This is a genomic window from Rhizobium leguminosarum (genome assembly GCF_002953715.1).
GTDB lineage: Bacteria > Pseudomonadota > Alphaproteobacteria > Rhizobiales > Rhizobiaceae > Rhizobium > Rhizobium leguminosarum_V.
Genome location: NZ_CP025013.1, coordinates 1 through 57017 on the forward strand (window position 1 = coordinate 1; position 57017 = coordinate 57017).

Below are 57017 nucleotides of genomic sequence, written 5' to 3' on the forward strand. Positions count from 1 at the left end.
ATGCAGCCGAGTCTTGCTCTTCAGGACGATCAAGAGCACCTCCCATCGCTTCTGGCAACAGATGCGAAGGAGTTGTCCTATCAACTTCAGCAGCATCAGGCAAAAATCTTTCCCCCGCTGTCGCAAAAAACCATCAGAACATTTTCGCCGGCGGAAGCTGCGGCTTTCATCGGTATCGGCGAAGGTTATCTCCGGCAGGTGGCCGCCGACGGCCATGGGCCCGATCCGCTCGCAAACGGACGGCGGCTTTACAGTGCAACGGATATGGACCGGATTCGCCGGGTTCTCGACGAGCGAAACGGAACGCCGAAATATGTGCCGGCCCGCAGGCCGGGCGAAAAGCTCCAGATTATCTCCGTCATGAATTTCAAGGGCGGCTCAGGCAAGACCACCACTGCGGCCCATCTGGCGCAGTTCATGGCGCTCAGGGGCTACCGCGTGCTCGCCGTCGACCTCGATCCGCAGGCCTCCTTGTCTGCCTTGTTCGGCCATCAGCCGGAGTTCGATGTCGGAGAGGGCGAAACGATCTACGGCGCGATCCGATATGACGATCCGCGCCCCATCGCCGACATCGTGCGTGCCACCTACACGCCCAATCTCCATCTCATTCCGGGCAATCTCGAGCTGATGGAATTCGAGCATGAGACGCCGAAGGCGATGGCGTCGGGGACGGCGGAGACGATGTTCTTTGCCCGCATCGGCGAGGTCCTGACGGAGATCGAAAGCCTTTACGACGTCGTGGTTATCGACTGCCCGCCGCAGCTGGGGTTCCTGACGATGTCGGCGCTCTGCGCGGCAACCTCGGTCTTGATCACGGTCCACCCGCAGATGCTGGATGTCATGTCGATGTCGCAGTTTCTGACGATGACGAGTGAGCTGATGTCGGTCGTGGAAAAGGCTGGCGGACGTACCAGCTATGACTGGATGCGCTATCTCGTGACCCGGTTCGAACCGAACGACGGACCGCAAAGCCAGATGACCGGCTTCATGCGGGCGATTTTCGGCAATCGAATGCTGCACAATGCCATGGTGAAATCGACGGCGGTCGCCGATGCCGGCGTCACCAAGCAGACTCTCTACGAGGTCGAGCGGTCGCAGTTCACACGCGGAACCTATGATCGGGCGCTGGAATCCCTCAACCTCGTGAATGGCGAGATCGAGGCGCATATTCGCTCCACCTGGGGGAGGAAATAGATAGATGGCGCGCAAGAACCTCATCGAAATCTCCGCTCCGAACCCGGAAAGGATGGACGCAGTCGCACCGCGCGACAATCGTCCGATCGCCGGATTCGTGCCGCAGGAGCGCAGTGCCGCGCCGGTCGGCGGCATTACCAAGACGCTCGGCAACATTACCGAGAAAATGGAGCGGGCGAGTGAACTGGAACGGCAGCTCGCCGCCGGCCAGACTATCGTTGAGCTCGATCCCGGCCTGATCGACGCTTCCTTCGTCAGCGATCGATTGGCGATCGATGCGGCCGAACTCGCGCAGCTTGTCGAACAGATCCGCGAGCACGGGCAGCAGGTTCCGATCCTTGTCCGCCCGCATCCTGAAAGCAGGGGCCGCTACCAGGTCGCTTATGGCCATCGACGCCTGGCAGCCACCCGAGAAATCGGCATCCGGGTGCGTGCGGTCGTCCGCGATCTCACCGACGGTCAGCTGGTCGTCAGCCAGGGGCAGGAAAACAGCGCTCGAACCAATCTCTCCTACATCGAGCGGGCGCTCTTCGCATCGCGGCTCGAGGAACGCAGCTTTGGCCGCGATGTCATCATGGCGGCTCTCGGCGTGGACAAGGCGGCGCTGTCGAGAATGCTGATCGTCATACGACAGGTCCCCCTGGGGCTCGTCAACGCCATCGGTGCAGCACCTGATATCGGCCGCCGGCGATGGTTGGAACTCGGCGAGCGGCTTGAGAAAGCCGACGTCGAGAAGATCATCGCGGAGTTGTCCGCGGACGACGCGCGCAAAATTTCGAGCGACGAGCGGTTTCAGCGGGCACTCGTTCTGGCAACGAAGAAGACGGCCGCGCCGAAGCCGGCTGTGGCCAAATCTCAGATCAGCGGTGTGCCTGTCATGATCAAGAAGACAGCATCTGGTGCGACCTTCGTCTTCGACGGCAAGACCGCGCCCGGTTTCGATCAATTCGTCCAGGAAAGGCTGAAGGGCCTGTTCCAGGAGTTCAACAAGGACAGAGGAGCGTAGCGCGCAAAAGAAAAAGGCCCCCAACGACGCCGTCGTGGAAGCCCTTCTCAGATCTTAAGCACATCGAGAATCGCATTTCCCCGAATCACAGTCAAGCGTCTTAGGCACCAAATTGGTGGATGGTTTTCTTTTGCCTGAACGAAGGTGAAGGCAAATGGAGAGTGGATATGTGACGACGCCCTTTGGGCGGCGGCCGATGTCGCTTGGCATGCTGGCAAGCCAGCAACTGGCCGAGACCATCGAACCGGGAATGAAACGCAGCAAATGGAAGCTGTTCAGGGCGATCTGTGAGGCGCGGCCTGCGCTCGGCGTGACCGATCGGGCGCTGACGGTGCTCGACGCGCTTTTGACCTTTTACCCAGACGACGAGATTTCCGAGGAGAAGGGGCTGATTGTCTTCCCGTCGAATGCGCAGCTTTCGTTGCGCGCTCGAGGCATGACGCCAGCCACCCTCAGGCGGCATCTTGCCGTCCTGGTCGAGGCCGGCCTGATCCTGCGCAAGGACAGTCCGAACGGAAAGCGCTATGCGCGCCGCGACAGGGCAGGGGCCATCGGCGAGGCCTTCGGCTTCAGCGTCGCGCCGCTTCTGGCGCGTGCTGTCGAGATCGAAAGCCTGGCCGCCCAGGCGGTTGCTGATAGGGAGCTGTTGCGGGTGATGAGGGAACGTCTGACGGTGTACCGGCGCGATATCTCCAAGTTGATCGCGGCGGCGCTCGAAGAAGGGGTTTCCGGCGATTGGGAAGGCATTTCGGCGATGTTTCGAACGCTCCTTGCTCGGATTCCTCGCGTGGCGACCGCAGAAGAACTGGCACCATTGCTTGATGAGATGGGGCTGCTGCGCACCGAAATCGTCAACGTGCTGGAAAGACGGATAAAAACACAAAAAATAGACGCCAATGAGTCTCAAATTGAGCATCACAAACAGAATTCAAATCCCGACTCCATTTATGAACCTGAACCAAGCTTCGAAACGAAGCAGGGCGAAAAGGCAGCGGCCGATCATGAACCGAACGCCGGGCCGCCAGACGAACGAAGATTGAAACAGCAGAAGCCGTCCGGCGGGATGAGCAACAGGGCGGGAGGCGCGGTCGATCCAGGGGCCGGGCCAAGCCTGAAATCCTTCCCGCTCGGCCTTGTCCTCCAAGCCTGCCCCAGTATTCTCGACTACGGGCCAGGCGGAACTATCGGCAATTGGCGAGACCTGATGTCGGCCGCCGTCGTCGTGCGCTCGATGCTCGGCGTCAGTCCCTCGGCCTATGAGGAAGCCTGCTCCGGCATGGGGCCGGAAAACGCCGCAACCGTGATCGCCTGTATCCTGGAAAGGGGAGGGCACATTAACTCGCCCGGCGGTTACCTCAGGGATCTGACCCGAAGGACCGAAAGGGGCGAGTTTGCGATCGGCCCGATGCTGATGGCGCTCGTTCGGGCGAACGGGCCGGCAGCAAGGCATGCCAGTTGATCGTAAGGAAGCTACGGCCGTGACAATCGTGTAACGAGGCAGTGCGCAATCACCTCTTTACAGCTAACATGTTAGTCTGCTACATCTGACGCGGTAATTGGGAGGAAGCATATTTGACACAGAAATTCGGGCTCTCGGTCGCGCTTGCGACACCGTTCGACAGTAATGGCAATATCGCGATCGAGGCGATGATCGAGCAGGCGCGGCGCAGCCTCGCGGTCGGATGCTCGAGCGTTACGCTGTTCGGGACGACGGGTGAAGGCTCTTCCATCGGCACGCAGGAACGTGAACGTGTCCTCGCTTCCATGCTCGATAGCGGGATAGCAGCAAAGCAAATCATCGTCGGCGTGCTGGTCGACGCGGCCGAGGATGCGGCGATGCTGGCGGATCACGCGCTTTCCAAGGGAGCGCGCAATATCCTTCTTGCTCCCCCTTCCTATTTCAAGAACGTCAGTGATGACGGCGTTTTCCAGTGGTTTTCGGCTGTCTTCGCAATCCTCGGCGACAAGGCGCGAGACATTATCGTCTACAACATTCCCTCGCTCACCATGGTTCCGCTGACCGTATCGTTGATCGGCCGGCTGCGGACCGCCTTTCCCAACATCGTTATAGGCGTCAAGGATTCCTCCGGCGACTGGCCTTTCACGGAAACGCTATTGAAGGTGCATGGCGATCTCGTCATCCTTGTGGGGGACGAACGTCACCTCGCCAAGGGCGTGCGGCTTGGCGGCCAGGGTGCGATCTCCGGCATGGCGAATTTTGTGCCACGCGAGGTCAAGCTGATGGCGGAGGAAGGCAAGGACGATTCTCGCGTCGAGGGTTTCGTGGAGGAACTGCTGAAATTTCCGGTGACTGCCGCCGTGAAAACCATGGTCACCCACGTGACGTCGGATGAAATCTGGCTTGCGGTTCGTCCGCCACTCGTCTCAATATCCGCAGAAGGGCAGGCGCAACTCTTTCTTGCCTTCGATACTCTTTTCCGCTCGAAAGCGGCATAGGGCGGACATGTTTCTGGGAGAGGCGATGGACGGAACCGACGAGCAGCCGACACTGCGGGAAAAGGCGTATGAAAGCTTCACACGCCACCTTCTTGCGCGTGATGTGCGCCCCGGCCAGTTCGTTTCGCAGCGCCGCCTCGTCGAGCTGACGGGGCTGACGCTTGGCGCCATCCGCGAACTTATCCCGAGGCTCGAAGCCGAAGGTCTGATCAAGACAGTGCCCCAGCGGGGTTTGCAGATCGCTCATATCGACCTTAACCTCATTCGCGAGGCGTTCCAGCTGCGCGTCTTCCTGGAGAAGGAAGCCGTCGCGCTTTTCACCCGCTCTGCGTCTGACGAGACGATCGCCAAGCTTTTGAAACAGCATCGTGATATTGCCGACGCCATTCGAAACGGCGATGGATCGCACGAATTGGAAGTGCACGCGCAAGCTGTCGATTGGGGCATGCATGATGCCTTTATCGATGCTTTGGGAAATACCATCATCTCGAACGCTTACCGGGTGAACTCGATCAAGATGCGCCTGATCAGTCAGGATCGTTTTCGCATCGATGGTCACGTCGGACCCGTCATGGGCGAGCACCTCAAGGTGCTCGAGGCGATCGAACGACGATCGGCGGAGGACGCCGTCAACAGCCTTGTCGCACACATCAATCATGCAAGAGATCGTGCGCTCAGGATATAATCGGAAATAGGCAGCCGGGGGTGAGGAGACCGCCGGCAAAAGGAGGAGGAATCACATGTCATCGTTTTTAAATCCGACGAGACGCGGCTTTCTGGCGGGTACGGCCGCTTTTGGCGCCAGCAGCATGCTCGGCGTGCGGCTGGCATCGGCTGCCGTCGATTGGAAGCGCTTTGCCGGCACGACGCTCGAAGTCAACCTGGTCAAGAGCCCACGCAGCGAAATACTGCTGAAGTACCTGTCCGAATTCGAGGAGCTCACCGGCATCAAGGTCAATGCCGAAGCGACGCCCGAACAACAGCAGCGTCAGAAGACGACCATCGAGCTGAGCTCGGGCAAGCCGAGCTTCGATGTCGTGCACATGAGCTATCATGTCCAGAAGCGACAGTTCGAAAAGGGCGGTTGGCTTGCCGATATCAGTGGTTTTCTCAAGGATCCCTCTCTGACCGACCCGTCTCTGGTTGAAAGCGACTTCGCCGAAGCCGGCCTGACTTTTGCCAAGGATCCGGACGGCGTTCTGCGTTCGCTCCCGTTCTCGGTTGACTACTGGATCATCTATTGGAACAAGGCGCTGTTCGAGAAGAAGGGGCTTGCCTACCCGACGACGTTCGAAGAACTCGCCAGTGCTGCGGAGGCGCTCACCGATCCTTCCACCAACACCTACGGCTTCGTCGCCCGCGGCCTGAAGAACGCCAATACGCCGGTCTGGACGTCGTTGCTGCTCGGATATGGTTCGAGCCCGCTCGGCCCTGATGGCAAGCTGCGCACGACATCGCAGGAAGCGATCGATGCGGCCAAGCTTTACCAAAGGCTGATGACCAAGACCGCCCCTCCCGGCGTCTCCGGCTTCAACTGGGCCGAGGCGCAGTCGGCCTTCCTGCAGGGCAAGATCGGCATGTGGCTGGACGGCGTCGGTTTTGCGCCGCCGATCGAGAATCCGGAAAAGTCGCGCGTCGTCGGCCAGGTCGGTTACGGCATCATGCCGAAAGGCCCGAAGGCACAAGCCGCAGGCACCTTCGGCGACGGGCTTGGCGTCGTCGCGGCAAGCCAGAAAAAAGAAGCTGGATATCTCTTCTGCCAATGGGCGATTTCGCATGAAATGGGCGCACGCCTGCTGCAGGCCGGCGCCGGCGTTCCTTTCCGCCAGTCCGTCCTCGAGGATGCGAAGGTCCGCGAAGGCGTCAAGATGCCGGGCGCATGGCTTGATGCCGTCGTTGGTTCCGGCAAGATCTCGCGGCTCGCGCTGCCGGTCATCATTCCGGTCACCGAGTTCCGTGACGTCTATGGCGTCGGTCTCACCAACATGATCGGCGGCGCCGATCCCGAAACCGAACTGAAGGCCGCGACGGCGCAGTTCGAACCCGTCCTGGCGAAAAGCGAGGGATAATGGCCTCGACAAGCATCGAAACGGCCGCAGTGGCAAAGACGTCGAAAGGAAGGAGCAAACCGGATCGGTTTGCTCCCAACTACTGGCCCTTCGTCATCCCGGCGCTCATCGTCATAGCTGCCGTCATCGTCTTCCCGTGGGTGTTTACGATATGGATGAGCGTCAACAGCTGGACGCTCGGCCAGTCCCAGATCTTTGCGGGACTGGACAATTACGTGCGGCTCGCCTCCGACATGCGCTTTTGGGAGTCGCTGTGGCATACGGTGCTTTATACGACGCTCTCCGTGGTGGTTCCCCTTTTTCTGGGGACGCTTGCGGCGCTGATCTTCGATGCTCAATTTCCGTTGCGCGGTCTTATACGCGGCATATTCGTGATGCCGATGATGGCCACACCCGTCGCCATCGCCCTCGTCTGGACGATGATGTTTCATCCGCAGCTCGGCGTCCTCAACTATCTCCTCTCCTTCATCGGCATCGGCCCGCAGGAGTGGATCTATAATCAGAGCAGCGTCATCCCGTCGCTGGTGTTGGTCGAGACCTGGCAGTGGACGCCGCTTATCATGTTGATCGTGCTCGGCGGTCTGGCGGCGGTTCCGCGCGAGCCCTATGAGAGTGCTGAAATCGACGGAGCCAATGTCTGGCAGAAATTCCGCTATCTGACGCTGCCGATGATCGCGCCGTTCCTGATGATTGCCGTGATCATCCGCAGCATCGATGCGGTGAAAAGTTTCGACATCATCTATGCCATGACCCAAGGCGGTCCCGGCACGGCGTCGGAGACGATCAACATCTATCTCTACAACACCGCTTTCGCCTACTACGATATCGGCTATGGCTCGGCCATGGCGGTTGTCTTCTTCATCCTCATCGTCCTGCTCTCCTTCGTCCTTATGATGCTCCGGCAGCGCGTGAATTGGTCCGACGGGGAGGCACGCTGATGAAGCGCAAGACGCTCGATCGCATTGGACTGCTGTTTGTTGCTTTGGTGATGATCTCGCCGGTCGTCCTGTTCTTTCTCTGGATGATCTCGCTGTCGCTGAAATATGAGATCGACAACGGCGCCTATCCGCCGATCTTCATCCCGGAGCGCTTGGCCTGGTCGAACTATCTGAAGGTCTTCGAAGAGAACAACTTCTTCCTCTATCTCTGGAATTCGGTGCTGGTGACGGGTGCGGCCACGCTTCTGGCGCTGCTGATCGGCGTGCCCGCCGGATATGGCATCGCTCGGCTGAAGGCGGAGAAGTCCGCGATGGTCATCATGATCGCGCGCATGACGCCCGGCCTTTCTTTCCTGATCCCGCTCTTCCTGCTGTTCCAGTGGCTGAACCTGCTCGGCACGCTGATGCCGCAGATCATCATCCATCTCGTGGTCACCGTGCCGATCGTCGTGTGGATCATGATCGGTTATTTCGAGACGACGCCGATGGAGCTGGAAGAGGCTGCAAGCATCGATGGCGCAACACCCTGGCAGGTTTTCCGGCTGGTCGCCTTGCCGATCGCAAGGCCGGGCATCGTGGTCGCCTTCATCCTGTCGGTCATCTTCTCGTGGAACAACTTCGTCTTCGGCATCGTGCTTGCCAGCCGCGAGACGCGCACGCTTCCTGTCGCGGTCTACAACATGCTCTCCTTCGAGCAGGTCAGTTGGGGTCCGTTGGCGGCGGCGGCGTTGATTGTCACCTTGCCCGTCCTGATATTGACGGTGTTTGCGCAACGGCAGATCGTGGCGGGCCTGACGGCCGGAGCCGTCAAGTGAACGGGTGAGACAACGGTTTTGACGACTTCTGCCTTCGACCCGCCTCCCGGTCAGGCGCGCCGCGTTTTGTGTGTTGGCGCGGCGGTTATGGACACGTTGTTTCGCGTGCGCTCGTTACCGACCGGCCAGGGCAAAATTCTGCCTTACGATATGCTGCAGATTGCCGAAGGCATGGCATCGAGCGCTGGCTTTGCGGTCACCCGGCTGGGCGGCAAAGCCAGCCTCTGGGGTGCGGTCGGCAATGACGCCATCGGCGAACGCATCATCGCCGACCTCAGCAAGAGCGGCATAGACACGGGCGGTATGGTGCGCGTCGAAGGTGCCCGCTCGGCCGTCTCGACGATCCTTATCGATGATCAGGGCGAGCGCTTGATCGTGCCTTTCTACGATGCAGGCCTGCACGAGACGGTCAAGCCGGTCACAAAGCAGGATGTTTCCGTTTTCGATGCGGTGCTGGTCGACGTCCGGTGGCCGAAGCTTGCACTGCGAACGCTGTTGGCAGCCAGAGACGCGGGCAAGCCGGCCATTCTCGATGGCGACGTTGCAGGTGATGGCGTGATCGAGATGCTGGCACCGGCCGCCAGCCACATCGTGTTCTCGCAGCCGGCCGCCGAGCGGCTTGCCGGAACAGCCGAGCTAGTGAAGGTCGTCAGTCTTCTGAAGCGAAAGTTCGAGCATGCCTTCATCAGCGTCACCGCAGGCGAAAATGGCTGCTTCTGGTTCGATGATCGAACCGGCGAAATTGTCCATCTTGCCGCTCCGAAGGTGAGAGCCGTCGACACGCTCGCAGCCGGCGATATTTTCCATGGCGCTTTTGCGCTGGCTACTGCGGAAGGCTTGCCGATCGAAGAGACGATGCGTTTGTCATCCATGGCGGCAGCACTCAAATGCCAGGTGTTCGGTGGACGTATCGGTGCGCCCACCAGAGCCGAGGTCTGCGATGCCCTGCTGGATTGGAGCGCTGGGCGGTAGTCTTGGCGGGCAGGCAGAGCGGAGAAGTGATCTGCCTGCAGTATGCGTTTTCAAAGCCAGTTTAGGATCAGCGCTCCATCAGCTTTTGACGGAGCCGGCGGTCATGCCTGCCAGGAAGTAGCGTTGAGCAACCAGGTAAAGGACCAGAAGAGGAAGCGAACCGAGCACGCTCATCGCCATCATTTCGTTCCATTCGAAGGCGTGCTGGCCCATCAGAAGCTGGATACCGATCGGAACGGTTCTGAGGTCCATTGATTTCGTCAGCGTCAGCGCGAAGAGGAATTCGTTCCAGGCCAGTAGAAACGTGTAGACCGCCGTGGCGACGATCCCAGGGATGGAGACCGGAACGATGACGCGCCAGAGTGCTGTCCAGCTCGAGCCGCCGTCGACAAGGACGGCCTCGTCCAGCTCTTTCGGCAAGGTGTTGAGATAGCCTGTCATCAGCAGGATGGCATAAGGCAGTGTGAAGACCATGTAGGTGAGGATCAGCGCCAGATAGGTATCGAAGATCCTGAAGGCGACCACCATTCCGAAATAGGGGATGAGAAGGGTGATCGGCGGAACAGTCTGGGTGCTGATGATGAATATGTTCAAGGTGTTCTTGAATCGGAACTGATAGCGGCTGAAGCCGTAGGCGGTTACGATCGCGACGACGAGGGTCAGGCAGGTGACGACGCCGGCGACGAAGTAGCTGTTGATGAAGAACCGCACTTTCACCGGATCGTTGAAGATCGTCAGATAGGCGGCCACCGTAAAATCCTGCGGAAAAAGCCGCGGCGGAAGGGCGAAGATTTCCGTATTCGATTTCAGCGAACTGAAAAACATCCACACGATCGGAAAGGCTGAAAAGACCAGGCCGATCGCCAGGCCGAGATAGGTCAGGATGGTCGGCAATACCGAGCTCTTGAAGGAACGCTTTGCCATGGCGATCACCTGCGCTGCTGGTGTTTGATGTAGAAGTAGGTGACGCTCATCGAGATGATGAGGATGATCATCGCGCTCGCCGAAGCCAACGAGAATTCGTACTGCGAGAAGGCGAGCTTGTAGGTGAAGGTGGAAAGCACTTCCGTCGAATAGATCGGCCCGCCCCCCGTCGTCATCCACACCAGCGGAAAAACCTGCATCGTCCAGATGAAGTCGAGAAGCGCGATGCTGATGATGATCGGCATCAACTGTGGAATGGTGATGTACCAGAACTTTTGGAGTTCGTTGGCGCCATCGATACCGGCTGCCTCGTAGAGCTCCTTCGAAATGCCCTGGAGACCGGCAAGCAGGCTGACCATGTATAGCGGATAGCCTGCCCAGATATTTGCGAAGGTCAAAGCGTGAATGGCGGTGCGCGTGGAGGAGAACCACTCCACCTTGAAGTTGATGATGTGGAGCGCCATCAGCACGCTGTTGACGACGCCGTTCGGGTCGAGCAGCAGGCGCCAGATGATGGCGATGATGACGGCGGTGAACAGCCAGGGCAGTATGAAGAGCACACGCAGGATGCTGCGAATGAGCGGATCGACGCGGTTGGTGTTCAACAGCAGCGCGAATGCCAAGCCGATGATGAAGTGGAAGACGACGCTCATGATCGTGAAATAAAGCGTCTGTACGACCGACTGCCAGAAGACGGGATTCTCGAAGATGGTCACATAGTTCTGGACCCCCGCGAACGCAGCGCCCTTTTTCATGATGGCGCCGTCCATCAGAGAATATTTGAAGACCATCATCATCGGGAACAGCATCAGCAGAACAAGCAGCAGGGTCGCCGGCGACACGTAGAAATACGGCACCAGCTTCCTCAAAGTGCTGTAACGAAGCCATCCTTTTCTTCGCGTTTTGGCATGCGCGGCGACCAGAGCCGTAGCCGAATGATTCATGAGCTGTGACTTTCCATTCTGCCGAGATTTGACGACTTGCACCGGCAGCGCCAGATGGCGCTGCCGGTGATCGTGAAAGCGACGTGCTTAGAACTTCGCGAGCCACGCCTTCTGGGTATTGGCAGCCGCATCCTTGGCTGACTGCCCACCATCGAACATCTTCTGAACTTCGACGTTCATGTCGCGCATCAGCTCTTCGGCAACCGGAAGGCCGACGAATTCGTTTGCAGGATAGCCGCTCTGGAAGATTTTAAAAGCTTCCGCGAAGATCGGGTCCGATGCCACGAAATCCGGCTTGGCATGGACGTTGCCGGGGAAGGCGTTGGCAATCGAGACGAGACGGCCGTTGACGTCAGGGCTCATCAGGTATTCGACCAGCTTCCAGGCCTCTTCCTTGTGCTGGCTGCCCTCGCTGATGCCGATGCCCCAGGAGGCGTAGGGCATGCCGCGCTTGCCGGTGTAGCCGTCAGTGGCCGGCAAGGCTGATATGCCGAAGTTGAGCTTCGGATTGCGCTCGCGGATCAGGTTCACATGGGCGAGGGAATCCACCATCATGCCGACGCGGCCGTTGACGAATTCCTCGACCTTGTCCTGTTCCTTCTTGGCGAAAATGCCGGGAGAAATCACGCCTTCCTTGTTGAGGGAGGCGATATAGTCGAGCGTGCCGACGACGGCGTCGTTTTCGAGGTCCGGCTTGCCGTCCTTCAGCATCGAGGCGCCGGAGGCCCAGACCCAGGACATCACGTCGTTCTGGATGCCGCTCGGAGACTGCAGCGAGAGCGGCAGAACCCAGCCGTACTGGTTCTTCGAGGCGTCGGTCATCTTCTTCGCGGCGTTTGCAAATTCCGTGCGGGTCGTCGGCAGCTTGTCGACGCCGGATGCCTTGGCGATATCGAGGTTTACGAAGACGGGATAGACGAAGGATGCCAGCGGGAACATCACGCTCTTGCCATCGACCTTGACGATATCGGTGATCTGGCTCTTGTCGTACTTCGCCTTCTCCATCATTTCGTCCATCGAGGCGATCGCGCCCTGCTTGGCGAGCCCGTTTACCCAGGCACCATCCAGCCCCACCACGTCGCTCAGCGTACCGGAGGCGGCGCCGACGACGATTTGGTCACGCGTCGTGGCGTAGGGACCGCTGACCAGCGTCACCTTGATGCCGGGGTTTTTGGCTTCGAAATCGTTCATGATGCCGCGCAAGGCGCCGGACGGCATTTCGGGTTCCCACCATTGAATGAACTCGATGGTGGTGTCGGCAAACGCCGATGTGGCGCAGAGCGCCCATACCGCTACGGCCGCCCGCATGGTCACGCCGAATTTTCTGATATTCATCTGTGCCTCCCAAAGATTGTCAGTTAATCGATCCTCCTCAAGATCGTAGGCAAAGTAGGTTCCCTGAAGCCCCTATCTGTCAATGAAGAACTGCGATCGGGAAAGGATGGGAGGCCGGCATTCACGGCGTATGTTGAGTTAAATCATTGATAAAAAATAATAAAATTGATTGACATCATCAGTATTTTTCTGCAGCATTTGTGTTGCTTGTGACGCATTTTTTCTTTACTTTCGTAAACAAATGAAAGGTTACCCAACAAAGCGAAAAGCGTGGCACCCGGCGTCTTCACTGCAAATTTTTCGGATTTTGGTGCTGAAACAAGCGCCTTTTGCAACCACGCGGCGCAGACTGCGCAAGTCGCAGATGAAGGGAATATTTCGATTTTCGAAAGGGAGGGGATGGTCCGCACCAAAAATGACGGATCACACCGGCTACGCGTTGATTTTCGACGATTCCGGAAAACGAATATCACCCTGTACAAATTTTCGAATGCGTGATTTGGCGCGTCAGTGGATCTTCCGTTGAGTGCGAAATCAGTTGTCGTCGTCCCGCGAGTAAGGAATTGAATGGCCAAGAAAAGTTATAAATCGATGGACGACTTCGCGACCGCCGCCGGCGTATCGCGTCCGACATTGTCGAAATATTTCGACGATCCCTCGCAGATCAAGGAAGTGACCCGCAAGCGTATCGAGGCTGCTCTCAAGAAGTCGAATTTCGAGCCGAACCTGTTCGCGCGGCATCTCAATCGCAAACGGACCAGGAATATCGGGATTCTGGTCCCGACCATGTCGGATCCCTTTTATGTGCAGGTCGTGTCGCTGATCGAGCTGGAGTTGCGCGAAAAGGGATTCTGGCCCGTGCAGATCTCATCGCATACGCGGCCGGAGCTGGAGGCGGAGGCCGTGCGGACCTTGCTCTCGCTGAAGGTCGCAGGTGCGATCGTGGCGCCGCTCGGGGCCGGTTCGCGCCGTTCCGCACTGGAAAGACTAAGCGACGCAATCCCTGTCGTCTGCTTCGACAACCCTGCCAGCGCGGATCTTCCTTATGTCGGCAACGACAACGCGCAAAGCATGGCAGCCATTGTGCAATATCTCTGCCGGTCCGGTGAGCCACCGATATTCCTGGAAATTCCGCATTTGACCGAAAATGCCGGCGAGCGGCAGGCGAGCTACCGCGCGACCATGGCGAGGGAAGGGCATTCCCCGCTGGTCATCGATTGCGACGCACCACCTTCCTGGGAATTCGAGCGTCTCGGATACGAGCAGATGCAGAGAATTCTTGCGAATGGCGGTCTTCCCGGCAAAACGCTCCTATGCGCCAACGACCGCTTCGCTTTCGGCGCGATGGCAGCCGCATTCGCGTCGGGACTGAAAATCGGCCGGAACGACGCCTGTGATGTACGCATCGCCGGGCACGACGATCACCCGCTGAGCCGATATACCTGTCCGTCGCTGACGACGATGGCCCAGAACGCGCCCGAGATCGCCGCGAAATCCGTGGAGCTTTTGCTGGCACACATCGAAAGCGAAGATGATGGAACGACCCCTGTGACGAACAGGGTGATCCTCGAGGCGACGCTGGTCATGCGCGACTCGGCGTGAGTCAGTCGCGGTTGCGCCTCAACGGGCAAGCGCAGGGTCCATGGTGCGCCAGGCCATTGCAATGGCTTCAAGGGCCTCTTGCGCCTCCGGAATGGCTCGTCGCTTCGATACGAAGCCATGGATCTGTCCGGGCCAGGTCCGGCTTGTGGCCTGCGCTTCCAAGCTGAGCCGCTCGGCATAAGCGGCCCCTTCGTCGAACAGCACGTCGTATCCGGCAAGGATCACGAGGGCCGGCGCCACGCCTGCCAGCGACGCCACGCGCAGCGGCGAGGCGCGCCAATCCGGCCTGCTCGCGGCTTCTGGCAGATAGTGGTCTCGGAACCATTTCATGGCTGCGGCCGTCAGGCCGAAACCCTCCGCATAACGCAAGTAGCTGTCGCTTGCCTGCAACTGGTCGGTCACCGGGTAGATCAACACCTGTCCGATGACAGCCGGCACCTGTCCGTCCCGCGCCAGAAGGGCGACGACGGCGGCCAGATTGCCGCCGGCGCTATCGCCGGCGACGACAATTCTCGCTGGATCGATGCCGAGCGCATCAGCTTGATCGGTCATCCAGACGAGTGTGGCGGCGCAATCATCGATCGCTGCCGGAAAGGGATGTTCCGGGGCCAGGCGATAGTCGGGCGAAACCACGACGGCGCCTGCCATATTGGCAAGCGTCCGGCAGATATCCTCATGGGTTTCCGGTGCGCCGATCACAAAGCCGCCGCCATGGAGATAAAGCAGGGCCGGTGCGCCCTGGCGCGGCGCGGCGCGGCCGCGCCATATCTTCATCCTGATGGCGCCCAGATGCCTTTCCAACATCTCGGCCACGTCTTCGAGCGGCCGCTGGATGCCTGCGAAACCATCCAGATATTGCTGCCGCGCCAGCGCCGGCGTGCAGCTTTCGACCGGCGTTTCCGGATCGCCAGGCCAGGCAAGGGCGCGTTTGGCGGATTCATCCAGTTCTGTCATGCCGGCAAGCTCCTCGCTTCGTCTTCCCGCAATTCCCTTGGCTGTGCGACGATACCCGCAATGGTCTGTGCGACACCAGTTTCACCGGCACGCAGGATCGCTTCCATGACTTCGAGCACATGCAGCGCGAGATTGCCCGAAGCGCGTGGAGCACGGCCTTCGATGATTGCGCGCGCGAGATCGGCAAGCCCAAGCATGCGGTAGTTGGCGCGATCCGGCGCTGCGATCGGCCAGTTGATGGCACCGAAGAGTTCGCCTGATGTGTCCGTTTCCTGCCAGGGAGCGCCACGGCTGGAGAGCGCGACGGAGCCGCCGAAATTGTCGGGGTCGGGCAGGCGCAGCGAGCCTTCGGTACCGTGGAGCTCGATGGGGTGGTTGGAGTGGCGGAATACGTCCCAGGAGCTGCCGAAGGTGACCGTGGCGCCGCAATCGAATTCCAGCAGCGAAAGCACGCTGGTCGGCGTACCGACCCTGAATGTGGTGCCCTGTTTCGGCCCCTCGGCGGTGATGAGCCGCTCTTCCTGCCCGGTTGTGGCGACGGCCTGCACACGGCGGATCGGCCCCATCAGATTGACCATCATCGTCAGATAGTAAGGCCCCATATCCATGACCGGGCCTGCGCCGGCCTGGTAGTAGAAGCTGGGATCGGGATGCCAGTGCTCCATGCCGCGCCCCATCATGAAGGCTGTTCCAGTCACCAGCTTGCCGATAGCGCCGGCTTCCATCTGTCGCCGGGCATGGCGTCCGGCCGCTCCCAGGAACGTGTCTGGCGCCGAGCCAAGCATGAGGCCCTTCGCGGCGGCGGCATCCACCAGCCGGCGTCCTTCTGCGGCCGTGACGCCGAGCGGCTTCTCCGTGAAGACATGCTTGCCTGCCGACAGCGCCCGCATCGAAACGTCAAAATGCGCAGCCGGGATCGTCAGATTGAGGATCAGGTCGATGTTCCTGTCGTCAATGAGGCTATCGACGTCAGCCGCACGCAGATCGAACTCCGCTGCGCGGCGCTTGGCGGCGTCTGCGTTGAGATCTGCACAGGCGATGATTTCGACACCGCGGAACAGCGGCGCGTTGCGCATATAGGCGAGCGAAATATTGCCGCATCCCACAACGCCGATCCGGAGTTTCATGTCATTGGTCTGTGCCATCGAAGAACCTGATTTTGCCGTTGCGGGTGCGAAGGTTGAGGGGCGTGTTACATTTTAATCGCAAGGAATAAAATATATTGACGCACGGTAACATTTGACCATAGGTAATGGCAAGACGCTGGCGTCGCAATCCCCGCTGAAGAGCCTGCCGTTCCGGTCTTCGGCCGCCTCTCCAGGCGGAAGGGGCTTTCGGCAAGGCTAGCGAAGCTCCGAGGATTGCCCGCGCGGGGAAGCCGCCGACTTCGGTATCGGCTGCCATCAACGAATAGGTCAGGACCGAGATATGAAAAATGCTGAGCTGCAGATCGGCTGCCAAACATTCACCTGGGAGATGCTGGGTACCGATTGGAGCGGCGGTCCGGACGATCTGGTGCGCGCCATTGCCGATGGCGGATATGCCGGTATCGAAATCACCGACACGATGATCGGTCACTACGCGCTCAAGCCTGCCGACTTTGCCCGCACCCTGACGGATGCCGGCTTGGCGCTGGTTTCCTTTGCCTTCGGTTCCGCCAGCGGTTTCACGGTGGCGGAAAAGATTGCCTCCGATCTCGACATGGCGCGCCGATGGGTCGATTTCGCGGCGAACTTTCCCGGTGCGCTGGTATCGATGGGATCGGCGACGGTCGTCTCGGATGGTCCGCGTGATGAGAAATTCGCCATTGCGGCCGAGTGCTACAATCGTGCGACCGAGATCGGACAGTCGGCTGGCGTCGCCGTTGCCGTCCATCCTTCCTCGCACCACAATACGCTCCTCTTCACCCGCAACGACTATGATCGCCTGTTTGCTCTCATGGATCCAGGCGTGGGTTGGGTGCCGGATACCGGCCATATCCTGCGTGGCGGCCAGCAGATCGGCGACACGCTGGCGGCCCACCGGGACCGAATCCGCTACGTGCATCTGAAGGATGTCGACGCCGGCGGGACCTGGGCGATGCTCGGCGAAGGCGTCTGCGACGTGCCTGCCGTGATTTCGGCCGTTCGGGCTGCGCCGAAGTTTATCGGCTGGATCGTCGTGGAAGAAGAATCGGACCATGCCGGAACCGATCCTGCCGCAGCCGCTCGCGCCAACCGCGAGACGCTTCGCGGTCTGGGATTTTAGCCCTTCTCGTATTCCATGGCGTCGGCCAAAGCCATCTGTCGACGCCAAAGCCTCTCCTGTCTCTCTTATAAATTGGAGAGGTGGACTGCAGGTCACGCGTAGCGAACCTCGACGCCCAGCTTGTCCAGCCGGTGACGGATGCTGTGCGGCATGTTGCTGTCCGTGATGATCAGGTCGACGCGCGATAGCGAGAAGGCTTTGGAGGAGGCGCCAATGTCAAATTTGCTCGAATCCGCCACGAGAACGACACGCCGGGCCATGCGAACCAGGTTGCGCTTTGTCCGCGCAATATCCTCCGAGACATCGACGACGTCGAAGGCCTGATCGATCGCGTGGGCGCTGACAAAGGCCTGGTGGGCGACGAGGCCGCCGACCGCCTTGTCGGAGTCCGAGACGATCGTGCTCACGGTGCTGGGAAATACGCGGCCGCCGATCATGTGCACGTCGAGCCCTGGCCGGTACATCAGATGCTGCGCGATGTTCATCGCCGTCGTCGCAACCACGACGTTGTTGACCGGGGGCATCTGCATGGCCACTTGCAACAGCGTCGAACCGCTGTCGAAGACGATCGACTGATTGTCGATGATCTGCCGCGCAGCCATCTGGGCAATGCGTCGCTTCGCATCGAAATTGCGCTGCATACGTTCCTCGAATGCCGCTGCCGGCGAGTCGGACGGCAGGGCGATTGCCCCGCCATGTGTTTTGATCAGTTGCTTCTTCGCATCCATGATTTCGAGGTCGGAGCGGATCGTCACCTCCGAGACCTCGAAGAATTCCGCGAGCTGGCGGGTGCGTGCCTGACCGACACGTTGAAGTTCCAGCATGATCTGCTGCCGCCTCTGCTCTGCAAGCATTTGTGATCCCGACCTGTCGCCCTTTGCGACCATATGACTTTTGAAAAACGAAAGTTCGCCGCCTTATCCTACGGCTCTTGCTACAAAAATAGCCGCATGATGACGAAAATGCACGTCAAAAATTCATCATCCATGTAAAAACGAAAGAAATCGAAATATTGAATATTTGTTTGTTTTCGAGTTAGGGTTTCCCCAGCATCGGCGCCAGCAATCGCAAAGCCGGCAATCACAAAGGAAGTATCGCCATGGGTCTCGGAACCAAAGTCCGCCTCGCACGCCTGTTCTCGAACCCATCGGGTCATCTGTTCGGAGGCGCCGTCGATCATTTTGTCGGTTATGGCAATGTGCGTGAGGGCGGGCTTGCCGACCTGCCGGGTGCGCTCAGACGCGTCATGGCGGGGGGGCCTGACTACATCAGTATCCAGCCCGGCGCGGCGCGCCACCTCTGGTCGGAATATGCAGGAAAGGCAGCGCTCGTCATTCAGGGCGGTTGCTTCACCGCCGACGACCGCATTCGCCAGCTCATTGCGACCCCGGAAGATGCGGTGCGTTATGGTGCGGACGCTCTGGCTGTCGCCATTCCCGTGCGTGGCGCCACCGAAGGAGAGTACATTCGCTGGCTCACCGATACGGTCAACGCTGCCGCCCGCTTCGAGATGCCGGTCGTCGCCCATGTCTATCCCCGTGATTTCTCCGACGGTGGCAAGATCGTGTTCACCCCGGATGAGATTGCCTATGCAGTGCGCATCGGCTTCGAGGCCGGCGTCGACGTGATCAAGGTCGGCTACACCGGCGATTTCGAGTCCTTCCGCGAGACCGTTGCGACCTGCCCGATTCCGGTCGTGATCGCCGGCGGCCCAAAGACCGATACGCTGCTCGGAGCGCTCGTCCAGACCTCGGAAGCATTGCGCGCTGGAGCCAAAGGCGCCGTCGTCGGTCGCAACCTTTGGGGTCACGGCGATACCACCATGGCCGCGCGCGCCTTCAAGTTCGTCATTCACAACGGGATGGCGCCGGAGGATGCGCTGGCGGCGGCCGGTGCTTGAGACGTGTCGCGCCCTTTCCAGGTTCTGGGCTTCGGCGCCCTGGCAATCGATGACATCATCTATGTCGATCGGGGGCTGACGGCCGGCAAGGGGAAAGTGACGAAGCGTGCCACGGACCATGGCGGCAACGTGGCGACGGCCCTGGTTGCCGTCGCCCGGCTCGGCGGGCGCGCCGGCTTCATCGGCTGGCTCGGCGATGAGCCAGCAGCCGATGTGGCGGGCAGCGAGCTCGAGCGGGACGGCGTCGACATATCGCTGGCTCCGCGCCACGCGGATGCCGCGCCGATCCGCTCCGTGATCACGGTTGGTCCCGACGGCGACCGGTTCATCGCTTATGACGACGATGTGCTGCACGGCACGTCGGATGCACTGCCCGACGATGTTCTGATGCAGACCCCGGTATTGCTGATCGATGGCTATGCCACGCACTCGGAAAGTGTCGTGGCGCGCGCACGCGTCTTGGGCCTGGCCGTGATTGCCGATATCGAATGGACAGTCGGTGCCGCGACCGACCGGATCCTGGCTTTCGCCGACCACCTGGTGCTGCCGCTTACCTTCGGGCGGGAGTACACCGGCGAGGGTGATCCCACTGTGATCCTGGACAGGCTCTGGTCCACGGATCGATCCGCGGTTGTTCTGACTGATGGCGAACGAGGGACCTACCTCCGCCAGAAAGGCGATGCCACCCGGTGGCATGTGCCGGCCTATCAGGTTCAGGCGGTCGATACGACCGGCGCCGGGGATTGTTTTCACGGTGCCTACGCCCTTGCCCTCGCGGAGGGGAAGAGCCCGCTTGATTGCACTGCCTATGCCACGGCGGCGGCGGCCATTTCCGTGACCGCACGGGGAGGGCGCAGAGGCCTGCCAGATCACCGGACGTGCCTGGCATGGATGGCGGCGGAGAATGCGCCCGCGCCGCTCCCGCTACCGGCGTGCCAAAAATGAGCGCGGGCGGCGATGGGTGCCGGGGCCGGTCGACCGCCCCAACAGAGCCGCACGGGTGACGTGTCATTGAATCGCATTGAGCGATCTCTCAACAGCTGTGCTTCGATCAAAAAATTACGCGCGATAAAAAATATAGTTCCGCAATTGATTTTTAATTTATTGAAAAAGATATTTATTTTTCAAATAGATATGAAAAATTGCTGGTGATCTATGGCGACTTCAATTCGATTCGTCTGTTGACTTTGAAGCTCAGTCCTGAGCCTTCTTGTCGAAAGGATCGGAGACGGCGGGGAGCGCCGTCTGAAGATGTGATCCGGACTGGTACGGGAGGACGAGACGTGGCTGTGGTTGTACTCGACAAAATCTGCAAGACCTATGGAAACAGCTACCATGCGATCAAGGATCTGAGCCTGACGATTCATGATGGCGAGTTTCTGATTCTGGTCGGCCCATCCGGATGCGGAAAATCGACCGCTCTGCGCATGATTGCCGGGCTCGAGGAAATCAGCAGCGGAACGTTGAGCATCGGCGGTCAGGACGTCGTGGATCTCGCGCCCAAGGACCGGGACATTGCCATGGTCTTTCAGAGCTATGCGCTCTATCCGCACATGACCGTGTTCGACAACATTGCCTTTTCGATGAAACTGGCCGGAAAGAACAAGGCCGAACGCACCAAGCGTGTCCATGAGATCGCCAAGATCCTGCAGCTGGAATCCTTGCTGGGCAACAAGCCCGCACAGCTTTCCGGCGGCCAGCGCCAGCGTGTTGCGATGGGCCGCGCCATGGTCCGCGAGCCCGCGGCATTCCTCATGGACGAACCGCTCTCGAACCTTGATGCGAAGCTGCGTGTTCAGATGCGGGCAGAGATCGCCAGCCTGCAGAGACAGCTGGGCGTGACGACGATCTACGTGACGCACGACCAGACCGAAGCGCTGACCATGGGCGATCGGGTCGCGGTGCTGAAGGGCGGTGTGCTTCAGCAGGTGGATACGCCCAAGGCTCTGTATCACCGCCCGGTCAATGCGTTCGTCGCGGGCTTTATCGGTTCGCCGTCGATGAATCTTTTCGAAGGGCGTCTGGAGGGCGGGCGCATCCATCTGCCGGGCTTCTCCATTCCCTTGTCCGACGGCGCTTTCGAGCGCTCTCCCGGTCTTTCCGCCTTCGAGGGAAAGGCTGTGATCTTTGGGGTCAGGCCTGAGGACCTCTACGACAGCCGGTTGCCGTCAGGCGCCTCCCATCCGACGATCCCGGTTGTCGTGAAGTCGATCGAGGAGCTCGGCTCCGAGTTGATCGTGCATTTGAAGATCGACGCAGTCCGGATCGACTCGGGCGACCCCGATGCCGTCGAGGATCTGAGCGGTGCCGCCAACGCCGTCGCGCGGTTTGAAGCTGTCAGCGCGGTCGAGACGGGCCAATCGATCAACCTGGCGATCGACCCGGCGAAACTACACTTTTTCCATCCTCAAACGCATACGGCGCTCTGATGTGACGAGGGAGAGCCAGCCGGCGCTGGTGGTGATCCGGCCAGAAGACGTCGACGACGTTTGAAAGCATTCCATCCGACGCCGAAACCAGCATTCATCTTCAATATCCGACCCGAAGGGCTTATCGATGCCAGCAAAACAGGAACGACGTCTCCGCATCGGCGTATTGGGAGCGGGCCAGATTGCCCAGGCCGCGCACTTCGAGAGCTGCACCAAGGCAGCCAATGCCGACCTCTATGCGATTTGTGACGTTGCCGAGGATCTCCGCGAACGTATGGCAATCACCCATGGGGCGGAGAAAACCTATGGCGACTACGACAAGATGCTGGCCGATCCCGACCTCGATGCGGTGATTATCGCGACCGCCGATGCTTTTCACGTCCCGGCTTCCATTCGTGCCCTCCAAGCGGGCAAGCATGTCCTGTGCGAGAAACCCGTCGGTGTCACCATCGAGGAATGCCTTGAACTGAAGGCCGCGGTCGACAAGTCGGGAAATGTGTTTCAGGTCGGCCATATGAAGCGTTTCGACGCGGGGCTCCAGGCTGCCAAATCCTTCATCCTCGATGAAATGGGCGAGATGGTCGCTTTGAAAGCATGGTATTGCGACAGCACGCATCGCTATCCGATGACCGATGCGGTCCAGCCCCTGATCGTCACCAGCGCCAATGCGCGGAAGCCCTCCGCCAATCCGAAGGCCGACCTGCGGCGCTACTACATGCTTGCCCATGGTTGCCATCTGATCGACACCGCACGTTATTTCGCCGGCGACATCATTTCCGTCAGCGCTCGCCTGTCGGAGCGAGCTGGCATCTGGTGCTGGTTCGTGGACGTGGAATTTGCCTCCGGCACGCTCGGCCATCTCGATCTCACCGTCCAGGTGCGCATGGACTGGCACGAAGGCTTCCAGATCTATGGCAAGAACGGCAGCATTTTGGGCAAGACCTATAACCCATGGTACTACAAGACCAGCGAGGTGGACATTTTCCGCGAAGCGGATGGAGCCACCCATCGCGTTCTCGGTGCTGACGGCCATTTCTATCGCCGTCAGGTCGAAGGCTTCGCCCGCACCATTCTGGATGGCGCGGTGATGGAAGGCGCCGACATCGATGATGGCCTGGCATCCGTACGGGCCATGGTCGCGGTTGCGCGCTCCGTCGAAAGCGGCAAGGCGGTTGCGCTGGCCGACGTCACGGGTGGCGTGTGATGAAGCTCGGCATCTTCGCAAAGACCTTCGAGGGAACGGAACCCGCAACCGTTCTCAACTCGGTCGCCGCGGCCGGGTTCACCTGCGCCCAATATAATATGGCCTGCTCGGGCCTTCCGCCGATGCCAGAGATCATCACGGAAGCCCAGGCTCGCTCGGTCGCCGAAGCGGCGCGCGCGAGCGGCGTCGAAATCGTTGCCGTTTCCGGCACCTTCAACATGATCCACCCGGATCGCTCAGTGCGCGAGGCCGGCCTTCGTAACCTCGCGACGCTGGCCGAGCGCAGCACCGGCATGTCGACCGCCCTGATCACGCTCTGCACCGGCACGCGCGACCCCATCGACCAGTGGAAGGCGCACGCCGACAACGATACGCCGGAGGCCTGGCGGGACCTCCTCGAAGCCCTGGGAACGGCCATCGAGATCGCCGAGCGTTATGATGTTGATCTTGGCATCGAGCCCGAGCTTGCCAATGTCGTCAACTCGGCTGAGAAAGCCTACCGGCTGATCACGGCACTGAAGAGCCCCCGCATCAAGATCGTGCTCGATCCGGCCAATCTCTTCGAGGTCGCGACGCTGGATGAGCAGCGGAGCATCGTGTCTTCCGCCATCGACCTTCTGGCCGATCGGATCGTCATGGCGCATGCGAAAGACCGCAATCCCGACGGCAGTTTCGCGACCGCCGGCAAGGGTGTCCTCGACTATGGGCATTATCTCGGCCGTCTCAAGGCGATTGGTTTTAACGGCAGTCTTGTCACGCATGGTCTTTCGGCCTCGGAGGCGGCCGGTGTGGCGGCCTTCCTGAAGAATAGCCTCGACGGTAATTCTGCGGGGGCAGGCAGATGAGACGGGCTCAACCGTTCGAAACCAGCGACGGGACCATTCTCAATGTGGATATGGCGGACGAGGGCGCGTCCGTCATATTCCAGCATGGCTTATGCGGAGACGCGGCGCAGACCGACGAAGTCTTTCCGCTCGAAACGGGTTTTCGCCGGGTAACGATCGAAACGCGGGGCCACGGCCACTCCCAAGCCGGCAATCTGGAGCAGTTGTCGATCGCGACCTTCTGCGATGATATCGCCGCCTATATCGAAAAAAACCTTACGCTGCCGATCGTAATCGGCGGCATCTCGATGGGTGCTGTGATCGCCTTGCGTCTGGCGGTCAAGCGGCCCGATCTTGTCAAGGCTCTGATCTTTGCAAGGCCGGCCTGGCTGACGGCACCCGCGCCTGAGAATATGGCACCCAACGCCGAAGTCGGGCGGCTTCTGAAAACTCTGCCGCCGGATGACGCAAAGACCGCGTTCCTTGCCGGGCCGGTGGGCGTGCGGCTCGCCACTGAGGCACCGGACAATCTGGCCTCGCTTGCCGGCTTTTTCTCCCGCACGCCTTTGGATGTGACCGCCGAACTGCTCACCCGGATCTCAAATGACGGTCCTGATGTGACCGACGAGGACGTCGGCAATCTCACCGTACCGACGCTGGTTATCGGCCATGATCGGGACAGCATTCATCCTCTCAGCCATGCGCGTGCTCTTGCCGAGCGAATTGCCGGCGCGCGTTTCGTGCAGATCACGCCGAAGACCGAGAGCCGCCCGCGATACGTCGCCGACTTCCGGCTTGCCATGGGCCATTTTCTGAAGGAGCTCTGAAACAATGACGACCCCCTCCAAGTCCTGGATCGCCGATCTTCCAAAGGATCGCCTGATTGCCGAATTCTCGGTCTGGTCGGCCGATCTCGTGCGTCTCGCGGATGATCTGGCGCGTGTCGATCGTCACGTCGACATCCTCCACATCGATGTCGCCGATGGCCATTTCGCGCCGGCCATGTTGTTTTTCCCTGATCTGGTTGCCGGCGTGCGCAAAGTGTCCTCGCGCCCGATCCATGTTCACCTGATGGTCGCCGACAGCATCCTCCTGTCGCAGATCGAGCAGTTCGCCGATGCGGGCAGCGACCTGATCAGTCTTCATGTTGAAAACGACAGCGTCGCCGCCGAGGCGCTCGATCTTCTCGATCGCCGCGGTGTCGCAGCCGGCATGGTGCTCAAGGTCGATACTCCCGTCGAACGCGTCGAGAAATATGCTTCCCGGCTGCGCTTTGTGACGATGCTCGGTACGGCGATCGGCGTGAAGGGCCAGGGCCTCGACGAAAAGGCCGGCGCGCGGCTTCAGCATGCAAAACAGATCATCGCCGGCTGTGGTGCGGCTCATCGGATCGTGCTTGCGGCCGATGGCGGTATTCGCGAGCACACTGTGCCTCTTCTGCGCCAGTCGGGCGCGGAAACGGTCGTTCTCGGTTCCCTGGCTTTCAATGCGCCGTCGCTCGACGAGCGGATGGCATGGGTGCGCGCACTCTAACTCATGGTCTTCACATGCAGCAGGTTGCCATTGGAATCGACCTCGGTGGGACGCAGGTGCGCGCTGCCCTCGTCGACGAGCAGGGCAAAATTCTCGCCCGCGCAGCCGAACCAACGGATGCGCGGGCAGGGCCTGACCGGGTGCTCGACCAAATCTGCGGCCTGACAGATGGACTGCTTGCAGCATCGAACCCCGCTTCTGTGGTGGGCGTCGGCGTATCCGCTCCGGGCCCGCTCGATACGGTCGCCGGTGTCGCCTCGAATATCCCGACCCTCTCCGGCTTTGTCGACTTTCCGCTGAAGGCGGAGTTGCAGAAGCGGTTTCCGTTTCCGGTCGACCTCGAGAATGATGCTATAGCCGCTGCCATCGGCGAGTGGCAGTTCGGAGCCGGCAAAGGACTCGACAATTTGGTCTATGTTACCGTGAGCACCGGCATTGGCGGTGGCGTTGTGTCGGACGGTCGCGTGGTGCGCGGCCGCAAGGGCATGGCAGCCCATGTCGGGCACATGTCGGTCGTGCCGAACGGAGAGCTTTGCCCCTGCGGCAACAGGGGTTGTTTCGAGGCCTACGGATCCGGAACGGCTTTTGCGCGCCGCGCCCAAATCAGGGCTGTGGAATCCAGCGGGACGACAATAGGCAGCGATGGCGGCGCCATCGACAGCCGCAGCGTTTTTGCGGCGGCAAGAAATGGCGATCGTCTCGCAAATCAACTGATTGACGAGGAAGCGGAAATTCTCGGTCGCGGCTTCACCAGCCTGATCCATATCTTCAGTCCCGATATCATCGTGATGGGAGGCGGGCTTTCCCACGAGTTCGACCGGCTCCGACCCGGCATTCAAGGCTACATCACGCAATGGGCAATGCCGGCATTCAAGGATGTCAGAGTAGTGCTGGCGGCGTTGGATCAGAACTCGGGCCTCGTTGGCGCAGCAGCTCTGGCGTTTCTGACAGGGAAGGGCGTTCGGACCTGATCCAGACGTGCAAGGCGACAGGCTTCGTTAAATGCGCCGGTTCAGCTCATCTTCGCTGATCCCAAAGTGGTCGAGAATGATGCCGACGTTTCGGCGATGAGATTTGAAATAGACGTCGAAGAGATCGCCAAGCAGCGGAACCGTCCCGCCGGCGGCGTCGATCCCGAGATTGACGGCCATGCGTGCGAGCTTGTGGGTGGGAATGCCGAGGCGTCTTGCCTCATCGATGATGAAAAGACCGATCAGGGATCCGGCAATGTCGCCGACGGCCGGGATAAGGCCGAGAATTGAGTCGGCGCCGATACGCACGCCGATGACAGGCAATCTGACCGCGGTATCCATCAGGCGCGCTATGCCGACGGCGCGCCGAATTCTTCCAAGTTCAATGGACGTCAGGTGTTTCGTGGTGGCGGAGGCTGGCATCAGCGACCTTTTAGCGCAAACGACCGTTCCGCCTCCTCGAATGAGGGCGCGGGAAGGATGTCGTCGCATTGCTGCGAAATATTCCGACGCAGCGAAAGCCCGGTGCCATCATGATTTTCCATGCCCGTGAAACGCTGCAAACCCGATAAGGTTCGCCCGCGAAAGCAAGGATCATTTCGCGTCGGGAACCACGACCAGTTTGCCGACGAAGTTCTTCGCCATGAAATCGGTCTGCGCGCGGTGGAATTCCGACAGCGGATAGACGCCGCCAACGAGAGGCCGGATTTTCCGGCTTTCGATATAGCCGACGATCCGACGAAAGTCGGCGCGGCTTCCCTGACTCGAGCCGTGCAGTTCCAGCTGCTTCAGATACATGGTCCGCAAATCGAGCTGAACGACCGGGCCGGCGATGGCGCCGGCTGTCGTGTAGCGGCCTTCGGGGCGCAGGATCTTCAGGAGATCGTTGAACAGCGGTCCGCCGACGAGATCGGCGACGACATCGATCGGCTGGCCACGGCTGGCGGAATGGACGGCTTCGACCAGATCGCCCTTGCCGCGGGTCACCACCGCCTCGGCGCCGATATCGAGCATCGCCGCCTCCTTGCCAGGACCTGCGACCGCGATCGGGATGGCGCCGCGGGCCCGTGCGAGCTGGATGATCGCCGAGCCGACGCCACCCGAGGCGCCGGTCACGAGGACGCGTTCGCCGGCGACAAGCCTTGCCCGTTCAACCATGCGTTCGCCGGTCAGATAGGCGCAGCAGAAGGTGGCGAGTTCGACGTCGGTCAGATCGGTTGCGACGACATGGGCGTTCTCGGCCGGCAGTGCCATGTATTCGGCATAACCGCCGTCGCGGCCATGGCCCATGTAATCAATGTCGGCGAGGCTGTCGTCGTCGCGGTTATAGATCGAGAAGTCGACCATGACGCGTTCGCCGATGCGCGCCGGATTAACGCCGGCGCCGACGCCGACGATATGGCCGACCGTATCTGTGCCCTGAATGCGCGGGAATGTCAGCGTATTGCCTTGCCTGCGCCATGTGGAGACGGCGGACGGGTCGTCCTCGGTGCCGTAAGCGCCTTGGCGGACCCAGACGTCGGTATTGTTCATGCCGCAGGCCGTGACGCGGATCAGAACCTCGCCGTCCGCGGGTCTCGGGACGGGCACCTCCCTGTTATAGACGAGCTTGTCCAACCCGCCATGGCCGGTGAGCAATACGGCCGCCATCGTTTCCGGGATCGTCATACCGCTCTTCTCCCTCAGATGTTCTTGAAGACGGTTTCGATCGCATCCGCCGCGGCCTTGACCACGATGTCGGCCTCCTCGCGTGTCAGGCAGAGCGGCGGGGCGAAGCCGAGAATGTCGCCTTGCGGCATGGCGCGGCCGATGACCCCTCGTTCGAGGAGGGCGGATGCGACTTGCGGACCGATCTTGCGGCCGGCATCGAAGAACATGCGGTCGTCCCTGTCCTCGACGAATTCGATTGCCGCCATCAGTCCGTCGCCGCGGACTTCGCCGACGTTGCGGTGGCCGCCGACCGCCTTTGCGAGTTCCGAACGGAAATAGGCGCCGGTGGTGCCGGCATTCTCGATAATGCCGAGTTCGTCGATCAGTTCGAGATTGGCAATGCCTGCGGCGGCACAGATCGGATGGGCGGAATAGGTCCAGCCGTGACCAATCGCCCCCAACTGATCGGAACCCTGCACCAGGACTTGCCACATCTTGTTCGAAACGATCGTGCCGGAAAGGGGAGCGTAAGCCGAGGTCAGCCCCTTGGCGATGGTGATCAGGTCCGGCTTCATGCCGTAATGATCCGAGCCGAACATCGTGCCGAGACGGCCGAAGCCGGTGACGACTTCATCGGCGACGAGCAGGATGTCATATTTGTCGAGCACGGCCTGGATCTTCTGCCAGTAGCTTTTCGGCGGCGGCACGATGCCGCCGGTGCCGAGGATGGGTTCGCCGATGAAGGCGGCGATCGTTTCCGGGCCTTCGGCGATGATCATCTCCTCGAGCTTGTCGGCGCAATATTGCGAGAACTGCTCCTCGCTCATCGACCGGTCGGGGCGGCGGAAATAATAGGGTGCTTCGGTGTGCAGCACCGGCGCCCGCGGCAGATCGAAGGCATTATGGAAGAGCGCCAGGCCGGTGAGGCTGCCGGTCATGACGCCGGAGCCGTGATAACCGCGCCAGCGCGAGATGATCTTCTTCTTTTCCGGACGGCCGAGGATGTTGTTGTAGTACCAGATGAGCTTGATGTTGGTCTCGTTGGCGTCCGAGCCGGAGAGACCGAAATAGACGCGGCTCATGCCGGCGGGCGCGCGGTCGATGATCATCTTCGACAGCGTAATCGAGGCTTCCGTGCCGTGGCCGACATAGGCGTGGTAATAGGCGAGGTTCTTCGCCTGTTCGGCGATCGCATCGGCGATCTTCTGGCGGCCGTAGCCGACATTGACGCAATAGAGGCCGGCGAATGCGTCGAGGCTTTTGCGGCCTGTCGTGTCGGTGATGTAGACGCCTTCGCCGCCGGCAACGACACGGGTCGGTGTCTCGCCGCGCGCATGCCCGCCCATATGGGTCGATGGGTGGAAGAAGTGATCGCGGTCCCAGGCGGTGAGTTCGTTGCTTCTGTCGAGCATGTCTAGCCTCTTTCTTGAAATGGGGCGGCTCAGGCGGCCGTGTCGATGCAGAGATATTTGAGCTCGGTGAAGGCCTCGAGCCCATGGCGTGACCCCTCGCGGCCGAGGCCGGACTGTTTCCAGCCGCCGAAGGGAATGGGAGCGCCGGTGATCTTCACCCTGTTGACCGCCACCATGCCGTATTCCAGCGCACGGCCGAGCCGCATCTGGCGGGCGCCGTCTTCTGTGACGATATAGGCGACGAGGCCATATTCGGTATCGTTGGCGCGGGTGATGACCTCTTCTTCCGTGTCGAAAGTGGTAACCGCCGCCACGGGCCCGAAAGTCTCCTCACGCATGATCAGCGCATCCGCCGGCACATCGGTCAGCAGCGTCGGCTCGTAGAAAAGCCGGCCGGCCTTGTGGCGCTTGCCGCCGGTGACGAGCCGCGCGCCATGCGCCAGCGCGTCGGCGACCTGCTCCTCGACCTTGGCGACGGCGCGTTCATGCATCAGCGGCCCGATCTCGGCGCCATCCTCAAGCCCCGCACCAACCTTCAGTTCGGCAATGCGGTGGGCGAAGGCCTTGACGAAGCCATCGGCGATCCGCCGCTGGACGAAGATGCGGTTGGCAGCAAGGCAATCCTGGCCTGATGTGGCAAACTTGGCGTTGACGGCGATCTCGACTGCCTTTGATATGTCGGCGTCATCGAAGATGATCAGCGGGGCGTGGCCGCCGAGTTCCATCACCAGCCGCTTCAGGGTCGTCGCGCACTGGGCGGCAATCAGCCGTCCGATCCCGGTGGAGCCGGTAAAGCTCATGGCGCGCACGCGGGTGTCGGTGCACATCCGCCCGACGATCGTTGCGGCATTGCCGGTGACCACGTTGAAGACGCCGGCGGGAATGCCCGCCCGTTCGCCGAGCTCGGCAAGCGCAAGTGCCGAAAGCGGCGTCTCGGAGGAGGGGTGGGCGACGACCGTACAGCCGGCGGCCAGCGCTGCGGCAGCCTTTCGGGTGAGCATGGCAGAGGGGAAATTCCAGGGCGTGACGATGCCGACGACGCCGAGCGCCTCGCGCCGAACGATCATTTCCGCACCGGGCAAATGGCTGGTGACGCTCTCGGCGTTCAGCCGTTTGCCTTCCTCGGCATACCATTCGACGAAGGAGGCGGCGTAATCGATCTCGCCACGCGATTCCGCGATCGGCTTGCCCTGTTCGAGCGTCATGATCAGCGCCAGATCCTCTTTGGCCGCAAGAATCAGCTCAAACCATTTGCGTAGGATCGCCGCGCGGCTCTGCGGCAGCATCGCGCGCCAACCGGCGAAAGCCTCTGCCGCTGCATCGATCGCCACCGCCGTCTCATGGGCGCCAAGGCTTGCAACCCAGGCCAACGTCGTCGATGAGGCGGGATCTGTGACCTCGAAACTTTTCCCTGATTTGCCGGCGATCCATCGGCCGCCGACATAGGCGAGATCGCGCAGGAGATGACGGTCGCCAAGCCGCGACAGCGCGTCATGATAGGCGGGGCGGGCAAAAACGGCGGTCATGTCCATTCTCCTCGTGGCGGTTGACGTCAGTCTTCCATAGGAGCGGGCGAGAGATTGTCTGTTGGCGGATGCGAAAAGAGAGAGATGGTCTAAAGGACGGCGGCCTGGCAGAGAGATTGTCTACGGCGCGGTCTGTTCTTCGCCGGCGGCAGTGAAGGAAGAGACCGGAAGGACGGTTTCCTCCTTCACTGTCTTGGTGACAATGTAGGTGAAGTAGCGGTCGATGCCGAGTTCGCGGTCGAGAAGCCCATCGACCAGCCGCTGATAGGCGTCGATATCGGGTGCGATGATTTTCAGGATGTAATCAACGCCGCCGCCGACCGACCAGCAGGCAACGATCTCCGGGATTGCGCTGATGGCGCGCTCGAAGCGCTCGAAATCCGCCTGGCGATGGTTGGCGAGCGTCACTTCCATCATCACGCTGGCGACCGGTGCGATCCGCCGCGGCGCGATGCGCGCGTGATAGCCGGTGATGACGCCCGCCTTTTCGAGCTTGCGCAGCCGCATCCAGCACGGCGTCGGCGACAGTCCGGCCTTTTCGGCCAGCGCCAGCTTGGTGATGCGGCCGTCGCGCTGGACGGCGTCGAGAATGCGCAGGTCGATGGCGTCGAGCTTCATGGTGCCTTCTTAAGAAGAAATCATTTCAAACGCAGGGAAAAGACAATGGGAGCGCATTTTTGCATTGTCAATTGAACTGATTTTCAGCAGTGTTGAAATCATGACAAAGTGGCGCCCCGATCCCTCGCAACTTCGCCGTCCGGCCTATCTTTCGCTTGCCGAACAGATCGCAAACGCGATCACCGACGGCAAGCTCACCGACGGCACACAATTGCCGCCGCATCGCAAGATGGCGGACGATCTGCATCTTTCCGTGCAGACGGTCAGCCGCGCCTATGACGAGCTGATCCGCCGGGGGCTGATATCAGGCGAGATCGGGCGCGGCAGCTTCGTTCAGACCAGGCCGCGCGAGCCGGAGCCGCCCTACCTGCCGGAACGGCTGGGCGAGGTGATCGATTTGTCGATCCTGAAGCCGGTCTGCGAGCAGATCCATTTGGAAAGGCTGCGGCAAGCCTTTGGCTGGCTTTCGGAAAACCTGCCTTCCAGCTCGGCCCTTTCGTTCAGGCCGAACATGGTGTTTCCGCGCCACCGCGCAGTCGCCACGGAATGGCTGGCGCGCTGCGGGTTGGAGGTGTCGCCGCTGAACATCAGCGTGACGAACGGAGCGACATCAGGCATGACGGTGGCCCTGATGAGCGTCGCCCCGCCCGGCTCGACGGTTGCGACCGAAGCGATCAGCCATCATACGCTCGTTCCGCTCTCCACCTATCTCGGTTTGCACCTGGAAGGGCTGGCGATCGACGAGGAGGGCATGATCCCCGAAGCGCTGGACGAAGCCTGCCGAAAGGGACCGATCCGGGCCATTTTCCTGCAGCCCTCGGTGATCAACCCGATGGCGGCGCTGATGAGCGCGGAGCGCAGGCAGGCGCTCGCCACCGTCGCTGCCAAGCATGATATCGCCATCATCGAAAACGATATTCTCGGCCCGATGGTCGAGGGTCGTGCGCCGCCGATGGCCGCGTTTGCGCCGGACCGGACACTCTACGTTACGAGCTTCACGAAAATTACCGTTCCCGGCCTGCGGATCGGCTATCTCACCGCGCCTGACCGCTATGTCGCCGCCGTCGCCAACCGGCATCTCGTCTCCAACTGGATGGCGACGCCTGCCATGGCCGAGATCGCCACCCGCTGGGTCAGCGACGGCACGGCGATGGAACTGGTCAACTGGCAGCGCCGCGCCCTTTTGAGCCGGCACGCGATTGCGGCGGAGATGCTGGCCGGCCTGCCATACCGGGCGCATCCGCAAAGCCTGCACGTCTGGCTGCCGCTCTCCGGCAACCATACGGAAGACGGGTTCGTATCGCAGGCAAGGCTGCGCGGCGTGGCGATCGCGCCCGGCAAATCGTTCCACACCACCGATCAGGGCTGGACGCCGGCCGTGCGCATCTCGCTGGGTTCGACAACGGAAAGCGAGTTGCGGACCGGGCTTGGCATCGTCGCCTCATTGGCGCAAGGAAATCCGGAAGAGCTGCTGCTTGCGATCTGATGCCGCTGCCTTGTATTTGAGCGTGCGCAGAATAATTGTCATGATATTATTTTACGAATTGACATGATTTTGATGGGCCGTCATCGTTAGGACATTGCTTGTCTCAACAGGGAGAGACATGAATGCTTCCGCCCATCATCCGCATCGACAACATCGTCAAGAAATACGGCCCGCTGACCGTGCTCGACGGCCTGTCGATGAATGTCATGCCGGGCGAGAAGCTGGCGCTGATCGGGCCATCCGGCTCCGGCAAGACGACGATCCTGCGCATTCTGATGACGCTGGAGACGATCAGCGGTGGCCATATCGAAGTCGACGGCGAACAGCTCTACCATATGCCTGGTAGCAGTGGGCTGGTGCCGGCCGACGAACGGCATCTGCATCGGATGCGCGAAAAGATCGGCATGGTGTTTCAGCATTTCAATCTGTTCCCGCATAAATGCGTGCTCGACAACGTGACGCTGGCGCCGATGCTGACGAAAGGCATCAAGCGGCCGCAGGCCGAAAAGCGAGCGATGGAGCTTCTCGACATGGTCGGCCTGGCCGACAAGGCAAAGAGCGTTCCGGCGCAGCTTTCCGGCGGGCAGAAGCAGCGCGTCGCCATTGCCCGGGCGCTGGCGCTGTCGCCGAAGATCATGCTGTTCGACGAGGTGACCTCGGCGCTTGACCCGGAACTGGTCGAGGAGGTGCTGAACGTCATGCGGCGGCTCGCCTCCGAGACCGACATGACCATGCTTCTCGTCACGCATGAGATGGGATTCGCCCATGATTTCGCCGACCGTGTGCTCTTCTTCGATCGCGGCAAGATCGTCGAGGAAGGCAAGCCGGGCGACATCTTTCGCAATCCGACGCAGGAGAGGACGCAGACCTTCCTGCGCAAGATCATTGCGGCGGGGCACCGCATCTGACCTCAGACATTGCCCGCAAGAACAAAACTCAAGGAAAATCAGAGGAGTTGGGAACGATGAAAATAAGATATCTTTTGAGCGCCGCCAGCCTGTCGGTGCTTCTGGTCACAGCGGCCGCCCCGGCCTCCGCCGCCGATGACAAGCTCGAGCAGCTGAAGGAGCAGGGCTTTGCGCGTATCGCCATCGCCAACGAGCCACCGTTCACCGCTGTCGGCGCCGATGGCAAGGTGTCCGGGGCTGCACCCGATGTGGCGCGCGCAATCTTCGAAAAGCTGGGCGTCAAGGAAGTGGTTGCCTCGATCTCGGAATATGGCGCAATGATCCCCGGCCTGCAGGCCGGCCGCCACGACGCGATCACCGCAGGTCTCTTCATGAAGCCCGAGCGCTGCAATGCCGTCGCCTATTCCGAACCGATCCTTTGCGACGCCGAAGCTTTCGCTCTCAAGAAGGGCAACCCGCTGAAGCTGACGAGCTACAAGGACATCGCCGACAATCCGGACGCCAAGATCGGCGCGCCGGGCGGCGGTACCGAGGAGAAGCTGGCGCTCGAGGCCGGCGTGCCGCGTGATCGCGTCATCGTCGTTCCGGATGGCCAGAGCGGCATCAAGATGCTGCAGGACGGCCGCATCGACGTCTACTCGCTGCCGGTTCTGTCGATCCACGATCTGATGGCCAAGGCAAACGATCCCGATCTCGAGACCGTCGCCCCTGTCGTCAATGCCCCGGTCTATTGCGATGGCGCGGCCTTCCGCAAGCAGGACGTTGCGCTCCGCGACGCCTTCGATGTCGAGCTGAAGAAGCTGAAGGAATCCGGCGAATTCGCCAAGATCATCGAGCCCTACGGCTTCTCGGCCAAGGCCGCAATGTCGACGAGCCGCGACAAGCTCTGCGCCGCGGCGAAGTAACAAAGGGTAAGCAGCCGGCCATGCCATCGGCATGACCGGATTGTCCCCGAACGATCTCCTAAAGCGCGTCGCGATCTTTCAGATTCGCTCCTCGCGCTTTAGGTCCTTGTTTTTACGCATGTCGTTATCGCAAAACCGCTGCACAGTTTTGCGCGATATGCTCTAGGAAGCGAGTTGCCGATGTCCGTATGGTCCGGCTATCTGACACTGATCCTTCAGGGCGCCCTGGTGACGCTCGAACTGACGATCATGGGGTCTGCGCTGGCGCTGGTGATGGCCTTCCTGGCCGGCCTCGGCCGCCTGTCGCGCTTCTTCGCCGTGCGGGCTCTGGCGACGGCCTATATCGAGTTCTTCCGCGGCACCTCGATCTTCGTCCAGCTTTTCTGGGTCTATTTCGTGCTGCCTTTTGCGGGCTTGACCCTGACGCCGCTACAGGCGGGCGTGCTGGCGCTCGGGCTGAATGTCGGCGCCTATGCGGCGGAGGTGGTGCGCGGCGCCGTCAAGGCTGTCGGGCGCGAACAGTCGGAAGCCTGCATCGCGCTCAACCTTTCGCGGTACCAGCGCATGCGCCACGTCATCCTGCCGCAGGCGCTGCCGCTGATGCTGCCGACCTTCTGCAACAATGCGATCGAACTCTTGAAGGGCACGGCCGTCGTCTCGCTGATCTCGCTGACGGATATGACGTTCCAGGCGCAGGTAGTGCGGGCGCAGACCGGCAATACGCTGGTGCCCTTCGCGACGATCCTCATCCTCTATTTTCTCATGGCCTCGGCGATCTCCGCGACGATGCGCTGGCTGGAGCGGCGGATGGCGCGCAGCCTCGACGGCATAAGGACCTGATCAGATGGAATGGGATTGGGACTTCGTCTGGCAGATCATGCCGACCCTTCTCGAAGGGTTCAAGATCACTCTTCTCGCGACCATCCTCGGGGCTGCCGTCGCCATGATCGTCGGCCTGGGGCTCGCCATTGCGCGGCGCTCACCGGTCGCCGGCATTTCCAGGACGGTCGCCTTCGTCTCGGAATTCATCCGCGGCACGCCATTGCTGGTGCAGCTCTACTTCATCTTCTACGTGCTGCCGGATATCGGCATCCGGCTGGCGCCGCTGGTCGCAGGCGTCATCGGCATGGGCATCCACTATGCGACCTATACGGCCGAGGTCTATCGCGCCGGCATCGAGAACGTGCCGCGCGGACAATGGGAGGCGGCTAAGGCCACCAATCTGTCGACGCGCCAGGCCTGGATCCACGTCGTCCTGCCGCAGGCGATCCCGCCGATGATCCCGGCGCTCGCCAATTATTTCATCGCCATGTTCAAGGAGACACCGCTGCTTTCGGCGATCACCGTGCTCGAACTCATGAACCAGGCAAAGAGCATCGCCAACAGCAACTACCGCTACATCGAGCCGATGACGCTGGTCGGCATCTTCTTCCTCGTCATCAGCCTGATCTCGGTGGTGGGATTGCGCTGGCTCGAGGAACGCTACGCCAGGATGGATGACTGACCATGACCGTAGAGATCGAGATCATCGCTGCCGGCCGGCCGCCGCGGCTGGAGGAACGGCCGCTGGAAAAGCGCATCGGCTTGGTCATCCTCGCGACGGACCATACGACGGAAGTCGACTTCCGGCGTATGGTCGCCGGCGATCGCCTCGGCGTCTATGCCAGCCGCATCCATTATGCCAATCCGGTCACACCGGAAAACCTGTTGAGGATGCAGCCGTCGCTGACGGAAGGTGCGGCACTGATCCTGCCGGACGAGGCGCTCGATGCCATCGTCTATTCCTGCACCTCCGCCTCGGTGGTGATCGGCGACCGGAACATCGAGGCGGCGATTCATGCGGCCAAGCCCGGCGTTCCCGTCGTGACACCAACGGCTGCCGCCGTGACCGGCCTGAAGGCGCTGGGCGCCAGACGGATTTCGGTGCTGACGCCCTATACGATCGAGACAAGCCGGCCGATGGCGGACTATTTCGCGGAGCTTGGCTTTGCGATCGACCGCTTCACCTGTCTCGGCCTGACCGATGATCGCGAGATGGCGCGGATCGCGCCGGACGAGATCCTTGCCTTCGCGCGCCAGGCGCTGGCGCCGCAGTCGGACGCGCTGTTTATCTCCTGTACGGCGGTGCGGGCAGCAGAGGTCGCGGCCCGGATCGAGGCTGAAATCGGCAAGCCGGTGGTCACTAGCAATCTCGCGACCGCCTGGGCTTGCCTGCGGCTTTGCGGCGATGATCGGGCGCGGCCCGAACTCGGTCAATTGATGACCAAGCCCTATCGGGAAGGCTGAGATCATGGTGAGCACCTTGCCCGTTTCGCTGGAGGATATCCGCGCTGCGGCGGGCCGGATTGCCGGCCGCGTGATCGGCACGCCGATGGTGCAGTCCGCTTCTCTTGGCGAATTGGTCGGCGTCCCAGTCCATCTCAAGCTTGAGCATCACCAGACGACCGGCAGCTTCAAGCTGCGCGGGGCAACCAATGCGGTGCTCTCCTTGTCGCCGGCCGAGCGCTCGCGCGGCGTCGTCGCGGCCTCGACCGGAAATCACGGCCGGGCGCTTGCCTATGCGGCAAAGGCGGAGGGTGCTGTCGCGACCATCTGCATGTCGCGGCTGGTGCCGGAGAACAAGGTTTTGGAAATCCGCCGCCTCGGTGCCGATGTCCGCATCGTCGGATTATCGCAGGACGAGGCGCAGCAGGAGGTTGACCGACTGGTCCGCGAGGAGGGGTTGGTGATGGTCCCGCCCTTCGACCATCCGGATGTCGTAGCCGGGCAGGGGACGCTGGGGCTTGAAATCATCGACGCCTTGCCGGCGGCGGCAATCGTGCTGGTGCCGCTCTCGGGCGGCGGCCTTGCGGCCGGCGTTGCCGCTTCGGTCAAAGGCATCAGTCCGAAGACCAAGGTCATCGGCCTGACGATGGAGAAGGGTGCTGCAATGAAGGCGAGCCTCGATGCGGGGCAGCCGGTGCAGGTCGATGAAATGCCGAGCCTTGCCGACTCGCTCGGCGGCGGCATTGGCCTCGACAATCGCGTGACCTTTGCCATGTGCCGCGAACTTCTCGACGAGGTCATCCTGCTGACCGAGGCGGAAATCGCCGCCGGCATGCGTCATGCCTATGCGGCCGAACGCCAGATCGTCGAGGGCGCGGGCGCGGTCGGCATCGCCGCGCTGCTTGCCGGAAAAATCAACGGCGGCGGTCCCATCGTCGCGATCCTGTCCGGGGCGAATGTCGACATGGAGCAGCACCGGCGGGTGATCAGCGCTACGCAGCCGCTCGACGGCGAGGAGGGGCGATGAGCCGGATGAGCATTCTGACGGAAGCGGAACTGAGGAAAGTCATCGGGCTTGACCGGGATACGGTCACTTGCATCGAGGAGGCTTTCGCAGCGCTTGCGACCAAGGCTGTCGCCATGCCGCCGATCCTGCGGCTCGACATTCCGGAATATCGGGGCGAAGTCGACGTGAAGACCGCCTATGTGCCCGGCATCGAGGGCTTCGCAATCAAGATCAGCCCCGGTTTCTTCGACAATCCGAAGATTGGTCTGCCGAGCACCAACGGCATGATGGTGCTGCTGTCGAGCCGAACCGGACTGGTGCAGGCGCTGCTGCTGGACAACGGCTATCTCACCGACGTGCGCACCGCAGCAGCCGGCGCTGTCGCGGCGAAACATCTGTCGCGGGAAAATGCATCCGTGGCCGCGATCTTCGGCGCGGGCATGCAGGCGCGACTGCAACTTGAAGCGCTGACGCTGGTCCGGCCGATCCGCGAGGCGAAGATATGGGCGCGCGATGCCGCCAAGGCGCAAAGCGTGGCAGCCGAATTGGCCGCAAAGCTCGGGTTTCCCGTCATCGCGATAGCGGACGCCAGAGGTGCAATGACCGGCGCTGATCTCATCGTCACCACCACGCCGTCGGAAATCCCGATCATCGAGGCCGGATGGCTGGAACCCGGACAGCATCTGACGGCCATGGGCTCGGATGCGGAGCACAAGAACGAAATCGATCCGGCCGCCATTGCGGGTGCCGACCTCTACGTCGCCGACAGCTTGAAGCAGACGCGGCGCCTCGGCGAATTGCATCACGCAATCGATGCCGGGCTGGCCGCAGGCGATGCGGTCTTTGCCGAGCTCGGCCAGATCGTTGCCGGCCGGACGCCGGGACGAACGCGCAACGACCAGATCACCATTGCGGACCTGACCGGGACCGGCATCCAGGACACTGCCATCGCCACGCTTGCCTTTGCCCGCGCCGGCGCGGCGAATGCCGGGACCACGTTCGAAAGCTGACCGGCGCGGCGCCGGAAAAGAAGGGAAGAAACATGACCCAGCCCAAACTCAAATTCTCGCTCGGCGAATATGCCGCGCGGCTGGAAAAGACACGGCGTGCCATGGAGGCGAAGGGCGTAGATCTGCTGATCGTCAGCGATCCGTCGAATATGGCTTGGCTGACCGGCTATGACGGCTGGTCCTTCTACGTGCACCAAGCGGTGATCGTGCCGCCGCAGGGCGAGCCGATCTGGTTCGGCCGCGGCCAGGATGCCAACGGTGCCAAGTTCACCGCCTATCTGAAGCACGACAACATCGTCGGCTATCCCGATCACTATGTGCAATCGACCGAGCGCCACCCGATGGACTACCTCTCGGGCATCCTGACCGAGCGCGGCTTCGGCAAGCTGACGATCGGCGTCGAGATGGACAATTACTGGTTTTCGGCGGCGGCCTTTGCGGCGCTGCAGAAGCACCTGCCGAATGCGCGCTTCGTCGACGCGACCGCCCTCGTCAACTGGCAACGCGCGGTCAAGAGCGAGACCGAGATCGGCTATATGCGCAACGCCGCCCGCATCGTCGAGGCGATGCACGCCCGCATCTTCGACAAGATCGAGGTCGGCATGCGCAAGTGCGATCTGGTCGCGGAAATCTATGATGCCGGCACCCGTGGCGTCGACGGCATCGGCGGCGATTATCCGGCGATCGTGCCGCTGCTGCCATCCGGCGTCGAAGCATCCGCACCACATCTGACATGGGACGACCGGCCAATGAAGAAGGGCGAGGGCACCTTCTTCGAGATCGCCGGCTGCTACAATCGCTATCACCTGCCGCTGTCGCGTACCGTCTTCCTCGGCAAGCCGACGCAGGCCTTTCTCGACGCCGAAAAGGCGACGCTGGAGGGCATGGAAGCCGGTCTTGCGGTCGCCAAACCCGGCAATACCTGTGAGGATATCGCCAACGCCTTCTTCGCGGTGCTGAAGAAATACGGGATCGTCAAGGATAACCGCACCGGCTACCCGATCGGCCTTTCCTATCCGCCGGACTGGGGCGAGCGCACCATGAGCCTGCGGCCGGGCGACCGGACGGAGCTGAAGCCCGGCATGACCTTCCACTTCATGACCGGTCTCTGGCTCGACGACATGGGTTTCGAGACGACCGAGAGCATCCTCATCACCGACAGCGGTGTCGAGTGCTTCGCCAATGTGCCGCGCAGACTGATGGTCAAGGATTGAGGCGGCGATGACAGAGATTGGCTTGCGGCCGTCGCCGATCAGCGCGACGGTCAATTTTGCCGCCGAGGGCGTCCAGCACGGCTTCCTGCGCCTGCCTTACAGCCGCGACGATTCCGCCTGGGGATCGGTGATGGTGCCCATAACCGTCGTCCGGAACGGCAAGGGATCCACGGCCCTTTTGACCGGCGGCAATCACGGTGACGAGTATGAAGGACCGATCGCGCTTTTCGATCTTGCCCGCTCGCTGAAGGCCGAAGAGGTAAGGGGCACTGTCATCATCGTGCCGGCCATGAATTATCCGGCATTCCAAGCGGGAACCAGGACCTCGCCGATCGACAGGGGCAACATGAACCGCAGCTTCCCGGGCCGGCCGGACGGCACGGTGACCGAGAAGATCGCCGACTATTTCCAACGTGTGCTTCTGCCGATGGCGGATGTCGTTCTCGACTTCCATTCCGGCGGCAAGACGCTTGATTTTCTGCCGTTTTGCGCAGCCCACATCCTGCCGAACAAACAACAGGAGAAAAAAGCCTTCGAATTCGTGACGGCTTTTGCCGCTCCCTATTCGATGAAAATGCTGGAGATCGATGCGGTCGGCATGTACGACACCGCGGCCGAGGAGATGGGCAAGATCTTCATCACCACGGAACTCGGCGGCGGCGGCACCGCCACGGCCAAAAGTGCGGCGATCGCCAAACGCGGCACCATGAACGTGCTGCGCCACGCAGGGATCGTCGCGGGCGCCGTCGATGCCGGTCCGACGACCTGGCTCGACATGCCGGACGGTCGCTGCTTCTCCTTCGCAGAAGAGGGCGGGCTGATCGAACCGGTCATCGATCTCGGTGAAGCCGTCACAGACGATGCCGTCATCGCGCGCATCTATCCGACCGGGCGGACCGGGGTGGCCCCCCGCGAGATCCGCGCCGGCATGAACGGCATTCTCTGTGCCCGGCATTTCCCGGGGCTGGTCAAGGCTGGTGACTGCGTTGCCGTCGTGGCGATCGTTGACGACTGAGGTAGAGAGACGAGCTTCAACGATCGCTCGTCAAGCCGCTTTCTGCGGTCTGCTGCTGGCGGCCGCGTCGATCTGAAAGCGGTTGACCACCCCTTCCAGCGTCTGCGTTTGGCTGCCGAGTGCCCGGCAGGCCGAGGCGGTTTCGACGGCCATGGCTGCGTTGCGTTGGGTTACCTGATCGAGGGCGTTGACGGAGGCGTTGATCTCGCCGATCGCTACCGCCTGTTCGGAAGACACCGAAACGATGCGGGCGATCAGGCCGGCAACTTGCTCGACCTGCCCTTCGATTTCCAGGAGCGCCTTGCCGGTTCGGTTGACGAGGTCCACACCGGTGGAGACCTGGGCCGAGGAGGTGGAGATCAGAGATCTGATCTCCTTGGCGGCGTTGGCCGAGCGCATGGCAAGTTCACGCACTTCCTGGGCGACGACGGCAAAACCCTTGCCTGCTTCGCCGGCGCGCGCTGCTTCAACCCCCGCGTTGAGCGCCAGAAGATTGGTCTGGAAGGCGATTTCATCGATGACATTGACGATGGCGCCAATCTGGGAGGATGAGCCTTCGATCTTTTCCATGGCGGCGATGGCTTCGCGAACGACGGCTGCCGAATGTTCGGCGCTGGTGCGGGTCTGGGCCATCATGCCTGTCGCCCTGCCGGCATGGTCGGAGGCATCTTTGGCTTTGATATTCATTTCATCGAGCGCGGCTGTCGCCTCTTCGAGCATTGCGGCCTGCTGTTCCGTGCGCGACGCAAGACTGTCGGCTGCATCTGTGATGCCGGCCGAGGAGCTGCCCACTTGCTTGGAGGTCTGGGCAATCTCAGCCATCGAAGCGCAAAGCGCGTCCATACTGTCGTTGAACTTCGCGCGCAAAGTCTCGTAGGCAGCGGCGAAGGGTGTCTTGATCCGGCAATCGAGATTGCCAGTCGATAGCTGTTCCAGCCCGTATGTCAGCTGATCGATCACCGTTTCGCGGATCTGCTCCTCGGCGGCCTTTTCGGCCAGCTGGCTGCGTTCACGCTCGAATTCCGCATCGCGAAGTGCGGTCTCACGCTTCTGTGCGTCCTGCCGCTCGAGCGCGTTGCGGCGGAATACCGCGACGGCCTTGGACATGGCTCCGATCTCGTCGGAACGGTTGGCATAGGGAACGTCGGTCGAAAAATCGCCTTCGGCAAGATTGCCCATATAGGCCTTCATGCCATCGAGCGGCACGATCGCCCGGCGTCGCAGGAGATAGAGCCCCACCAGCAACAGCCCGAACGATCCGAAGCCTGCAGCACCCGCATAGATCGTCCAGGTCACGATCTCCGAGGCTGCATTACGCTCCTCGCCCTTCAGGAAGGCGTCGGAATTGGCAACGAGTTTCTCGACCGCGTCCTGGTGCGAATGAAAGGCGACGCGCAGCTGCTCGATCGCACCATGCGCCTTGTCTTCATCCTTGGCATTCAGGGCCGGGATGATCTCACGGTTCATCACCCCCCAAAATGCGTCGCCTTTGGCGATGACATCGTTTTCAAGCTCGTCCTTCAAAGCCTGCGGCAGCCGGGTGGTTTTCCAATAGGCGCGGCGGTCGTCGTAAGCGGCTTTGAGATTTGCGATCTTGGCAAGATTGGTGTCGGTGAGTTCGGGAAATTTGCTCGCCTCAAAGGAGAGCATGTAGGATTCGACCACAAACAGAGGCGGCGGTAGAATATCGGCGATCAAATCCTTGCCATAGACAACCTGTTCGTAAACCGGACCGTTGACTTTCAGCCGTTCGAGCGCCGATTGCTGCAATCCAATGGACATGAAAAGGCCTACCGAAACGGCGACACCGAACGCAACCAAACTGCGAGCAATAGTGAATGCCAAGGATTGTCTCCCACATGATATGGCCTCTCCGTTTCGAGATGCCTGATCCCTGGTGAAGTATTATGTCGAAAGAACACTGAAATATGGTTAATTCTTTTTGACATCGGAACAAAATAAGGGCCGTGAATACTTGTGGTATCCAGCCATCATCTGCCATCTTGATGGCTGGCGGACTGTTGCTACATGCAGATGAAAGGAGACCGACATGGCCGAACCTCAACTTTCCGTGCGCAGTGCGAAGGCACACGATCTTGCACATCGGCTTGCTCGGCGCCAGCTGCGCAACGTCCATGTCTGCGCCGCCGTCCTGCTGCTCGCTGGAAGCGGACTGACCGGCGAGGCCGTTCATCGTCAGCGACATCAATTGCGACATGAGTTTCTCGGCGCTGTTGGTCGCGTCTTCGCTGAGCTGCTGGCTTGCGGTTGATTTTTTTGCCGAAACCGTATTACAGGATAGGGTGTCCTGGGATGCCGAGGTCGAACTCTTGCTATAGGAATAGGAAGAGATTGACGTTGCGGCAGAAATGGTCGTCATAAGCGCTCCATCGGTAGAGGGTGAGAGATGCAACGCATTACAGAACTGATGAGTTCTCTAAATCGAAATTGCTAATGCCACAACCGAAAAAATCGTCCCTCAGAAATCGTAGTCGCCTTTCTGCGGCCTTCGGCTTGTGCCTCGATGAGGCGGTCTAGATCATCATGGATGTTGTCGACGAGCCCGCAGATGAGCCGCGCAAGCGCGGCCGGCCGAAAGTCTCCAGTGACGAGGACAAGCGGGTGCATATCGTTGAAATTGCCCGCCGTGTTTTTGTAAAATACGGTTACGCCGGTAGCACGACCGCAGTCGTCGCCAGCGAGGCGGGTGTTTCAAAACAGACGCTTTACAAGCTGTTTCAGAGCAAGGAAGAGCTGTTTGCCGCCGTGGTCGGCGCGCATCGGCGCCTGATGCTCGACCTGCCTCGGCCTGCTGAAGATCTCTCGATCGCCGAGAGCCTCGAACGTATCTTCATGATCGATATGGATGAGGACAAGGATGCGGACCGTGCCGGTTTCCTGCAACTCGTCTTTCGAGAAGCGGGGCAGTTTCCCGAACTCGTCGACATTCTGCAGCGTGACGGCATGCTTGCCAGCCGGCAGGACCTCGCCGATTGGCTGAGCGACCGTAGGGCGGAAGGCAGGTTGTCGCTTGATGATCCGGACAGCGGGGCCCGGATGCTGATGGATATGATCTTTGGCGGGATGGGTCCGCCGGAAGGGCGCGCTCAGGCCTGGCCTGACCGGGCGGCATTGCTCACCCATCTCCAGCGCTGCATTGCAATCTTTGCCGCGGGCGTCGGCGCCGCGTGACCCGGTAAGGCGGCGATCCCTCGACTTTTGACGTCCAATTGCATTTTGAAATAATTGAAGTACCATATAGTTCTATTAAGTTGATTCGGCCGCATGAATGCGGCCCGCATGCGCCATGAGCGGCGGCAACATCCCAGCAAACATCAGAAGTTTCACCCGTGGCTGCCGGCAGGCTTTCGCGCGCGCCGCCGTGCTCATGAAAGGGATAGAAGTTGGTTTCCACCTATGTGAGCTATCTCGCGGTCGCGCGAAATCTGGGCGCCAGCCTCTCGAGCGTGGCCTCACAGGCAACGGTTGCCCGCGACAGCAGCTATTACAAGGAAAACATCGGCAAGGTCACGACAGTCGATGAATTCATGGGCGACTACAAGCTCTATTCCTATGCCATGAAGGCCTACGGCCTTGAAGACATGACCTACGCCAAGGCGTTCATGAAGAAGGTGCTGGAAAGCGATCTCAGCGATTCATCCAGCTTTGCCAATAGTCTGAGCGATACCCGCTATGCCGAGTTTGCCGCTGCTTTCAAATTTTCCGGTGAGACGAAGACGGCGCAATCCGAAGTGCAGCGGGACAATCTGCTCGATGCTTATGAGGAGTCTTTCGACACCGAGGCTGACGACATTGCAGACGAGACGGACTATTTCGAAGAGAATATCTCGTCGATCACCTCGGTCGACGATCTCCTGTCGAGTTCGAAGCTGAAGAACTATGTGCTGACGGCTTTCGGTCTCAGCACCGAATACACCTCAACAAGCTTCCTGAAGAGTGTTTTGACGAGCGATCTCGACGATGCCGATAGTTTCGTCAACCAGCTCGACGATGATGTCTATGTCAATCTGGCGAAGGCCTTCAACGTCAACGAGGATGGCTCGACCGACGGCGACGTGATGTCGGAAGATCAGCTCTCGCTGGTCACAAGCGCTTATGCGGTGGCCTCGGCGACGATCGCTTCCTCGGAAACCGGGGAGGCCTATGATACTTATTTCGCTGCGCAAATCGGCAACATCACCTCCGTCGATGAGTTGATGAGCGACGACAAGCTGGTTTCCTATCTGAGAACTGCCTACGGGCTTACCGATAGCGAGACCGATAATTTCATTTCGGCGGCGCTGAAAAGCGCCGACCTCGCCGACGCGATCGGCTTATCCGAACTGCACGATGCCTTTAATTTCGATGAGGACGGCGCGCTTGCCGATGGCGACACGGCCCAGACATCGGAACAGACCGCCGCGACCACGGCGGCCTTCGATGAAAATTATCAGGTGCTGATCGCCAATACCGACACCGAAGACGCCGCCGACAACTATACGACGCGCATCGCCAGCGTCACCTCGATCGATGATTTCCTGGTGTCGAACGATGACGACGACGATGACGACAACGACGATCTCCCGGAACTGTGGGAAATGGCGTTGCGAGCCTATGACATAGACCCGGACAGCGTTTCGAGAAGCGAGGTCCGGAAAATTCTCGAAAGCGATCCGTCTGACTCGAAAAGCTATGTCAACAGCCTCGACGACGATCGGTTCGTCGCCTTTCGCAAGGCCTTCAACTTCGACAGCAATGGCGACGTGACCGTTCCGCTGCAGGCCATGTCGGAATCCGTCGTCGACGACTACGCTGCCTATTACAAGCAGAACAAGATCCGATACCTCGAAGGCGACGAGTTGACGGAAGCGACCGACGCGGCGGACGAGGAGATTACCTATTTTCGCGAGCAGATGGCGACGATCACCACGGCCAGCGAATTTCTGGCCGACGATCGCCTGGTTTCCTTCGCGCTCGAGGCGAAGGGGCTCGATCCTGATGATGTCACGTCGGACGAGTTGGAGAAGATGTTTTCTTCCGACCTCGACGACGAAGATAGCTATGTCAACAAGCTGGACGACAATCGTTTCGCCGAACTCGTCGGCGCGTTCAATTTCGATCAGGACGGCAATATTTCCGCCGATCCGACCGGGACTGTGCAGCAACGCGGCGATGTGCTGGAGACGATCGACGCCTATGTCAGGCTGACGCTCGAAGACGACCAAGGCGACAGCAACACCGGCGTGCGCCTTGCCCTTTACTTCCAGCGCAAGGCGCCGGAGATCTCGAGCGCCTATAACATTCTAGGCGACAGCGCGCTCTTCGAGTTCTTTACGACGACCTTCAACCTGTCCAGTTACGTCTCGAACATGGACGTCGACAAGCAAGCCGAGATGATCGACAACTTCATCGACATCAAGGATCTGTCGGATCCGGAAAAAGTCGACGATCTGATCAAACGCTTCACCGCCATGTATGACATGGCCAATGGCACGGGCACCACCTCGACAGCTCTCTCGATCCTGACCGGTTCAGCGACGATAAGCGCTGACACGCTGCTGGCGATGGCGCAATTGAAAAGCGGTTGACTGGCCGGTAGGCCGCCGGTCGCAGAGAACCTGACGTCAGTGCATCACCCCCATCGCAGGCTAGGGGATCGGCCCTTGCGCCGACGCGCCTTACCGATGCAGCGCTCATTCAAAACGAAAACATACCTGCTGCTCTTATTCATAATTAAATATCCATTAATGATCATAAGCGAATATTCTGGGCATGGCTGGATACACAGCAGTGAAATCTAGGGGGTTGCCAGTGAATATTCTTGATCGTGGTGCAAATGCTGTCGCGGTTCTTGCCGCTTTGTCGAATTCGCAAGCCATGATCGAGTTTAACTTATCGGGGCAGATCCTCACTGCGAACGAAAACTTCTGCAGGGCGCTCGGCTACGAGTTGAGGGAGATTGTCGGGAAGCATCACAGCATGTTTGTCGAACCTTCCTATGCATCCTCGGCAGAATACAAGGCTTTCTGGACGAAGCTGTCAGCCGGGAAGTTCGATCAACAACAATACAAGCGGGTCGGAAAAGGCGGGCGCGAGGTCTGGATCGAGGCATCCTACAATCCCGTGTTCCGACGCGGGAAGCCGGTTAAGGTCATCAAGATTGCAACCGATATCACCGCGCAGAAGCTGAAATCTGCCGAGGATGCCGGCAAGATCGACGCATTGTCCCGGGCTCAGGCGATCATCGAATTCACGCCGGCCGGCGAAGTCTTGACTGCGAACGATAATTTCCTGGCTGCGCTTGGTTATTCGCTTGCCGAAATCCAGGGCAAACATCATTCGATGTTCTGTGAAACCGATTATTCGAGGTCGGAGGCTTACAAGGAATTCTGGCGGAAACTTGCGAGCGGCCAGCTGGTTGCCGACGAATTCACGCGTGTGGGCAAGGGCGGACGGAAGGTTTACATCCAGGCTTCCTACAATCCGATCTTTGACCTGAACGGCAAAGTGTTCAAAGTCGTGAAGTTCGCAACCGATGTGACGGCGCGTGTCGAGAATGTTGAACAACTCGCCCTTTGCCTGACGAATTTTGCAGACGGCGACCTGTCGCAGACGATCCAGAAACCTTTCATCCCTTCATTGGAAAGGCTGCGTGCCGACTTCAACAGCGCCTCGGAGAAGTTGAAGGGCGCGATGGCAACGGTTGCCGAAAATGCCAAGGCGATATCGGCCGGTTCCAACGAAATCCGCACCGCGGCCGACGACTTGGCAAAGCGTACCGAGCAACAGGCGGCATCCGTCGAAGAGACTGCGGCCGCCCTTGAGGAAATCACGACGACGGTCAAGGATTCGAGCCGCCGCGCCGAGGAGGCCGGTCAACTCGTGGCGCGCACCAGAGATCATGCGGAGCATTCCGGCCAGGTGGTTCGTGACGCGATCGGAGCGATGGACCAGATCGAAACCTCGTCGCGCGAAATTTCCAACATCATCGGTGTCATCGATGAAATTGCCTTCCAGACGAACCTTTTGGCGCTCAATGCCGGCGTAGAGGCGGCACGAGCAGGGGAGGCCGGTAAAGGTTTTGCGGTCGTTGCCCAGGAGGTTCGTGAACTGGCGCAGCGGTCGGCAAAAGCTGCGAAGGAGATAAAGAGCCTGATTACCGCGTCCGGTTCTCATGTCGCAAACGGCGTCGCCCTGGTCACGAATGCCGGATCCGCACTTCAGGAAATCGCCAGTCAGGTTCACGAAATCAATACCAACGTCACTGCGATCGTCGAGGCGGCGCGCGAGCAATCGACTGCACTCGGCGAGATCAACCAGGCCATCAACACCGTCGATCAGGGTACGCAGCAGAATGCCGCGATGGTCGAGGAGCAGACCGCGGCCAGCCATGGGCTCGCACGAGAGGCCGCCGCGCTTTTCAAGCTTCTTGAACAGTTCCGTTTCGACGATGCACCGAGATCGAGGTCTTCGTTCGCGCAGGCGGATCGCCTGGCCGCCGCGCCGACGGCTTTGAAAGTCGTTCGTACCTCACCTGCCGCGTCCGTCCAGCGTGGGTCGGCAGCCCTCGCGCTGAAGTCTGATTGGGAAGAGTTCTGATCCACCCGAATTGAGCCCATGTTTGAGCGGTGTCGGTGACGGCAGAACGTCAGCGTGGTCGAAAGACCGAAGCGGCACATGATCACAAAGAGGGTCGAGGCCTGGTTACGGGTCACGTTCGAGACGCTCGCCCGGCAGATCGTCCTGCTGCTCGATGGCTCGTTGCCGTCGTTCTGTTGCATCGCGACCCGACCTATATGGAAGCCGCAGGCGAGGCGGCTGGTTCACTGATCCGCGCTGCGACCGCAAACGCGTAAGGCGGCCGGATCCTGAGGCGCTGGCGCTGAGGGCCGCATCTTCCGCCCCCCGGCTGCCGGGTCACTGAGCGGGAGGGGCATGATAATGAACCTCGGAAACAAGAGAACAATGCTGCACTGCCGAAAAAATCGCCACGCGCGCCACTGCGCGTTTTTTCAGCATGACCCATTGACAATTCACCCTTGATGGCACTTGATAACATTGTTCCAGTAAAGCAGACATGCGTCCATTATACTGGAATGATAGGAACCATCCATAAGGGGAACGCCATGACCACTTCCTTCCGCACCGCCGTGATGTCGCTGGCCGCCGCCGCCCTGCTGTCCACGCCTGTGCTGGCCGACGGCAGCAAGCTCGATGAAGTGCTGGCCCGCGGCCACCTCGTCCTCGGCACCGGCAGCACCAATGCGCCCTGGCACTTCAAGAGCGCGGACGACAAGCTTCAGGGCTTCGACGTCGACATGGGCCATATCATCGCCAAGGCCCTCTTCGGCGATCCTGAGAAGATCGAGTATGTGAACCAGTCCTCCGACGCCCGCATCCCGAACATCACCACCGACAAAGTCGACATCACCTGCCAGTTCATGACCGTTACCGGCGAGCGCGCTCAACAGGTTGCCTTCACCATTCCCTATTATCGCGAGGGTGTGGGCCTGATGCTCAAGGGGGACGGAAAATATGCCGACTACGCCGCCCTCAAGGCGGCCGGTTCTTCCGTCACCATCTCGGTTCTCCAGAACGTCTATGCCGAGGCGATGGTGCATGCGGCATTGCCGGAGGCGACCGTCGATCAGTACGATTCCGTCGACCTGATCTATCAGGCGCTGGAATCGGGACGCGCCGATGCAGTCGCCACGGACCAGTCGTCGCTCGCCTGGTACATGACGCAGAATCCGGGTCGCTATAAGGATGCCGGCTACGGCTGGAACCCGCAGACCTATGCCTGCGCCGTCAAGCGCGGCGATCAGGATTGGCTGAACTTCGTCAACACCGCCCTGCACGAAGCCATGACCGGCGTTGAATTCGACTTTTACGCCAAGTCCTTCAAGACCTGGTTCGGCAAAGATCTGACACCGCCGCAGATCGGCTTTCCTGTCGAGTTCAAGTAACAGCCATGAGGAGCGGGACTTTTGTCCCGCTCCTCTAGCAGGACGATTTCAGGCCGGGTCGGCCTAAAATCTGAATCCTGTTTTCAATTGAAGAGTGAGAGCATGATGCCGAAAACCGCTCACACTTTTTGGCATCATGCTCTGGTCTGAAAGGGTGGCCCGTATGGGTTACACGTTGAATTTCGCTGCCGTCTGGCGCAATTTCGATTTTCTTTTGAGCGGGCTTGCGCTCAGCCTCGGTCTTGCGGTGATCTCGATCCTGATCGGGGCCGCGATCGGCCTCGTCGTGGCCTTCGCGCTGACGTCCAAAAGCCGCTTTGCGATCGTGCCGGCGCGGGTCTATGTCACGGTCATTCGCAACCTGCCGATTCTCGTCCTGGTGCTTTTCGCCTTTTTCGCGCTGCCGCAGATGGGCTTGCGCCTCGACAAGATTAAAAGCTTCGTCCTGGTTCTATCCCTCTATTCCGGCGCCTATCTGGCCGAGGTGTTCCGTGCCGGACTGCTGTCGATTCCGAGAGGATTGACGGAAGCGGGTCTTGCTATCGGCCTGACGGGGATGCAGATCCGCAGCTCCATCATCGCTCCGCTGATGCTGCGCAACGTGCTGCCATCGTTGTCCTCGACGATTATCTCGCTCTTCAAGGACACCTCGCTCGCCGCCGCCATCGCCGTGCCGGAACTGACGTTTGCTGCCCGCAAGATCAATGTCGAGAGTTTCCGCGTCATAGAAACCTGGATGGTCACATCGGCCCTCTATGTCGCGACCTGTTTCCTCATCGCCGCCGTGATGCGCTTCGTCGAGCGCCGTCTGGCCCTGCCGAGATAAACCCGGATGTCCCACACTTTTCTCGAACAACTCTGGATCGCCCGCTACGTCATCATGAACGGCATTGGCGTGACCGTGTCGATCTCTCTGCTGGCCATCCTCGCGGGTTCCGTACTCGGCGTATTCGTCGGTTTGGCGCTCGTCTATGGCGGCGTTGTTTTGCGTCTGGCCGTGCGCGCCTATACGGATATCATCCGCGGCACGCCGGTGCTCGTGCTCGTGCTGGCGAGCTACTATGTCTCTGCCGCCGTCGGCCTCGATCTCGGGCCGTTCTCGGCCGGCGTGCTTGCCCTTGCCATCTTCTGCTCCTCCCATGTCGGCGAAATCGTGCGCGGAGCGCTTCAGGCGATCCCGAAGGGGCAGACCGAAGCCGCCAAGGCGATCGGCCTGACCTTTACCCAGACTTTCACCTCGGTGCTGTGGCCGCAGGCCATGCGCCAGTGCCTGCCGGCCTGGGTGAATACGGCGGCCGAGATGGTGAAAGCCTCGACGCTGCTCTCCGTCATCGGCGTCGCCGAACTTCTGCTGCGCACGCAGGAGATCATCTCCCGCAATTTCATGAGCCTCCAGTTCTATTTCCTGGCTGGCGGTCTCTATTTCATCATCAACTATGGCATCGAGCACTTCGGCAAATATGTCGAGCGCAAGACCGCCCTGCCGTCCTGAGGAGTTCCCCCGATGGCCAAGACCATTCTCGACATCAAGGGTCTGCGCAAGACTTACGGCATCCACGAAGTCCTCAAGGGCGTCGATTGCGCCGTGCAGGAAGGCGAAGTCATTTCCATCATCGGCTCGTCCGGCTCCGGAAAGACTACCTTGCTGCGTTGTATCAACATGCTCGAGGAATTCCAGGGCGGCACGATCAGCCTCGACGGCGAGGAGATCGGTTACCGCGCCGAAGGCGCAACGCGGCGTCGCAAGGGCGAGAAAGAGATTGCCCGCCAGCGCGCGCTGACCGGCATGGCGTTTCAGCAGTTCAATCTTTTCCCGCATATGAGCGCCGCTGAAAACGTCATGCTCGGCCTCGTCAAGGTGAAGAAAATGACCAAGCCGGATGCGCGCGCCATCGCGGAAAAATGGCTCGATCGTGTCGGCCTTTCCGCCCGCTCGAACCATTATCCCGGACAGCTTTCCGGCGGCCAGCAGCAGCGCGTCGCGATCGCCCGCGCCATCGCCATGTCGCCGAGGCTGATGCTGTTCGATGAAGTGACCTCCGCGCTCGACCCCGAGCTGGTGGGCGAAGTGCTCCAGGTCATCAAGGGGCTTGCCGCCGACGGCATGACCATGCTGCTCGTCACGCACGAGATGCGCTTTGCCTATGACGTTTCGTCACGCGTCATCTTCATGAACCAGGGGGTCATCTGCGAGGAGGGCGATCCGAAGGACATGTTCGTGCATCCGAAGACCGAACGACTGGCGGAATTCCTCAAAACCTCGAGTTTCAACTAGACGAAATGAAAGATCCCGTGACCGTCCGCTCTGCGGATCGTCACGGGCGCTCGGCCCACGGGTCGACAAGCTCGATCCCCAAGCCCTCGAAATCCTTTATATTGCGGGTGGCGAGGGTGAGATCGTGGGCAATCGCGGTGGCGGCAATCAAGCTGTCCATTGACGATAAGCCGTGTCCGCTTCGCTTTGCGAGCCCCATCAGGTCGCCCCAGGCTATCGCAACCGGCTGGTCCACAGGGATGACGCGCTGCTCGAAGCGCTGCGGCAGATCCTGGGCAAGCCATTCGGCCAGCGCGTCGCGCTTCCGACCGCTTTCCATCAGTGCAACACCACGCCGGATCTCCGCGATCGATACGACGCTGATGAATGAGCGATCCTCGTCGAGCCCATCCAGCCATTCTAGGACACGTGCATCGGGACGCGGTCTTGTCACCTCGGAAAGCACATTGGTGTCCAGCAGAAGTCTCACAGCTGGAGATCACGCGGTTCGTCGCGTCGACGTTCGAGATCCATATCGGCGCCACGCAGGGGCGATTGCATCAGAAACTCTGCAAGGGTGCCCTTGCGCGCCGTCTTCCGCTGCCATTCCTCGGCCGAAACGACGACGACGCTTGGTTTACCATTGCGCATGATCGTTTGCGGTGTTGCTTGCGCGCGTTCGATAACCTCAGACAGCTTGGCCTTCGCACTGGCGACGGTCCAACTTTTATCCTCTGGTCGTGATGGCTGCATTCGCTATATCCTGACTATAGTGACTATCATGACTATATGAGCCGAAGCGGTCTAGCCGCAAGCAACTTTTCGAGAGGGAAGGGGCTTTGCCGGCTTTGGGCGGCCGACGCTGAGGAGTTTGCAAGGAATTGCGGGGGGACTCGCACAATTTACGCTCAGTTTGCATTCCGAGCGTGCAAATTCCAGGGGGAGGGATCCGAGACATCTTGGAAATCCTGAACGCAGAATTTTTGGCACGAGCTTTGCTTTCCTGTCTTGTATGCAAGATAGCCAGACATCTGAGACCACGCAGAAGACCATCGAGGAGACGATCGTCTCCGGGATTCTTTCAGCCAAAATTCGGCCTGGGACGCGTCTCAGCGAAAACCAGTTGGCAACGCTCTTCAGCGTCTCTCGAACCCGCGTTCGTGAAGCCATGATGCGCCTGGAAACACGCGGCATCGTGCATGTAAGTCCACGACGAGGCTGGTTTGTCGTCGAGCCGTCTGCTGAAGAGGCGATCGCGGTCTATGAGGCACGGCGCGTCATCGAGGCCGGATTGCTGCGCGGCATGCGCGCCCTGACAGACGAGGGACGCAAAGCTCTCGACGCGCATTTGAACGAGGAAAAAAGCGTAATGGCTGCGGGCGATCGCCAGCGCCTGACTTATTTGATGGGTGATTTCCACATCCGCATCGCAGAATTGAGCGGGAACGCCATCATCGTCGATATCCTCCGCGATCTCACCGCGCGGACGATCCTCATCTCGATGCTCTATCAGTCTGAATTTCACGCAGCACAATCCCATGACGGACACTGCCGCATCTTCGAGGCCATGCAAGCGGGCGATTTCGTCAGAGCTGCGGAACTCTCCGTCGAACATCTGGACGAAGTGGAAATGGGCCTCGACCTGACCACGCGCCCGGACCCGCTCTCGGAATTGCGCAGTTCGCTGTCACTCCCTCCCAAGGCCGTGCCCTCCGGCCCAACTGTCAGACCCAAGAAACCACAACTTCAAAGGAGCAACTAAAACATGCTGACAAGACGAGTATTTTTCGCAATCGCGACCCTGGCCGCAACCTTCGGCTTCGGCTCCGCGTCTCACGCCGATGCTCTCGCCGACATCACGGCGCGCGGTACGCTGCGTGTCGCCGTCCCGCAGGATTTCCCGCCCTTTGGTAGCGTCGGCACCGATATGGCGCCGATGGGCTACGATATCGATGTGGCCAATCTCATTGCCGAAAAGCTGGGTGTCAAAACCGAACTCGTGCCGGTCACCAGCGCCAATCGCGTCCCCTATCTGCAGACGAATAAGGTCGATCTGGTTATATCAAGCCTCGGCAAGAATCCGGAGCGCGAAAAGGTGATCGATTTCTCGTTAGCCTACGCTCCCTTCTTCAATGGCGTGTTCGCGCCGGCTGACCTTTCGATCGCCAAGGTGGAAGATCTCGCGGGCAAGAGCATCGGCGTCACGCGCGGCGCTGTCGAAGATCTCGAGCTGACGAAGATCGCGCCGGCCGACGCGACGATCAAGCGTTACGAGGACAATAACGGCACCATCTCGGCCTTCCTGTCTGGCCAGGTCGATACCATTGCGACCGGTAACGTCGTGGCTGCTGCGATCCTCGCCAAAAATCCCCCCAAGCGCCCTGAGATGAAGTTCCTCATCAAGAACTCACCCTGCTACATCGGTCTCAACAAGGAACAGGCAGCTCTTCTGGAGAAGGTGAACGGCATTATCGCTGCTGCCAAAACCGATGGCGCGCTGAACGCCATATCGCAGAAGTGGCTCGGCACCGATCTCCCGTCGGATCTGTAAGGAAGCCGGTCTCACGGATGTCATCCCGCGCCGCGCGCGGGATGACATGACGCTCCGTCACCGCAAGAGGGGACAATTCCTTGAGTTATCATTTCGAATTCGGCTGGCTGCTTGAATATTATCCTGAGATCATCAAGGGCATACTGATCACCCTGGAGCTTATCGCGATCGGTGGAGTGCTCGGCACTTCGCTCGGCATCTTCTGTGCCTGGGTGCGCGCACTCGGCCCGGCCTGGCTGAAGCCTGTCGTTGCGACCTATGTCGAACTGATCCGCAACACGCCGTTTCTGATCCAGCTCTTTTTCATCTTTTTCGGTCTGCCGTCGCTCGGCCTCAAGCTTTCCGAACTGACGGCCGCCAACCTCGCGATGGTCGTCAACCTCGGCGCCTATAGCTGCGAGATTATCCGCGCGGGCATCCAGGCAACCCCAAAGGGCCAGTTCGAGGCAGGCGAGAGTCTTGCCATGACGCGCTTCGAAACCTTCCGGCATGTCGTTCTCGTGCCGTCCCTGCAGCGCATCTGGCCGGCGTTGTCGTCGCAAGTCGTCATCGTCATGCTCGGCTCATCGGTCGTGTCGCAGATCGCCGCCGAGGATCTGACCTTTGCCGCGAACTTCATACAATCGCGAACCTTCCGCGCCTTCGAGGCCTACATCGTCTCGACAGCGATCTATCTTGTGCTGGCGATCCTGCTCCGGCAGGTGCTGGCGGTGGTCGGCGGGTTCATTTTCCCGAGGAGGGCGGCGTGATGATCGAGTTCACACTCTGGGACATCCTGCGCAACCTGCTGCTCGCCACCCGCTGGACCATCCTGCTTTCGCTCGTCTCGTTCATCGGCGGCGGCGCGGTCGGACTGGGGCTGCTCTTCCTGCGCATCAGCAAGCGCAAGGCATTCACGACACTCGCGAAATATTATATCGAGCTCTTCCAGGGCACGCCGCTGCTGATGCAGCTCTTCATCGCTTTTTTCGGTCTCGGCCTCTTCGGGATAGATGTGCCGGCCTGGCTTGCCGCGGGATTGGCGCTCACCCTGTGGAGCGCCGCCTTCCTTGCCGAAATCTGGCGAGGCTGTGTCGAAGCGGTCGCGAGGGGGCAATGGGAAGCCGCCGCCAGCCTCGGCATGGGCCGGTTGCAACAGATGCGCTACGTCATCTTGCCCCAGGCGCTGAGGGTCGCCATACCGCCCACGGTCGGTTTCTCTGTTCAAATCGTCAAGGGAACGGCGCTAACCTCGATCATCGGTTTCGTCGAATTGTCGAAAGCCGGCACGGTGGTCACCAATGCCACCTTCCAGCCCTTCACCGTCTACGGGCTTGTCGCCCTCATCTACTTCGCCCTTTGCTGGCCCTTGTCGAAAAGCAGCCAGATCCTGGAAAGGAAGCTCAATGTCGCTCATCGAAATCACTGAAGTCCGCAAGAGCTTCGGCACCACCGAGGTGCTGAAAGGCATCAATCTCGATGTCGAGGCGGGCGAAGTCATCGCCATTATCGGCAAGAGCGGCTCGGGCAAATCGACCCTGCTTCGCTGCATCAACGGCCTGGAGACCATCACTGACGGCTCCATCTCCGTGGCCGGCGCGCAACTCCTCGATGACGAAGTACATCTGAAGGCACTGCGCCTCAAGGTCGGCATGATCTTTCAGCAGTTCAACCTTTTCCCGCACCTGACCGTCGGCGGCAACGTGATGCTGTCGCAGACCGTGGTCAAGAAGACCCCGAAAGCCGAAGCCGAGGCTACCGCCCGCAAGATGCTGGAGCGGGTAGGGCTGGGCCACAGGTTCGACGCCTATCCCGACGAGCTCTCGGGCGGCCAGCAGCAGCGCGTCGCCATCGCCCGCGCGCTCGCCATGCAGCCGACCGCACTTCTCTGCGACGAGATTACCTCCGCGCTCGATCCGGAACTGGTCGCCGAA

56 protein-coding genes and 1 pseudogene (1 of these 57 running past the window's edge) are annotated in these 57017 nt (G+C 60.5%); 43 read left to right on the forward strand and 14 right to left on the reverse strand.

What is annotated here, in order from left to right:
- The 9 genes from repA to CUJ84_RS24330 all read left to right on the forward strand — a co-directional run bounded on the left by repA (nt 1) and on the right by CUJ84_RS24330 (nt 9451).
- Complete coding sequence (gene repA, locus CUJ84_RS24290; RefSeq protein WP_105008296.1) at nt 1-1194, forward strand: plasmid partitioning protein RepA; 1194 nt, start codon at nt 1-3, stop codon at nt 1192-1194.
- Between the two features lie 4 nt (nt 1195-1198).
- Nucleotides 1199-2200: a plasmid partitioning protein RepB gene (repB, locus tag CUJ84_RS24295; RefSeq protein WP_105008297.1), complete on the forward strand. Its 1002-nt coding sequence runs from the start codon at nt 1199-1201 to the stop codon at nt 2198-2200.
- Nucleotides 2201-2354: 154 nt separating this feature from the next.
- On the forward strand, nt 2355-3659 hold the full coding sequence (gene repC, locus CUJ84_RS24300; RefSeq protein WP_105008298.1) for a plasmid replication protein RepC: 1305 nt from the start codon (nt 2355-2357) through the stop codon (nt 3657-3659).
- Between the two features lie 113 nt (nt 3660-3772).
- Nucleotides 3773-4657, forward strand: coding sequence for a dihydrodipicolinate synthase family protein (locus CUJ84_RS24305; protein WP_105008299.1), 885 nt, complete (start codon nt 3773-3775; stop codon nt 4655-4657).
- 7 nt (nt 4658-4664) lie between these two features.
- Nucleotides 4665-5342, forward strand: coding sequence for a GntR family transcriptional regulator (locus tag CUJ84_RS24310; protein WP_018245752.1), 678 nt, complete (start codon nt 4665-4667; stop codon nt 5340-5342).
- Between the two features lie 55 nt (nt 5343-5397).
- Nucleotides 5398-6726 (forward strand): ABC transporter substrate-binding protein, encoded by a 1329-nt coding sequence (locus CUJ84_RS24315; RefSeq protein ID WP_105008300.1) that lies wholly within the window; start codon nt 5398-5400, stop codon nt 6724-6726.
- Entirely contained in the window at nt 6726-7664 is a 939-nt protein-coding gene (locus tag CUJ84_RS24320) for a carbohydrate ABC transporter permease (RefSeq protein ID WP_105008301.1), read from the forward strand. The genes CUJ84_RS24315 and CUJ84_RS24320 overlap by 1 nt, the downstream gene beginning before the upstream one ends.
- Nucleotides 7664-8479, forward strand: coding sequence for a carbohydrate ABC transporter permease (locus CUJ84_RS24325; protein WP_003550140.1), 816 nt, complete (start codon nt 7664-7666; stop codon nt 8477-8479). The genes CUJ84_RS24320 and CUJ84_RS24325 overlap by 1 nt, the downstream gene beginning before the upstream one ends.
- Nucleotides 8480-8497: 18 nt before the next feature.
- Entirely contained in the window at nt 8498-9451 is a 954-nt protein-coding gene (locus CUJ84_RS24330; RefSeq protein ID WP_105008302.1) for a sugar kinase, read from the forward strand.
- Nucleotides 9452-9529: 78 nt separating this feature from the next.
- Here CUJ84_RS24330 and CUJ84_RS24335 read toward each other — a convergent pair whose 3' ends face one another.
- From CUJ84_RS24335 to CUJ84_RS24345, 3 genes are all read right to left on the reverse strand, one after another.
- Entirely contained in the window at nt 9530-10375 is an 846-nt protein-coding gene (locus CUJ84_RS24335; RefSeq protein ID WP_027686420.1) for a carbohydrate ABC transporter permease, read from the reverse strand.
- 5 nt (nt 10376-10380) lie between these two features.
- Nucleotides 10381-11319 carry a carbohydrate ABC transporter permease gene (locus tag CUJ84_RS24340; protein ID WP_105008303.1) on the reverse strand — a complete coding sequence of 313 codons (939 nt, stop codon included), beginning with the start codon at nt 11317-11319 and terminating at the stop codon, nt 10381-10383.
- Between the two features lie 87 nt (nt 11320-11406).
- The gene (locus tag CUJ84_RS24345; protein WP_105008304.1) at nt 11407-12654 is read right to left on the reverse strand and encodes an ABC transporter substrate-binding protein; all 1248 of its coding nucleotides are present in this window, start codon (nt 12652-12654) and stop codon (nt 11407-11409) included.
- Between the two features lie 567 nt (nt 12655-13221).
- Here CUJ84_RS24345 and CUJ84_RS24355 point away from each other — a divergent pair.
- The gene (locus tag CUJ84_RS24355) at nt 13222-14256 is read left to right on the forward strand and encodes a LacI family DNA-binding transcriptional regulator (RefSeq protein WP_018444874.1); all 1035 of its coding nucleotides are present in this window, start codon (nt 13222-13224) and stop codon (nt 14254-14256) included.
- 18 nt (nt 14257-14274) lie between these two features.
- Here the strand turns inward: CUJ84_RS24355 and CUJ84_RS24360 are convergent, their stop codons facing one another.
- Both CUJ84_RS24360 and CUJ84_RS24365 read right to left on the reverse strand, forming a co-directional pair.
- Nucleotides 14275-15210, reverse strand: coding sequence for an alpha/beta hydrolase (locus CUJ84_RS24360; protein ID WP_105008305.1), 936 nt, complete (start codon nt 15208-15210; stop codon nt 14275-14277).
- Nucleotides 15207-16355, reverse strand: a complete 1149-nt coding sequence (locus CUJ84_RS24365; protein ID WP_105008306.1) for a Gfo/Idh/MocA family protein — start codon at nt 16353-16355, stop codon at nt 15207-15209. Before CUJ84_RS24365 ends, CUJ84_RS24360 begins: the two co-directional genes overlap by 4 nt.
- A 283-nt stretch (nt 16356-16638) precedes the next feature.
- Here CUJ84_RS24365 and CUJ84_RS24370 point away from each other — a divergent pair, with 283 nt between their 5' ends.
- On the forward strand, nt 16639-17457 hold the full coding sequence (locus tag CUJ84_RS24370) for a sugar phosphate isomerase/epimerase family protein (RefSeq protein WP_105008307.1): 819 nt from the start codon (nt 16639-16641) through the stop codon (nt 17455-17457).
- Between the two features lie 92 nt (nt 17458-17549).
- Here the strand turns inward: CUJ84_RS24370 and CUJ84_RS24375 are convergent, their stop codons facing one another.
- The gene (locus tag CUJ84_RS24375) at nt 17550-18311 is read right to left on the reverse strand and encodes a DeoR/GlpR family DNA-binding transcription regulator (protein ID WP_018245741.1); all 762 of its coding nucleotides are present in this window, start codon (nt 18309-18311) and stop codon (nt 17550-17552) included.
- Nucleotides 18312-18556: 245 nt separating this feature from the next.
- On the opposite strand from CUJ84_RS24375, the gene CUJ84_RS24380 reads away from it, so the two are divergent.
- From CUJ84_RS24380 to CUJ84_RS24415, 8 genes are all read left to right on the forward strand, one after another.
- A complete protein-coding gene (locus CUJ84_RS24380; RefSeq protein ID WP_017956604.1) occupies nt 18557-19357 on the forward strand; it encodes a class I fructose-bisphosphate aldolase in 801 nt (266 codons plus the stop codon).
- 3 nt (nt 19358-19360) lie between these two features.
- Nucleotides 19361-20302, forward strand: a complete 942-nt coding sequence (locus tag CUJ84_RS24385; protein WP_105008308.1) for a PfkB family carbohydrate kinase — start codon at nt 19361-19363, stop codon at nt 20300-20302.
- A gap of 338 nt (nt 20303-20640) precedes the next feature.
- Nucleotides 20641-21786: an ABC transporter ATP-binding protein gene (locus CUJ84_RS24390; RefSeq protein ID WP_105008309.1), complete on the forward strand. Its 1146-nt coding sequence runs from the start codon at nt 20641-20643 to the stop codon at nt 21784-21786.
- Between the two features lie 127 nt (nt 21787-21913).
- Nucleotides 21914-22990 carry a Gfo/Idh/MocA family protein gene (locus tag CUJ84_RS24395; protein ID WP_105008310.1) on the forward strand — a complete coding sequence of 359 codons (1077 nt, stop codon included), beginning with the start codon at nt 21914-21916 and terminating at the stop codon, nt 22988-22990.
- Nucleotides 22990-23835: a sugar phosphate isomerase/epimerase family protein gene (locus CUJ84_RS24400; RefSeq protein WP_105008311.1), complete on the forward strand. Its 846-nt coding sequence runs from the start codon at nt 22990-22992 to the stop codon at nt 23833-23835. The genes CUJ84_RS24395 and CUJ84_RS24400 overlap by 1 nt, the downstream gene beginning before the upstream one ends.
- Nucleotides 23832-24641, forward strand: a complete 810-nt coding sequence (locus CUJ84_RS24405) for an alpha/beta fold hydrolase (protein ID WP_105008312.1) — start codon at nt 23832-23834, stop codon at nt 24639-24641. The genes CUJ84_RS24400 and CUJ84_RS24405 overlap by 4 nt, the downstream gene beginning before the upstream one ends.
- Before the next feature lie 4 nt (nt 24642-24645).
- The gene (locus CUJ84_RS24410) at nt 24646-25347 is read left to right on the forward strand and encodes a ribulose-phosphate 3-epimerase (protein WP_105008313.1); all 702 of its coding nucleotides are present in this window, start codon (nt 24646-24648) and stop codon (nt 25345-25347) included.
- Between the two features lie 14 nt (nt 25348-25361).
- A complete protein-coding gene (locus CUJ84_RS24415) occupies nt 25362-26318 on the forward strand; it encodes an ROK family protein (RefSeq protein WP_105008314.1) in 957 nt (318 codons plus the stop codon).
- Between the two features lie 27 nt (nt 26319-26345).
- Here the strand turns inward: CUJ84_RS24415 and CUJ84_RS24420 are convergent, their stop codons facing one another.
- The 5 genes from CUJ84_RS24420 to CUJ84_RS24440 all read right to left on the reverse strand — a co-directional run bounded on the left by CUJ84_RS24420 (nt 26346) and on the right by CUJ84_RS24440 (nt 31524).
- On the reverse strand, nt 26346-26741 hold the full coding sequence (locus tag CUJ84_RS24420) for a DUF4112 domain-containing protein (RefSeq protein WP_105008315.1): 396 nt from the start codon (nt 26739-26741) through the stop codon (nt 26346-26348).
- A 171-nt stretch (nt 26742-26912) separates the two neighbouring features.
- A complete protein-coding gene (locus CUJ84_RS24425) occupies nt 26913-27986 on the reverse strand; it encodes an alcohol dehydrogenase family protein (RefSeq protein WP_105008316.1) in 1074 nt (357 codons plus the stop codon).
- A 14-nt stretch (nt 27987-28000) separates the two neighbouring features.
- Entirely contained in the window at nt 28001-29380 is a 1380-nt protein-coding gene (locus CUJ84_RS24430; RefSeq protein WP_105008317.1) for an aspartate aminotransferase family protein, read from the reverse strand.
- Between the two features lie 29 nt (nt 29381-29409).
- The gene (locus tag CUJ84_RS24435; protein ID WP_105008318.1) at nt 29410-30906 is read right to left on the reverse strand and encodes an NAD-dependent succinate-semialdehyde dehydrogenase; all 1497 of its coding nucleotides are present in this window, start codon (nt 30904-30906) and stop codon (nt 29410-29412) included.
- A gap of 120 nt (nt 30907-31026) precedes the next feature.
- The gene (locus CUJ84_RS24440) at nt 31027-31524 is read right to left on the reverse strand and encodes an Lrp/AsnC family transcriptional regulator (RefSeq protein ID WP_105008319.1); all 498 of its coding nucleotides are present in this window, start codon (nt 31522-31524) and stop codon (nt 31027-31029) included.
- 100 nt (nt 31525-31624) lie between these two features.
- Here CUJ84_RS24440 and CUJ84_RS24445 point away from each other — a divergent pair, with 100 nt between their 5' ends.
- The 10 genes from CUJ84_RS24445 (at nt 31625) to doeB (ending at nt 41333) form a co-directional block, all read left to right on the forward strand.
- A complete protein-coding gene (locus tag CUJ84_RS24445; RefSeq protein WP_105009149.1) occupies nt 31625-33010 on the forward strand; it encodes a PLP-dependent aminotransferase family protein in 1386 nt (461 codons plus the stop codon).
- Between the two features lie 122 nt (nt 33011-33132).
- On the forward strand, nt 33133-33918 hold the full coding sequence (ehuA, locus tag CUJ84_RS24450) for an ectoine/hydroxyectoine ABC transporter ATP-binding protein EhuA (RefSeq protein ID WP_105008320.1): 786 nt from the start codon (nt 33133-33135) through the stop codon (nt 33916-33918).
- 56 nt (nt 33919-33974) lie between these two features.
- Nucleotides 33975-34823 carry an ectoine/hydroxyectoine ABC transporter substrate-binding protein EhuB gene (gene ehuB / locus CUJ84_RS24455; protein WP_105008321.1) on the forward strand — a complete coding sequence of 283 codons (849 nt, stop codon included), beginning with the start codon at nt 33975-33977 and terminating at the stop codon, nt 34821-34823.
- Between the two features lie 180 nt (nt 34824-35003).
- Entirely contained in the window at nt 35004-35663 is a 660-nt protein-coding gene (ehuC, locus tag CUJ84_RS24460) for an ectoine/hydroxyectoine ABC transporter permease subunit EhuC (protein WP_105008322.1), read from the forward strand.
- Nucleotides 35664-35667: 4 nt separating this feature from the next.
- Complete coding sequence (gene ehuD / locus CUJ84_RS24465) at nt 35668-36327, forward strand: ectoine/hydroxyectoine ABC transporter permease subunit EhuD (protein WP_105008323.1); 660 nt, start codon at nt 35668-35670, stop codon at nt 36325-36327.
- A gap of 2 nt (nt 36328-36329) precedes the next feature.
- Nucleotides 36330-37109, forward strand: a complete 780-nt coding sequence (eutA, locus tag CUJ84_RS24470; RefSeq protein WP_105008324.1) for an ectoine utilization protein EutA — start codon at nt 36330-36332, stop codon at nt 37107-37109.
- Between the two features lie 4 nt (nt 37110-37113).
- Nucleotides 37114-38115, forward strand: coding sequence for a hydroxyectoine utilization dehydratase EutB (gene eutB, locus CUJ84_RS24475; protein ID WP_105008325.1), 1002 nt, complete (start codon nt 37114-37116; stop codon nt 38113-38115).
- Nucleotides 38112-39104 (forward strand): ectoine utilization protein EutC, encoded by a 993-nt coding sequence (gene eutC / locus CUJ84_RS24480; RefSeq protein ID WP_105008326.1) that lies wholly within the window; start codon nt 38112-38114, stop codon nt 39102-39104. Before eutB ends, eutC begins: the two co-directional genes overlap by 4 nt.
- Before the next feature lie 32 nt (nt 39105-39136).
- Nucleotides 39137-40318 carry an ectoine hydrolase DoeA gene (gene doeA, locus CUJ84_RS24485; protein ID WP_105008327.1) on the forward strand — a complete coding sequence of 394 codons (1182 nt, stop codon included), beginning with the start codon at nt 39137-39139 and terminating at the stop codon, nt 40316-40318.
- Between the two features lie 7 nt (nt 40319-40325).
- Nucleotides 40326-41333, forward strand: coding sequence for a N(2)-acetyl-L-2,4-diaminobutanoate deacetylase DoeB (gene doeB / locus CUJ84_RS24490; RefSeq protein ID WP_105008328.1), 1008 nt, complete (start codon nt 40326-40328; stop codon nt 41331-41333).
- Between the two features lie 30 nt (nt 41334-41363).
- On the opposite strand, the gene CUJ84_RS24495 is transcribed toward doeB, so the two are convergent.
- Nucleotides 41364-43178 (reverse strand): methyl-accepting chemotaxis protein, encoded by a 1815-nt coding sequence (locus CUJ84_RS24495; protein ID WP_105008329.1) that lies wholly within the window; start codon nt 43176-43178, stop codon nt 41364-41366.
- Between the two features lie 205 nt (nt 43179-43383).
- Here CUJ84_RS24495 and CUJ84_RS38835 point away from each other — a divergent pair, with 205 nt between their 5' ends.
- The 9 genes and pseudogenes from CUJ84_RS38835 to CUJ84_RS24545 all read left to right on the forward strand — a co-directional run bounded on the left by CUJ84_RS38835 (nt 43384) and on the right by CUJ84_RS24545 (nt 52574).
- Nucleotides 43384-43605, forward strand: coding sequence for a hypothetical protein (locus CUJ84_RS38835; RefSeq protein WP_245457584.1), 222 nt, complete (start codon nt 43384-43386; stop codon nt 43603-43605).
- Between the two features lie 272 nt (nt 43606-43877).
- The gene (locus CUJ84_RS24510) at nt 43878-44525 is read left to right on the forward strand and encodes a TetR/AcrR family transcriptional regulator (RefSeq protein WP_105008330.1); all 648 of its coding nucleotides are present in this window, start codon (nt 43878-43880) and stop codon (nt 44523-44525) included.
- A gap of 212 nt (nt 44526-44737) precedes the next feature.
- A complete protein-coding gene (locus CUJ84_RS24515) occupies nt 44738-46921 on the forward strand; it encodes a DUF1217 domain-containing protein (RefSeq protein WP_105008331.1) in 2184 nt (727 codons plus the stop codon).
- Between the two features lie 223 nt (nt 46922-47144).
- Complete coding sequence (locus CUJ84_RS24520; protein ID WP_105008332.1) at nt 47145-48932, forward strand: methyl-accepting chemotaxis protein; 1788 nt, start codon at nt 47145-47147, stop codon at nt 48930-48932.
- A gap of 87 nt (nt 48933-49019) precedes the next feature.
- Nucleotides 49020-49189: pseudogene (locus CUJ84_RS24525) on the forward strand (TetR/AcrR family transcriptional regulator); the annotation flags it as partial.
- 270 nt (nt 49190-49459) lie between these two features.
- A complete protein-coding gene (locus tag CUJ84_RS24530; protein WP_105008333.1) occupies nt 49460-50299 on the forward strand; it encodes a transporter substrate-binding domain-containing protein in 840 nt (279 codons plus the stop codon).
- Between the two features lie 163 nt (nt 50300-50462).
- A complete protein-coding gene (locus CUJ84_RS24535; protein ID WP_047622998.1) occupies nt 50463-51125 on the forward strand; it encodes an amino acid ABC transporter permease in 663 nt (220 codons plus the stop codon).
- 6 nt (nt 51126-51131) lie between these two features.
- Nucleotides 51132-51791 carry an amino acid ABC transporter permease gene (locus CUJ84_RS24540; protein ID WP_024319797.1) on the forward strand — a complete coding sequence of 220 codons (660 nt, stop codon included), beginning with the start codon at nt 51132-51134 and terminating at the stop codon, nt 51789-51791.
- A 12-nt stretch (nt 51792-51803) separates the two neighbouring features.
- Nucleotides 51804-52574, forward strand: a complete 771-nt coding sequence (locus CUJ84_RS24545; protein WP_105008334.1) for an amino acid ABC transporter ATP-binding protein — start codon at nt 51804-51806, stop codon at nt 52572-52574.
- Between the two features lie 40 nt (nt 52575-52614).
- On the opposite strand, the gene CUJ84_RS24550 is transcribed toward CUJ84_RS24545, so the two are convergent.
- Nucleotides 52615-53043: a type II toxin-antitoxin system VapC family toxin gene (locus tag CUJ84_RS24550; RefSeq protein WP_105008335.1), complete on the reverse strand. Its 429-nt coding sequence runs from the start codon at nt 53041-53043 to the stop codon at nt 52615-52617.
- The gene (locus CUJ84_RS24555; protein WP_105008336.1) at nt 53040-53306 is read right to left on the reverse strand and encodes a type II toxin-antitoxin system Phd/YefM family antitoxin; all 267 of its coding nucleotides are present in this window, start codon (nt 53304-53306) and stop codon (nt 53040-53042) included. The genes CUJ84_RS24550 and CUJ84_RS24555 overlap by 4 nt, the downstream gene beginning before the upstream one ends.
- Before the next feature lie 259 nt (nt 53307-53565).
- Between CUJ84_RS24555 and CUJ84_RS24560 the strand changes: the two genes are divergently transcribed.
- The 5 genes from CUJ84_RS24560 to CUJ84_RS24580 all read left to right on the forward strand — a co-directional run.
- Nucleotides 53566-54315 (forward strand): GntR family transcriptional regulator, encoded by a 750-nt coding sequence (locus CUJ84_RS24560; RefSeq protein WP_105008337.1) that lies wholly within the window; start codon nt 53566-53568, stop codon nt 54313-54315.
- 3 nt (nt 54316-54318) lie between these two features.
- On the forward strand, nt 54319-55104 hold the full coding sequence (locus tag CUJ84_RS24565; protein ID WP_105008338.1) for a transporter substrate-binding domain-containing protein: 786 nt from the start codon (nt 54319-54321) through the stop codon (nt 55102-55104).
- Nucleotides 55105-55184: 80 nt separating this feature from the next.
- Complete coding sequence (locus CUJ84_RS24570; protein WP_105008339.1) at nt 55185-55853, forward strand: amino acid ABC transporter permease; 669 nt, start codon at nt 55185-55187, stop codon at nt 55851-55853.
- On the forward strand, nt 55853-56512 hold the full coding sequence (locus CUJ84_RS24575) for an amino acid ABC transporter permease (RefSeq protein WP_105008340.1): 660 nt from the start codon (nt 55853-55855) through the stop codon (nt 56510-56512). Before CUJ84_RS24570 ends, CUJ84_RS24575 begins: the two co-directional genes overlap by 1 nt.
- On the forward strand, nt 56490-57017 hold the 5' portion of the coding sequence (locus CUJ84_RS24580) for an amino acid ABC transporter ATP-binding protein (protein ID WP_003562518.1). 198 nt of this gene lie beyond the right edge of the window; 528 of the gene's 726 nt are visible here — the first part of the coding sequence; it begins with the start codon at nt 56490-56492; the stop codon falls past the right edge of the window. The genes CUJ84_RS24575 and CUJ84_RS24580 overlap by 23 nt, the downstream gene beginning before the upstream one ends.

Excerpts from the sequence above, each read along its gene's own strand:
- CUJ84_RS24400 (WP_105008311.1), top strand. The coding sequence starts at position 22,990 with ATGAAGCTCGGCATCTTCGCAAAGACCTTCGAGGGAACGGAACCCGCA.
- repB (WP_105008297.1), top strand. The coding sequence starts at position 1,199 with ATGGCGCGCAAGAACCTCATCGAAATCTCCGCTCCGAACCCGGAAAGG.
- CUJ84_RS24375 (WP_018245741.1), bottom strand. The coding sequence starts at position 18,311 with ATGCTTGCAGAGCAGAGGCGGCAGCAGATCATGCTGGAACTTCAACGT.
- ehuC (WP_105008322.1), top strand. The coding sequence starts at position 35,004 with ATGTCCGTATGGTCCGGCTATCTGACACTGATCCTTCAGGGCGCCCTG.
- eutB (WP_105008325.1), top strand. The coding sequence starts at position 37,114 with ATGGTGAGCACCTTGCCCGTTTCGCTGGAGGATATCCGCGCTGCGGCG.
- CUJ84_RS24420 (WP_105008315.1), bottom strand. The coding sequence starts at position 26,741 with ATGCCAGCCTCCGCCACCACGAAACACCTGACGTCCATTGAACTTGGA.
- CUJ84_RS38835 (WP_245457584.1), top strand. The coding sequence starts at position 43,384 with ATGGCCGAACCTCAACTTTCCGTGCGCAGTGCGAAGGCACACGATCTT.
- CUJ84_RS24340 (WP_105008303.1), bottom strand. The coding sequence starts at position 11,319 with ATGAATCATTCGGCTACGGCTCTGGTCGCCGCGCATGCCAAAACGCGA.
- CUJ84_RS24405 (WP_105008312.1), top strand. The coding sequence starts at position 23,832 with ATGAGACGGGCTCAACCGTTCGAAACCAGCGACGGGACCATTCTCAAT.
- CUJ84_RS24335 (WP_027686420.1), bottom strand. The coding sequence starts at position 10,375 with ATGGCAAAGCGTTCCTTCAAGAGCTCGGTATTGCCGACCATCCTGACC.
- CUJ84_RS24410 (WP_105008313.1), top strand. The coding sequence starts at position 24,646 with ATGACGACCCCCTCCAAGTCCTGGATCGCCGATCTTCCAAAGGATCGC.
- CUJ84_RS24360 (WP_105008305.1), bottom strand. The coding sequence starts at position 15,210 with ATGACAGAACTGGATGAATCCGCCAAACGCGCCCTTGCCTGGCCTGGC.
- eutC (WP_105008326.1), top strand. The coding sequence starts at position 38,112 with ATGAGCCGGATGAGCATTCTGACGGAAGCGGAACTGAGGAAAGTCATC.
- CUJ84_RS24345 (WP_105008304.1), bottom strand. The coding sequence starts at position 12,654 with ATGAATATCAGAAAATTCGGCGTGACCATGCGGGCGGCCGTAGCGGTA.
- CUJ84_RS24555 (WP_105008336.1), bottom strand. The coding sequence starts at position 53,306 with ATGCAGCCATCACGACCAGAGGATAAAAGTTGGACCGTCGCCAGTGCG.
- ehuB (WP_105008321.1), top strand. The coding sequence starts at position 33,975 with ATGAAAATAAGATATCTTTTGAGCGCCGCCAGCCTGTCGGTGCTTCTG.
- CUJ84_RS24425 (WP_105008316.1), bottom strand. The coding sequence starts at position 27,986 with ATGACGATCCCGGAAACGATGGCGGCCGTATTGCTCACCGGCCATGGC.
- CUJ84_RS24355 (WP_018444874.1), top strand. The coding sequence starts at position 13,222 with ATGGCCAAGAAAAGTTATAAATCGATGGACGACTTCGCGACCGCCGCC.
- CUJ84_RS24535 (WP_047622998.1), top strand. The coding sequence starts at position 50,463 with ATGGGTTACACGTTGAATTTCGCTGCCGTCTGGCGCAATTTCGATTTT.
- repC (WP_105008298.1), top strand. The coding sequence starts at position 2,355 with ATGGAGAGTGGATATGTGACGACGCCCTTTGGGCGGCGGCCGATGTCG.
- ehuD (WP_105008323.1), top strand. The coding sequence starts at position 35,668 with ATGGAATGGGATTGGGACTTCGTCTGGCAGATCATGCCGACCCTTCTC.
- CUJ84_RS24545 (WP_105008334.1), top strand. The coding sequence starts at position 51,804 with ATGGCCAAGACCATTCTCGACATCAAGGGTCTGCGCAAGACTTACGGC.
- CUJ84_RS24325 (WP_003550140.1), top strand. The coding sequence starts at position 7,664 with ATGAAGCGCAAGACGCTCGATCGCATTGGACTGCTGTTTGTTGCTTTG.
- CUJ84_RS24530 (WP_105008333.1), top strand. The coding sequence starts at position 49,460 with ATGACCACTTCCTTCCGCACCGCCGTGATGTCGCTGGCCGCCGCCGCC.
- CUJ84_RS24320 (WP_105008301.1), top strand. The coding sequence starts at position 6,726 with ATGGCCTCGACAAGCATCGAAACGGCCGCAGTGGCAAAGACGTCGAAA.
- CUJ84_RS24435 (WP_105008318.1), bottom strand. The coding sequence starts at position 30,906 with ATGACCGCCGTTTTTGCCCGCCCCGCCTATCATGACGCGCTGTCGCGG.
- CUJ84_RS24560 (WP_105008337.1), top strand. The coding sequence starts at position 53,566 with ATGCAAGATAGCCAGACATCTGAGACCACGCAGAAGACCATCGAGGAG.
- doeA (WP_105008327.1), top strand. The coding sequence starts at position 39,137 with ATGACCCAGCCCAAACTCAAATTCTCGCTCGGCGAATATGCCGCGCGG.
- CUJ84_RS24510 (WP_105008330.1), top strand. The coding sequence starts at position 43,878 with ATGGATGTTGTCGACGAGCCCGCAGATGAGCCGCGCAAGCGCGGCCGG.
- CUJ84_RS24430 (WP_105008317.1), bottom strand. The coding sequence starts at position 29,380 with ATGCTCGACAGAAGCAACGAACTCACCGCCTGGGACCGCGATCACTTC.
- ehuA (WP_105008320.1), top strand. The coding sequence starts at position 33,133 with ATGCTTCCGCCCATCATCCGCATCGACAACATCGTCAAGAAATACGGC.
- CUJ84_RS24315 (WP_105008300.1), top strand. The coding sequence starts at position 5,398 with ATGTCATCGTTTTTAAATCCGACGAGACGCGGCTTTCTGGCGGGTACG.
- CUJ84_RS24575 (WP_105008340.1), top strand. The coding sequence starts at position 55,853 with ATGATCGAGTTCACACTCTGGGACATCCTGCGCAACCTGCTGCTCGCC.
- CUJ84_RS24565 (WP_105008338.1), top strand. The coding sequence starts at position 54,319 with ATGCTGACAAGACGAGTATTTTTCGCAATCGCGACCCTGGCCGCAACC.
- CUJ84_RS24365 (WP_105008306.1), bottom strand. The coding sequence starts at position 16,355 with ATGGCACAGACCAATGACATGAAACTCCGGATCGGCGTTGTGGGATGC.
- CUJ84_RS24395 (WP_105008310.1), top strand. The coding sequence starts at position 21,914 with ATGCCAGCAAAACAGGAACGACGTCTCCGCATCGGCGTATTGGGAGCG.
- doeB (WP_105008328.1), top strand. The coding sequence starts at position 40,326 with ATGACAGAGATTGGCTTGCGGCCGTCGCCGATCAGCGCGACGGTCAAT.
- CUJ84_RS24415 (WP_105008314.1), top strand. The coding sequence starts at position 25,362 with ATGCAGCAGGTTGCCATTGGAATCGACCTCGGTGGGACGCAGGTGCGC.
- CUJ84_RS24310 (WP_018245752.1), top strand. The coding sequence starts at position 4,665 with ATGTTTCTGGGAGAGGCGATGGACGGAACCGACGAGCAGCCGACACTG.
- CUJ84_RS24370 (WP_105008307.1), top strand. The coding sequence starts at position 16,639 with ATGAAAAATGCTGAGCTGCAGATCGGCTGCCAAACATTCACCTGGGAG.
- CUJ84_RS24440 (WP_105008319.1), bottom strand. The coding sequence starts at position 31,524 with ATGAAGCTCGACGCCATCGACCTGCGCATTCTCGACGCCGTCCAGCGC.
- repA (WP_105008296.1), top strand. The coding sequence starts at position 1 with ATGCAGCCGAGTCTTGCTCTTCAGGACGATCAAGAGCACCTCCCATCG.
- CUJ84_RS24380 (WP_017956604.1), top strand. The coding sequence starts at position 18,557 with ATGGGTCTCGGAACCAAAGTCCGCCTCGCACGCCTGTTCTCGAACCCA.
- CUJ84_RS24445 (WP_105009149.1), top strand. The coding sequence starts at position 31,625 with ATGACAAAGTGGCGCCCCGATCCCTCGCAACTTCGCCGTCCGGCCTAT.
- CUJ84_RS24540 (WP_024319797.1), top strand. The coding sequence starts at position 51,132 with ATGTCCCACACTTTTCTCGAACAACTCTGGATCGCCCGCTACGTCATC.
- eutA (WP_105008324.1), top strand. The coding sequence starts at position 36,330 with ATGACCGTAGAGATCGAGATCATCGCTGCCGGCCGGCCGCCGCGGCTG.